General features: G+C 51.8%; 50 protein-coding genes (1 of these 50 only partly in view). 15 read left to right on the forward strand and 35 right to left on the reverse strand.

What is annotated here, in order from left to right; all coding sequences use genetic code 11:
* Together AC52PS_RS06675 and AC52PS_RS06680 are read left to right on the forward strand one after the other, a co-directional pair.
* Positions 1 to 875, forward strand: the final stretch of a protein-coding gene (locus tag AC52PS_RS06675) for a 3-hydroxyacyl-CoA dehydrogenase NAD-binding domain-containing protein (protein WP_495562274.1). 1,420 nt of this gene lie to the left of the window's left edge; only the last 875 of its 2,295 coding nucleotides appear in the window; its start codon lies off the left edge, out of view; the stop codon is at positions 873 to 875.
* 120 nt (positions 876 to 995) lie between these two features.
* Positions 996 to 2,654, forward strand: coding sequence for an acyl-CoA dehydrogenase family protein (locus tag AC52PS_RS06680; RefSeq protein ID WP_495562275.1), 1,659 nt, complete (start codon positions 996 to 998; stop codon positions 2,652 to 2,654).
* A gap of 231 nt (positions 2,655 to 2,885) precedes the next feature.
* Here the strand turns inward: AC52PS_RS06680 and AC52PS_RS06685 are convergent, their stop codons facing one another.
* The 14 genes from AC52PS_RS06685 to AC52PS_RS06750 form a co-directional block, all read right to left on the reverse strand.
* A complete protein-coding gene (locus AC52PS_RS06685; RefSeq protein ID WP_495562276.1) occupies positions 2,886 to 3,884 on the reverse strand; it encodes a YhdH/YhfP family quinone oxidoreductase in 999 nt (332 codons plus the stop codon).
* Between the two features lie 100 nt (positions 3,885 to 3,984).
* Positions 3,985 to 4,734 (reverse strand): ParA family protein, encoded by a 750-nt coding sequence (locus AC52PS_RS06690; RefSeq protein WP_495562277.1) that lies wholly within the window; start codon positions 4,732 to 4,734, stop codon positions 3,985 to 3,987.
* A complete protein-coding gene (locus tag AC52PS_RS06695; protein ID WP_495562278.1) occupies positions 4,731 to 5,810 on the reverse strand; it encodes a Gfo/Idh/MocA family protein in 1,080 nt (359 codons plus the stop codon). The genes AC52PS_RS06690 and AC52PS_RS06695 overlap by 4 nt, the downstream gene beginning before the upstream one ends.
* A 167-nt stretch (positions 5,811 to 5,977) precedes the next feature.
* Entirely contained in the window at positions 5,978 to 7,180 is a 1,203-nt protein-coding gene (locus AC52PS_RS06700; protein WP_495562279.1) for a sugar ABC transporter permease, read from the reverse strand.
* Positions 7,181 to 8,740 (reverse strand): xylose ABC transporter ATP-binding protein, encoded by a 1,560-nt coding sequence (locus tag AC52PS_RS06705; protein ID WP_495562280.1) that lies wholly within the window; start codon positions 8,738 to 8,740, stop codon positions 7,181 to 7,183.
* Between the two features lie 122 nt (positions 8,741 to 8,862).
* Positions 8,863 to 9,879 (reverse strand): sugar ABC transporter substrate-binding protein, encoded by a 1,017-nt coding sequence (locus tag AC52PS_RS06710; protein ID WP_495562281.1) that lies wholly within the window; start codon positions 9,877 to 9,879, stop codon positions 8,863 to 8,865.
* Positions 9,880 to 10,091: 212 nt separating this feature from the next.
* The gene (locus AC52PS_RS06715; RefSeq protein WP_495562282.1) at positions 10,092 to 11,210 is read right to left on the reverse strand and encodes a D-xylose ABC transporter substrate-binding protein; all 1,119 of its coding nucleotides are present in this window, start codon (positions 11,208 to 11,210) and stop codon (positions 10,092 to 10,094) included.
* Positions 11,210 to 12,844, reverse strand: a complete 1,635-nt coding sequence (locus AC52PS_RS06720; protein WP_495562283.1) for a response regulator transcription factor — start codon at positions 12,842 to 12,844, stop codon at positions 11,210 to 11,212. The genes AC52PS_RS06715 and AC52PS_RS06720 overlap by 1 nt, the downstream gene beginning before the upstream one ends.
* Positions 12,837 to 14,375: a sensor histidine kinase gene (locus tag AC52PS_RS06725; protein ID WP_495562284.1), complete on the reverse strand. Its 1,539-nt coding sequence runs from the start codon at positions 14,373 to 14,375 to the stop codon at positions 12,837 to 12,839. The genes AC52PS_RS06720 and AC52PS_RS06725 overlap by 8 nt, the downstream gene beginning before the upstream one ends.
* The gene (locus AC52PS_RS06730) at positions 14,372 to 15,361 is read right to left on the reverse strand and encodes a substrate-binding domain-containing protein (protein WP_495562285.1); all 990 of its coding nucleotides are present in this window, start codon (positions 15,359 to 15,361) and stop codon (positions 14,372 to 14,374) included. The genes AC52PS_RS06725 and AC52PS_RS06730 overlap by 4 nt, the downstream gene beginning before the upstream one ends.
* A gap of 161 nt (positions 15,362 to 15,522) precedes the next feature.
* Complete coding sequence (locus AC52PS_RS06735; protein ID WP_495562286.1) at positions 15,523 to 16,761, reverse strand: GNAT family N-acetyltransferase; 1,239 nt, start codon at positions 16,759 to 16,761, stop codon at positions 15,523 to 15,525.
* On the reverse strand, positions 16,761 to 17,390 hold the full coding sequence (locus tag AC52PS_RS06740) for an NUDIX hydrolase (protein ID WP_495562287.1): 630 nt from the start codon (positions 17,388 to 17,390) through the stop codon (positions 16,761 to 16,763). The genes AC52PS_RS06735 and AC52PS_RS06740 overlap by 1 nt, the downstream gene beginning before the upstream one ends.
* A gap of 93 nt (positions 17,391 to 17,483) precedes the next feature.
* Positions 17,484 to 17,975, reverse strand: a complete 492-nt coding sequence (locus AC52PS_RS06745) for a SixA phosphatase family protein (protein ID WP_495562288.1) — start codon at positions 17,973 to 17,975, stop codon at positions 17,484 to 17,486.
* A 187-nt stretch (positions 17,976 to 18,162) separates the two neighbouring features.
* Positions 18,163 to 18,513, reverse strand: a complete 351-nt coding sequence (locus AC52PS_RS06750; protein WP_495562289.1) for an FHA domain-containing protein — start codon at positions 18,511 to 18,513, stop codon at positions 18,163 to 18,165.
* 432 nt (positions 18,514 to 18,945) lie between these two features.
* Between AC52PS_RS06750 and leuA the strand changes: the two genes are divergently transcribed.
* The 7 genes from leuA (at position 18,946) to AC52PS_RS06785 (ending at position 27,621) form a co-directional block, all read left to right on the forward strand.
* Entirely contained in the window at positions 18,946 to 20,682 is a 1,737-nt protein-coding gene (gene leuA / locus AC52PS_RS06755) for a 2-isopropylmalate synthase (RefSeq protein WP_495562290.1), read from the forward strand.
* Between the two features lie 5 nt (positions 20,683 to 20,687).
* Positions 20,688 to 20,972, forward strand: a complete 285-nt coding sequence (locus AC52PS_RS06760; protein WP_495562291.1) for an acylphosphatase — start codon at positions 20,688 to 20,690, stop codon at positions 20,970 to 20,972.
* A gap of 19 nt (positions 20,973 to 20,991) precedes the next feature.
* A complete protein-coding gene (locus AC52PS_RS06765) occupies positions 20,992 to 21,807 on the forward strand; it encodes a ferredoxin reductase domain-containing protein (RefSeq protein ID WP_495562292.1) in 816 nt (271 codons plus the stop codon).
* A gap of 47 nt (positions 21,808 to 21,854) precedes the next feature.
* Complete coding sequence (gene rlmN / locus AC52PS_RS06770; RefSeq protein ID WP_495562293.1) at positions 21,855 to 22,898, forward strand: dual-specificity RNA methyltransferase RlmN; 1,044 nt, start codon at positions 21,855 to 21,857, stop codon at positions 22,896 to 22,898.
* A gap of 4 nt (positions 22,899 to 22,902) precedes the next feature.
* Positions 22,903 to 23,991 (forward strand): NAD(P)/FAD-dependent oxidoreductase, encoded by a 1,089-nt coding sequence (locus AC52PS_RS06775; protein WP_495562294.1) that lies wholly within the window; start codon positions 22,903 to 22,905, stop codon positions 23,989 to 23,991.
* Between the two features lie 94 nt (positions 23,992 to 24,085).
* Positions 24,086 to 25,222, forward strand: a complete 1,137-nt coding sequence (locus AC52PS_RS06780) for an ABC transporter substrate-binding protein (protein WP_495562295.1) — start codon at positions 24,086 to 24,088, stop codon at positions 25,220 to 25,222.
* Between the two features lie 104 nt (positions 25,223 to 25,326).
* Complete coding sequence (locus AC52PS_RS06785; RefSeq protein WP_495562296.1) at positions 25,327 to 27,621, forward strand: hybrid sensor histidine kinase/response regulator; 2,295 nt, start codon at positions 25,327 to 25,329, stop codon at positions 27,619 to 27,621.
* Positions 27,622 to 27,692: 71 nt separating this feature from the next.
* On the opposite strand, the gene AC52PS_RS06790 is transcribed toward AC52PS_RS06785, so the two are convergent.
* From AC52PS_RS06790 to AC52PS_RS06860, 15 genes are all read right to left on the reverse strand, one after another.
* Positions 27,693 to 29,912, reverse strand: a complete 2,220-nt coding sequence (locus AC52PS_RS06790) for an NADP-dependent isocitrate dehydrogenase (RefSeq protein WP_495562297.1) — start codon at positions 29,910 to 29,912, stop codon at positions 27,693 to 27,695.
* Positions 29,913 to 30,152: 240 nt separating this feature from the next.
* A complete protein-coding gene (locus AC52PS_RS06795) occupies positions 30,153 to 31,037 on the reverse strand; it encodes a hypothetical protein (protein ID WP_495562298.1) in 885 nt (294 codons plus the stop codon).
* Positions 31,030 to 31,710, reverse strand: coding sequence for a DUF6962 family protein (locus tag AC52PS_RS06800; RefSeq protein WP_495562299.1), 681 nt, complete (start codon positions 31,708 to 31,710; stop codon positions 31,030 to 31,032). The genes AC52PS_RS06795 and AC52PS_RS06800 overlap by 8 nt, the downstream gene beginning before the upstream one ends.
* A gap of 117 nt (positions 31,711 to 31,827) precedes the next feature.
* Positions 31,828 to 33,804, reverse strand: coding sequence for a replication restart helicase PriA (gene priA / locus AC52PS_RS06805; protein WP_495562300.1), 1,977 nt, complete (start codon positions 33,802 to 33,804; stop codon positions 31,828 to 31,830).
* On the reverse strand, positions 33,801 to 34,619 hold the full coding sequence (locus AC52PS_RS06810; protein ID WP_495562301.1) for a uracil-DNA glycosylase: 819 nt from the start codon (positions 34,617 to 34,619) through the stop codon (positions 33,801 to 33,803). Before AC52PS_RS06810 ends, priA begins: the two co-directional genes overlap by 4 nt.
* Positions 34,619 to 35,353 carry a tRNA pseudouridine(38-40) synthase TruA gene (gene truA, locus AC52PS_RS06815; RefSeq protein WP_495562302.1) on the reverse strand — a complete coding sequence of 245 codons (735 nt, stop codon included), beginning with the start codon at positions 35,351 to 35,353 and terminating at the stop codon, positions 34,619 to 34,621. The genes AC52PS_RS06810 and truA overlap by 1 nt, the downstream gene beginning before the upstream one ends.
* On the reverse strand, positions 35,350 to 36,231 hold the full coding sequence (locus tag AC52PS_RS06820; protein WP_495562303.1) for a DUF2225 domain-containing protein: 882 nt from the start codon (positions 36,229 to 36,231) through the stop codon (positions 35,350 to 35,352). The genes truA and AC52PS_RS06820 overlap by 4 nt, the downstream gene beginning before the upstream one ends.
* Before the next feature lie 5 nt (positions 36,232 to 36,236).
* Complete coding sequence (locus AC52PS_RS06825; protein ID WP_495562304.1) at positions 36,237 to 36,605, reverse strand: holo-ACP synthase; 369 nt, start codon at positions 36,603 to 36,605, stop codon at positions 36,237 to 36,239.
* Positions 36,602 to 37,597: a CdaR family protein gene (locus tag AC52PS_RS06830; protein WP_495562305.1), complete on the reverse strand. Its 996-nt coding sequence runs from the start codon at positions 37,595 to 37,597 to the stop codon at positions 36,602 to 36,604. The genes AC52PS_RS06825 and AC52PS_RS06830 overlap by 4 nt, the downstream gene beginning before the upstream one ends.
* The gene (gene cdaA / locus AC52PS_RS06835) at positions 37,594 to 38,376 is read right to left on the reverse strand and encodes a diadenylate cyclase CdaA (protein ID WP_495562306.1); all 783 of its coding nucleotides are present in this window, start codon (positions 38,374 to 38,376) and stop codon (positions 37,594 to 37,596) included. Before cdaA ends, AC52PS_RS06830 begins: the two co-directional genes overlap by 4 nt.
* 41 nt (positions 38,377 to 38,417) lie before the next feature.
* Positions 38,418 to 39,311, reverse strand: a complete 894-nt coding sequence (gene folP, locus AC52PS_RS06840) for a dihydropteroate synthase (protein WP_495562307.1) — start codon at positions 39,309 to 39,311, stop codon at positions 38,418 to 38,420.
* Positions 39,312 to 39,666: 355 nt separating this feature from the next.
* Positions 39,667 to 40,695, reverse strand: a complete 1,029-nt coding sequence (gene miaA, locus AC52PS_RS06845; RefSeq protein WP_495562308.1) for a tRNA (adenosine(37)-N6)-dimethylallyltransferase MiaA — start codon at positions 40,693 to 40,695, stop codon at positions 39,667 to 39,669.
* Entirely contained in the window at positions 40,631 to 40,825 is a 195-nt protein-coding gene (locus AC52PS_RS06850) for a DNA-directed RNA polymerase subunit omega (RefSeq protein WP_495562309.1), read from the reverse strand. The genes miaA and AC52PS_RS06850 overlap by 65 nt, the downstream gene beginning before the upstream one ends.
* Before the next feature lie 201 nt (positions 40,826 to 41,026).
* The gene (locus AC52PS_RS06855) at positions 41,027 to 41,986 is read right to left on the reverse strand and encodes a GNAT family N-acetyltransferase (protein ID WP_495562310.1); all 960 of its coding nucleotides are present in this window, start codon (positions 41,984 to 41,986) and stop codon (positions 41,027 to 41,029) included.
* Between the two features lie 4 nt (positions 41,987 to 41,990).
* Entirely contained in the window at positions 41,991 to 42,926 is a 936-nt protein-coding gene (locus AC52PS_RS06860) for an exopolyphosphatase (protein ID WP_495562311.1), read from the reverse strand.
* Positions 42,927 to 43,010: 84 nt separating this feature from the next.
* On the opposite strand from AC52PS_RS06860, the gene AC52PS_RS06865 reads away from it, so the two are divergent.
* Positions 43,011 to 44,093: a glucokinase gene (locus AC52PS_RS06865; protein ID WP_495562312.1), complete on the forward strand. Its 1,083-nt coding sequence runs from the start codon at positions 43,011 to 43,013 to the stop codon at positions 44,091 to 44,093.
* A gap of 195 nt (positions 44,094 to 44,288) precedes the next feature.
* A complete protein-coding gene (locus AC52PS_RS06870) occupies positions 44,289 to 46,010 on the forward strand; it encodes a UTP--glucose-1-phosphate uridylyltransferase (protein ID WP_495562313.1) in 1,722 nt (573 codons plus the stop codon).
* Here the strand turns inward: AC52PS_RS06870 and AC52PS_RS06875 are convergent.
* From AC52PS_RS06875 to AC52PS_RS06895, 5 genes are all read right to left on the reverse strand, one after another.
* Entirely contained in the window at positions 46,001 to 46,801 is an 801-nt protein-coding gene (locus AC52PS_RS06875) for a PilZ domain-containing protein (protein WP_495562314.1), read from the reverse strand. The genes AC52PS_RS06870 and AC52PS_RS06875 overlap by 10 nt on opposite strands.
* A gap of 143 nt (positions 46,802 to 46,944) precedes the next feature.
* On the reverse strand, positions 46,945 to 47,466 hold the full coding sequence (gene dcd, locus AC52PS_RS06880) for a dCTP deaminase (RefSeq protein ID WP_495562315.1): 522 nt from the start codon (positions 47,464 to 47,466) through the stop codon (positions 46,945 to 46,947).
* 108 nt (positions 47,467 to 47,574) lie between these two features.
* Complete coding sequence (locus AC52PS_RS06885) at positions 47,575 to 47,745, reverse strand: hypothetical protein (RefSeq protein ID WP_024268683.1); 171 nt, start codon at positions 47,743 to 47,745, stop codon at positions 47,575 to 47,577.
* A 254-nt stretch (positions 47,746 to 47,999) separates the two neighbouring features.
* The gene (gene fdxA / locus AC52PS_RS06890; protein WP_024268686.1) at positions 48,000 to 48,170 is read right to left on the reverse strand and encodes a 4Fe-4S ferredoxin; all 171 of its coding nucleotides are present in this window, start codon (positions 48,168 to 48,170) and stop codon (positions 48,000 to 48,002) included.
* A 71-nt stretch (positions 48,171 to 48,241) separates the two neighbouring features.
* Positions 48,242 to 48,640: a dihydroneopterin aldolase gene (locus AC52PS_RS06895; protein WP_495562316.1), complete on the reverse strand. Its 399-nt coding sequence runs from the start codon at positions 48,638 to 48,640 to the stop codon at positions 48,242 to 48,244.
* Between the two features lie 168 nt (positions 48,641 to 48,808).
* Between AC52PS_RS06895 and AC52PS_RS06900 the strand changes: the two genes are divergently transcribed.
* Positions 48,809 to 49,891, forward strand: a complete 1,083-nt coding sequence (locus AC52PS_RS06900) for a serine/threonine protein kinase (protein ID WP_495562317.1) — start codon at positions 48,809 to 48,811, stop codon at positions 49,889 to 49,891.
* 36 nt (positions 49,892 to 49,927) lie between these two features.
* On the opposite strand, the gene AC52PS_RS06905 is transcribed toward AC52PS_RS06900, so the two are convergent.
* Complete coding sequence (locus AC52PS_RS06905; protein ID WP_495562318.1) at positions 49,928 to 50,995, reverse strand: 3-deoxy-7-phosphoheptulonate synthase; 1,068 nt, start codon at positions 50,993 to 50,995, stop codon at positions 49,928 to 49,930.
* A gap of 164 nt (positions 50,996 to 51,159) precedes the next feature.
* Between AC52PS_RS06905 and asnS the strand changes: the two genes are divergently transcribed.
* From asnS to AC52PS_RS06920, 3 genes are all read left to right on the forward strand, one after another.
* A complete protein-coding gene (gene asnS, locus AC52PS_RS06910; protein WP_495562319.1) occupies positions 51,160 to 52,566 on the forward strand; it encodes an asparagine--tRNA ligase in 1,407 nt (468 codons plus the stop codon).
* Between the two features lie 101 nt (positions 52,567 to 52,667).
* The gene (locus AC52PS_RS06915) at positions 52,668 to 53,726 is read left to right on the forward strand and encodes a TraB/GumN family protein (RefSeq protein ID WP_495562320.1); all 1,059 of its coding nucleotides are present in this window, start codon (positions 52,668 to 52,670) and stop codon (positions 53,724 to 53,726) included.
* A gap of 111 nt (positions 53,727 to 53,837) precedes the next feature.
* A complete protein-coding gene (locus AC52PS_RS06920; RefSeq protein WP_495562321.1) occupies positions 53,838 to 54,302 on the forward strand; it encodes a hypothetical protein in 465 nt (154 codons plus the stop codon).
* Positions 54,303 to 54,344 lie beyond the last annotated feature (42 nt).

Below are 54,344 nucleotides of genomic sequence, written 5' to 3' on the forward strand. Positions count from 1 at the left end.
CGGAGAACTCTATTATTGCCAGCAACACCTCCAGTCTGTCCATTAATGAAATGGCAAAGGCGTTGAAAAAACCTGAACGTTTTGCGGGTATGCATTTTTTCAATCCGGTGAACCGGATGCCCCTGGTTGAAGTGATTAGCGGTGAGCAGACAGATCCCCGGGCGGCAATTGAAGTTGCACGGTTCGCCCTGAAACTGAAAAAAACCCCGGTATTTGTGAAGGACGGTCCGGGATTCCTGGTGAACCGCATTCTCATGCCCTACCTCAACGAGGCGGCGTACTTGCTGTCCCAAGGCGCCGATGTTGAGCAGACCGACCGGCAATGGAAGAAGTGGGGGATGCCCATGGGGCCGTACACACTCATAGATGAAATCGGCATAGATGTTGCAAGGAAGGTGGCGAAAATTCTTGAGGACGCGTATCCACACAGAATGAAGGCTGCACCCATTCTGGAAGGGCTGAAGGATCATCCCCAGCTCCTGGGTAAAAAGAATAAACAGGGATTCTACCTATATAAAAACGGAAAGAAGACCCTCAATCCCGAGATGCAGAGCATCATCAAAAAGCATCAGACCGGCGGTAGAATCAGCAGCGAGGATCGCATCTTCCGGCCCCTGGTAATGATGGTAAACGAAGCCGTCCGCTGTCTGGATGAGGGTGTGGTAGGAACTCCCGGTATGCTGGATCTTGCGATGATTATGGGAACCGGTTTTCCTCCTTTCAGAGGTGGAGTGCTTCGTACCGCTCAACAGATCGGTCTGAGCAGCATGTCAGACAAGGCGCTCCAGTATAGCAGCCAGATAGACGGCCGCTTTACCGCTCCGGAGGGACTTAGCACCAGGGCCAAAGCTAACGGGGCATTTTTCAAAATGTAACAATCAGCCGGAATAGCCGGCATCTGCCCGAATCCGGCTCCGGTACATTTGCTGAGCCGGTATTCGGGTTACAGAAACGAAAATAATGAAGAAATGAGTAAATATTGAGGAGTAAAGAGCATGGCAGCACAGTACGGTTTTTTTGAGAAGCTTTACAGCGGAGAATATGACGCATCAATGCTGGTTCGAAACTATGATGAATCCATAGACGAAGCCAAAGTGAAGAAGTTTATGGAGTCCTACGATGGGCTCATCAAGGATTTTCCAGCCAGGGAGATCGAAGCCCAGGGAGTGGTACCCGACAAGCTCATGAAGGGGTTAAAGGAGATCGGGATATTCGGACTCCTTATCGATAAAAAATACGGGGGACTGGGCTTCACCCTCAGCGAGTATCTCCGGGTGGTTGAAGAGATGGCCCGTCACGATATGGCCTTGGTGCTGGTGCCCCTAGCCCACCTGTCAATCGGGTTGAAAGGTATTCTTCTGTATGGCAACGAGGAACAGAAGAAGAAGTATCTCACCCCGGCAGCTTCCGGTGAAATGGTATTTGGATACGCCCTGACCGAACCCAAGCAGGGAAGCGATGCCCAGAATGTGGATACCAAGGCCATTCTCTCGGAAGATGGAAGCCATTATGTGCTCAACGGTACCAAGACCTATATTACCAACGCCAACTACGCAGGAGCCTATACGGTGTTTGCCCAGCTGGATCCGGAAAACCGGCCGGGCTATATGGGAGCATTCATCGTTGAACGGAAATGGGATGGAGTGAGCACCGGTCCGGATATGCCCAAAATGGGCCTGAAGGTGAGTTCCACCGCAGCACTGAAGTTCAAGGATGTGAAAATCCCAAAAGAAAACCTTCTTGCAGCAGAAGGGGACGGATTCAAAATTGCCATGAATGTGCTCAACTACGGGCGCCTGGGCCTAGGCGCAGCATCCGCAGGGCTGATGAATCAGAGCGTTCTGGACATGATGAAACGGGCAACCAGCAGAAAGCAATTCTCTATGCCCATTTCTGAATTTGAGCTGATTCAGGAAAAGATCGTTCGCTCCGACGCCCACGCCATGGCCGCAAGGAGCATGACATATTTTACGGCAAAAATGCTGGAAGACGATCACCTCATGAATGTAGCCATGGAGAGTTCCCATACCAAGCTTTACGGGACCAACCAATGTTGGGATACCCTCTATGATGCTTTGCAGGCGGCAGGGGGATCGGGTTATATTTCAACCCAGCCTTATGAAAAGCGGATGCGGGATTTCAGGGTAACCACCATATTTGAAGGTACTACGGAAATTCATTCCATCTATCCCCCACTTACGGTGTTCCGAAGCTGGGGAAAATTGCTGAAATCCGGTGATATACCCAAAATGTCTATTTTTACCGATCTGCCGAAGACCCGTTTGGGATCTCCGGTGTACAGCGATCCGCTGCTGAACCAGGGATTCAAACTGGCTCGACAGCTGGAGAAACGGTTCAGGAAACTGGTATCCCTGGGGTTGAGAAAGTACGGTAAGAAAATAGCTGGGAAAGAGTACTTTTTGCGCAGCATGACACATCTGAATGTGGCGGCTTTTGCCCTCCTCTCATCCGCATCGGTACTGGAATCCAACAAATCCAACGGTCGAAACCTGACTGCTGCAGACCGTAAAAGATTTGAGTATCTGATGACTGAAGCACGCCAGCTTCTGGAGGAGACCCCGAAGCAGGGAATCAACAGCCTGGAAGAGGCGGGCACCGCGCTGTGGCGGGAACTGAAAAAAGAAAACTTATAAAAGACATGAACGCCGGTACACACCGCCAGCCGGATCAGCGCCGGGTATCCCGGGGCCGGTTCAGGGTCCGGCTGGGTTAAAAATCTCAATCTCAGGGCCCTGGTTCGTGTTTTAGGGCCGGGTTGGAGTTCAAGGGCGGCGGCCGGTAACGGGGCGTCAGTCCGGTACCGGGGCGGTAGCCGGTAACGGGGCGCGAGCCGGTAACGGGGCGCGAGCCGGTGGTTTTGGGATTTACACCCCGGGTTTCACAACTATCCGGCCGCTCACAGCGCCCTCCAATATTTGCTCGACCGCAGTGGAGATCTGCTCCAGACTAATGGATCGGGTGTCCTCTTTCAGCCAATCAACAGACCAATCCCCTGCCAGTTTCTTCCATATGGTCGCTTTGCGTTGCCGGCTGGAGTCTGCGCTGGCAATCCCGATTAGGGCCACATCCCGGAGAATAAATGGAAAAATATTGGTTTCCAGATCCGTACCGCCGACCATGCCGCAGGCTGCAACGGTGCCGGAAAATTTGAGACTCCGGAGAATTCTATGAAGCATGGCTGAGCCAACCGTATCCACGGCTCCCGCATACTCGGGACGCATGAGAGGGCGCTCTTTCTTTACCAGGAACTCATCCCGGGGAATTACCTCCGAAGCACCTCTGGCTTTCAGCCAATCATGTTTCTGAGTCTTACCGCTGACTCCATGCACCTGGAAGCCCAGCTTGGCCAGAATACTTACGGCAATACTTCCCACTCCTCCTGTTGCACCGCTGACTAGCACCGGACCGTCCCCGGGTTCCAAGCCCCGGTCAAGAAGGGCCTGGACGCAAAGACCGGCGGTTACTCCTGCGGTACCATAGGTCATGGCCTGAAATGTATCCATGGATTCGGGCAGGGGAATCAGCCAGTCCTCGGGTACCCGGGCGTAGGCGGAATGCCCTCCGGGAGTGCCCATTCCGAAATCAAACCCGGTTATAACTATCTTTTCCCCCGTATCCATACGGATTCCCGCCGCATCAATACCCGGGATATGAGGATAGCGGGGACTCACTCCCTTATTCCCTCTTGCTGAAAGAGCGTCCTTATAGTTTATACAGCTGTGCTGAACCTGAATATCCACACCTTCGGAGGGTAGGTCGTTCTTTTCCCAGCTTCCCGCTGCGGACTTCACCGTTCCGTCAGCCTGTTCACGGGCAATAAAGGCCGGAAACGTCTCGGGGATTGTTTGTTCAGAATTTTTCATGCAGCCTCCTTTTGACTGGTGGTTTTCAATCTCAAGATATTGTGGATGTGGGATGCCGGTCCAATTCGCCGGAATCAGGTGATCCGATGCAGCGGGGGAATCAGATTCCCGCCTTCCGGCCGAACTCCGCCCACAATTCCAGATACCGCTTGGATGCCTTGGATGCCCTGTTGAACGACAGAAGCGGGGCCTGCCTGAATCCCATCTGCTCCACAATGCTGGCATTGGGGATGAAACTGGATAAGAATCGGGGATCCTGTGCATAGATTTCCAATATCTCCCGGTGCATTTTCTTGCGAAGGTCAACCAGGTTAAAAAACGGGATAATCTGGCTTTGCTCAAGTTCCATAGACGCATACTGCTCATCGAGAATTTCCAGGGTTCTGATTGAAAGGGTGCTGGGAATGGTGGGCACCATCAGAATATCCGAAGCACAGAAAATACTTTCTGACAGAACGCTCATTCCCGGGGGACCATCCAGAAATATCAGGTCAAAATCTTGCTTCAAATCTTTTAAAACCTTTTTCAATGCTTTTTTCGAGTTTTTCATCTCGTTCACAAACAGATCCAGCTTCCGTACCGAAGTATCTGATGGGATGAGAGCCAGGTTTTCAAACGCCGTATCTTTCACGACTTTGTAAATATCGGTCTTTTTATTGATGAGTTTTTTAACCCCGCCCTTCACTTTTGCTTTCTGCTGACAGTAGAACGTTGAACTTGCCTGGGTATCCAGATCCCAGAGCAGGGTTGTATACCCTTCCCGGGCGGCCAGGTAGGCCAGGTTCACCGCAGAGGTTGTTTTTCCCACCCCGCCCTTAGTGCTGTACACTCCCACAGTTCTGCATTTCATACTTCACCATCTCCGGGATACACCAGATCCCATTCCTTTCTTATAGAATCCATAATTCCCAACACATTGAGACTCTGTGCGGAGTGATACACGTATTCCCCGGACTTCCCGGCGTTCATCTGCTCCAGCAGATGGCGGGAGACCGCTTCAATTTCAAATTGATACCCATGCCCGGGAAAATCCTGGGAAAAATGTACTCCGTCATAGGGGCTGTTTTCGTTGGGATTCTCAATCCTTGTCATCTGTACCGTATCCGCAATTTGAATGGAGTCCAGATCGGCATCCGATTCGGGATACAGAATCATGTCCCGGGGATGAAAAAAATCCGGAAGATACACGCTTCCATGACTGAAAATCATTCGGGCCACATGGGGGTGATCGAAGCGGAAACCGGATGTAAGAGAGGCAGTCCCCCCGGCAGGAAACCCCAGAGATATTTGTTCATGAATATCCACCCCGGTTGATCCGGGAATCATCATGCTTTTCACCTCCCCGGGAGTTTCACCAAAGAGGTGCATGGTAAACGCCAGAGGATATATGCCGATATCAAGAAGGCTGCCGCCTCCCAGGTCTGGGTTAAGCCAGCGTTGTTCCGGAATATTGGGAAGTTTGGAGCAGAACGTTGCCTCTATGTGAAGCAGCTCACCGAGAACCGATGAGCCGACCACCTCTTTCAGCATCTGTACCAAGGGGAAATAGGCGGTCCAAAAGGCTTCCCCCAGGAACAGACCTTTTTCTTCCGCTTCGCCCATGAGCGTTTTCAACTGAGATGCATTCAGACAGGCGGGCTTTTCGATAAATACATGCTTCCCGGCCTCAATCACATTCCGGGCCTGATTGAAATGAAAGGGATGGGGGGTGGCAATATATACCGCGTCCACATGGGAATCATCGAGCAAAGCCTCATAGCTTGTATGATAGCGTTCCGCTCCATGGGTCTCGCTGAATCTGCGGGCCCGTTTCCCATCCCTGCTGGCTACAGCTGCCAATACCCCTGACTTGCTGTGCTGAAGATCCGAGGCGAACGAAGCGGCTATCCCTCCGCATCCCAAAATTCCCCACCGTAATTTGTCCATTGCTTCCCCCGCTATATAGCTGCACTGCTGGCTGACTGTCACTCTTTAGTATACATCAAATCAGGCGGTGCAAAAACATCCGTGCTGGAAAAAAGAGGCCGCCTGCGTATGCAGACGGCCTCCAGGGGGTAGTGATTGCAGGCAATTGGGGGATACCTGCAAATATGTTATTTCTTGGTCCTCATGGACACATCATACCAAACGGCGAGGAGGAGAACCAATCCACGAACAACCATCTGCCATTCTGTGGGTACGTTCATTATTTGCATACCGTTTGTTATGCTCGACATTAGAAGTGCACCGATAATTGCACCGAATACCGTACCTTCACCCCCAAGGGTTGAAGTACCGCCGATAATGGTGGCGGCGATGGTATCCAGCTCAAAGAGGTTACCGGCGCTTGCGGTGGCTGATTTCAGCCGTGCGGTGAATATCAGTCCCGATACTGCTGAGAGAAAACCCATGCTCACAAAAATCATGAGGGTCTTCTTGCGGATATTAATACCCGATAATCTTGCTGCTTCCTTGTTCCCGCCCATGGCATACACATGCCGGCCGAATACCGTGTTTTTAGTCAGAAAGGTGTACCCAAGAACCAGGATCAGTAAAATCAGAATTGAATAGGGAAGACCTCTGTAAGTCATCACCGGGAGTGCGAACAGGGTGATCAGGAGACTTCCGCCGACCAGTTTGAGAATTTCAACCCGCTGGGGAAGTACGCTGAACCCGTACTCTATCCTTTGACGGCGGCTGCGGATGGTGGAAATCACAAATGCAAGGATGGCTACCACCACCAGAATTGCCGTTAGATCGTGAAATCCGTTTCGTTCACCCACATTCATCACCAGCCTGGGCAGATACCCTCCGCCTATGGCGGCAAATGTTTCATCGATAGGTGCAATGGTTTCACCGCGGGTTACCGCCAAAAGCAGCCCACGGAATATGGTCATACCGGCCAGGGTGACAATGAATGCCGGAATACCCTGATACGCTATCCAGTATCCCTGCCAGAGCCCGATGACAATTCCAAGCCCCAGGGCCACAACGATCACAATCAATGCGTTCCATTCATAGTGCACGTTCAAAATTGCAGCCACACCGCCGATGAAACCTGCAATCGAGCCCACAGAAAGGTCGATATGACCGGCTACAATTACCAGCACCATTCCCACCGCCAGTGTGGCAATAAAGCTTGACTGGAGAAGCAGGTTGGTAAGGTTCCGTCCCTGAATGAACACGCCGCCGGTGGCTATGGTAAGAATACCCCAAATGGCCACCAGAACAAAAAACATGGCGTACTGGCGAAAGTTGTTTTTTAGCTGAAATCTGAGTACTTGACCCAGCGTCTGCTCGTTAGTTTGAGCCGTCATTTATCTACCTCCTGTTGCAAGGTGCATCAGCCGTTCCTGATCAGCTTCCTGAGAGGAAAGTTCTCCTGTGAACTCTCCTTCATGCATGACAAGAATACGGTCGCTCATACCAAGGATCTCCGGCAGTTCGGAGGAAATCATGACAATTCCCACTCCCTGATCAACGAGCTCATTCATAATATTGTAAATCTCAAATTTAGCTCCCACGTCAATGCCCCTGGTGGGTTCATCCAGGATCAGCACGGTGGGTTGGGTCATCAACCATTTTCCCAGAATTATCTTCTGCTGATTTCCTCCGGAGAGGTTTTTTACCAGCTGTTCAAGTCCGGGTGTTTTCACATTCAGCTGTTTCACGTACTTGGTGGTCAGCAGAATTTCCTCCAGCTTATTAATGACATTTCCTTTGGAAAGACGGTAATGGCTGGCAAGAGTTGAGTTTTCAATGATGTTCATGCCCATCACAAGTCCACGGGACTTCCGGTCTTCGGTGACATAGCCCAAACCGTTTTTAATTGCACTCTCAGGATTATGAATATGCACCGGTAATCCGTTAATGCGCAATTCGCCGGTAATATTTGTGCCGAATGCACCAAAGAGGCTCGTTGCCAGCTCGGTCCTGCCTGCACCCATAAGACCCGCAATCCCTAATATCTCGCCCTTATTCACTTCGAACGATACATTCTCAATGATATTCTTTTCCGGGATATCGGGATGGGGGACGGTCCAGTTTTTCACGCTCATGATGGTTTCACCTGCGCTGTGTTCAACTCTGGGGAAGCGCTGGGTCAGGGTTCGCCCCACCATCATGGAGATAATATCGTTCTCGGTAACACGTTCTTGTTCGGTGTCCCGGGTTTCAATGGTTTTACCGTCCCGAAGCACCGTAATTCTGTCTGCAATATCCAGAACTTCTTCAAGTTTATGGGAGATATAAATACAGGTGACCCCTTTTTCCTTCAAAGTTCTGATAATATTCAAAAGGTTGGCGGATTCAGTCTCATTGAGCGCAGCTGTGGGCTCATCGAGAACAAGAATCCTGGTATTTTTCGATAATGCCTTGGCAATTTCGATCAGTTGCTGAGCGCCGATTCCAAGGTTCATAATTCTAGTTTCCGGGGGAATATTCAGAGTAACCTCTTTTAGAAGGTCACGGGACTTTGCATAGGTCTCATGCCAGTCAATTGCTCCCCGGGCATTCCGAATCTCGTTTCCAAGGAAAATATTCTCCGCCACGTTCATAAACTTGACCAGGGCCAGCTCCTGATAGATCACCGCAATACCGGCTGCTTCACTTTCCCGAATGCCGTCAAAAGATTGGGGCTGATTGTCTATCAGAATCTCCCCCTGATAGGTCCCTGCAGGATGAACCCCGCTGAGCACCTTCATGAGCGTGGATTTCCCTGCACCGTTTTCTCCTACCAGCGCATGAATCTCACCTTCTTTGACCTGAAGATTCACATCATCCAGGGCCCGCACTCCTGGGAACTCCTTGACAATGTTCTTCATTTCTAAAATATATTCGCCCATAATTTTTCCAGGTTTCCATTCTGTATGCCGCATATGGGAAGATAGTTTATCCCATACTTTGTTTTTGCAATTACCAATACGGAACCGGGTCTGCAGACCCGGTTCCTCCACTTCCCGGGGAATAGATCCCCCGGGAAAGAGGTAATCAATCCAAATTACTGAATCTCGTCTTCGCTGAGATATCCGCTGTCGATCAGCAGTTCCTGAAGATTATCTTCAGTTACAACGTAGGGTACCAGCAGGATTGAAGGTACATCGATAACTCCGTTGTCCACCGCACCGTTTGTTTCGGGAGTATTACCCTTGGCAAATTCAATGGCAGCATCAATGGCAGCTTTACCAAGATCACGGGTGTCTTTGAACACAGTCATGTCCTGAGTACCTGCAAGAATCCGTTTTGCGGCAGCAGCCTCAGAGTCCTGACCGGTTACAACAACATCCCCTGCGAGACCCTGTGCTTCAAGAGCTACGATTGCACCGCCGGCAGTACCGTCATTGGGGGCAAGAATACCCACAACGTCATTGTTAGCAGCGGTAAGAGCATTTTCAACAATGCTCAAAGCATTGGTGGGAAGCCAGTTATCAACGCCCTGTTCAGCCACTACATTGTAGGTGCCGTCATCAATCTTGGGCTGGATGAACTCCATCGCTCCCTGTTTGAACAGTTTGGCATTGTTGTCGGTGGGAGCGCCGCTCATTACGATGATATTTCCCGGAGGAGTATTATTTACGAAATACTCACCCTGAAGACGACCAACACCCACATTGTCGAAGGAGATGTAGAGATCCACATCTGCTGAATTGGTAATCAGACGGTCGTAGGAAATTACGGGTACACCTTCATCTTCAGCTCCAGATACCAGAGCCGCAGATGCGGAAGCATCGTGGGGTGCGAGGATCAACACATCGATTCCCCGGGTCAACAGGGTTTCAACCTGAGATGCCTGCTGTGCCTGGTCTGCATCGGCCACCTGCACCAGAAGCTCAACTCCGAGTTCTTCGGCATAGTTTTCCATTGTGATTTTATCACTTACCCAACGAGCTTCCCGCTGTGTGGGGAGTGAAAGTCCAATCACCAGTTCATCGGATTCGGCAGAACCTTCTGCGAATGCGGTGAAAACTGATCCAAAAACGAACATAAGCGTCAGAGCTATAATAAGACTCTTCTTCATAAAGACGCCCTCCTTAAAAATGTCGTACCGGGCGTACCGCCCGAATTGATATCAGACTACAGCGGGTTCATAATTCCGTCATGAAGAAATATTTGTGAATCATCTGCAATTTTTTTTGCACAATGCGTTCCAATGGGATCAGACAAGGAATATTTTAACCTGAAATTGTGCTATCAACAAGCTGACAGAACTGCGCGCCGCATGGAGGGGAATTACCGGCGCTGACGGTACACCTCTTCCCGGCTGTGGAACCCGTCGGCGATCACCGTTTCATCCAGATTTTCTTTTTCCACCGCAATGGGCTGTACGATAATGGACGGAGTGAGGGCGTAGCCGTTGTCCACCATTCTGCTGCTGTGAAGCGTTTCTCCCACAGCAAGGTTGAAGGCGGTTTCCGCCGCCTGCCTGGCCAGTCTGTCGATGGGCTTGTAAATGGTCCGGTGCTGGATCCCCTCCACCAGACGTTGACAGGCAATAAGATCCGCATCCTGCCCCACTACAACCACATCTCCCGCCTGCCGGTACCGGGCGAGAATCTGGATGGCACTATCGGCGAACAGATCATTTGCAGCAATTATGCCGTCCAGCTCGTAATTACTGATGTAGTCTTCCAATTCATCTTCAATGAGGGTGGTATACCAGTCATCGGGAGTGATCTCTCCCACAATTCGGATCATCCCCCGGTTGCTGTATGGTCGGAGCACTTCACTGATTCCCCTGCGAAGAAGTCGGGAGTTATTATCTTTCGAACCACCGTTGATAATTAGTATTTTACTGTCGAATCCGGCGTGTTTAATAAGGCCCTCTGCCATCAATCTACCCACTTCTACGTTATCGAAACTCACATAAGCGGAGACAGGAGAATTCAGAATAAGCCGGTCGTAGGAGATCACCGGCACCCCCATGTTGGCCGCCCGTTTGAGCACACCCTGCAAGGCCTGGGCATCGTTGGGGACCACCACGAGAGCGTCCACACCGTCATCCAGCAGTTCATTAATATCTTCAACCTGCTTCCGTGCATCGGCAACGGCAAACCGGTACTTCACCTCCGCCCCCAGGCTTCTGGCATGGGTAATAAACTCCTCTTTATCCCGCTCCCAGCGTTCCACCACCACCGAATCCAGGGAAAAGCCGATCTTAATAAGCCGTCCATGGCTGTTTGGGGAATCACTCCCCTCGCTGCATGAGCCCAAGAGGAATATAGAGCTCATCAACAGCAAGGCTGACAGAACTATAATGGAGGAAGGGTGCCGAGGATTAGCCGCCGGGGAGGAAACCGTTCCCGGGATGAGCGGCGGGCGGGCCGGAGCGTCATATGTTTTCAGATCCATCACTGTGATTCTCCTTGAAGAGACTGAATGAAAGCCGTAGGGGTTATTCCGTGAACTTTTTTGAATATCCGGGAAAAATAATTGGGATCACTGTAGCCGCAGAGCCGTGCAACCTCGGAAATGTTCTGTTTACCCTGCTGCATAAGCCGAATCCCTTCCTGCACTCTCATTTGGGTGAGATAATCCACGAAGGAAATTCCCATATGAGCGCTGAAACTCCTGCTGAGGTGCTGGGGACTCACATTACAGTACTGGGCCGCTTCCTCGAGACTGAACTGACGATGAAAATTCTCATCGATATACAACAGCACTTGGCGGATTAAAGGATTGCTGTCCATTTTCCGGGAATATACCCGGGCCAGTCGTTGAAATTCCTCCACTACCCCCTTGTCCAAACCCGACATGTCCCGGGGTACCAAGGCCGGACCTGAACTCAGCCATGAATCGGTCACCTCAGCCTCCTCCCGGGAATACAGCAAAGCAAGAATTCTTTGTACAAACAGATAGGCGGTTGCCAAATCCCCGCTCCTGCCCCCGGGATCCTCCGCACTGGAACGGAAACACGGATCGGAGAACAGGAGATCCCTTGCTTCATATATCCCGCCGCGGATTAAAAGCCGCTCCAGGGCAACCGCCAATTCGCTTCCGGAACAGCCCTGGGTCTGCAGCTGCCGGGATCGGGCTTCGGATTCATCCACATCTGTCCGGGATCCAAGATTAAATCCGCTGGAACTGGCTGTATCGGCGATTACGGCGGGAATGTCTGAAAGCAAAGCGGCGGGGTACACATTGCACAGAATTCCACTGCCGGCGTCTTGGGGTTCTGGTCTGCCGGAAGAAGCCAGAGGAGCGGAAGAAGCCAGAGGAACGGGAGCAGGGGGTGGAACGGGAGAAGAAAGACGGTTTCCCGCTTTTGTCAGCGCATTTTTGACTGATGCAACACTGTGTTCCCCCCTAATGAGGGTCCAGAGTTGGCGTTGGTGAATGAGGCTGCCGCTGACAAGGGGAAGCTGGTAGCCCAGCTGAACAATCAGATCATGGGCGTTCCGGGAAGAATGCTCCTGAAATATAAGCAGGACTGGGACAAACTTGGTATCGGGGGAGATACCCAGCCGCTCCATGAACTCTTCTATCATGGGGTGAGAAAGAATGCCTTGAGTCAGTTGATTCACAAACGACCATTCCATCAGTTTACGGCTTTCCAGCAGATCTTCCCTGGCCTGAAGCAGGGAGCGATGGCGGGATTTTCGCCCATCCACCTCAGGGCGGGCTTCGTCCAGGGCGGCTATAAGTTTTTGCGGTGTTACCGGTTTCAGTAGATAGGAGTATATGCCCAAACCGAAGGCTTCCCTGGCAATATCAAAACGCTCATATGCGGTAATAAGAATTGATACTGCCTGAACCCCTGCAGAATTCAGCTGACGGATCACCTCCAGGCCGTTAATTCCCGGCATATTAATATCCATGAGAATGATATCCGGCTGAATAACCGGAATCTGCTCAAGGGCCTTGCTGCCGTTCAACGCGCTTCCCGCAAGACGGTAGGGATTACCGTTGTCCTCAAGAACCCGTTTCACCCCTTCCAGCACTGGTTGCTCGTCATCCACAACATATACTGTCACCTCTTCAGACATCATCCATCTCCTTTATTGGGAGTCTGAACAGAATCTTCGTCCCCGAATCCGCTGCTCCATCCAGGACAATCTCTCCCCGCTGACCGAAAAAAAGCCGGATACGCTGAAGCACATTCACCAGGCCGATCCCCGGTGAGTCTGACATCATCATATCCAGGGGGTCATCTGTATCAACCGCTGCCAGTACCTCCGATACCCGTGCTTCAGTGATTCCCTTTCCATTGTCCCGTACCGAGAGCATCAGACGCTCCTGGCCGTTGAACGATTCTCTCCGGCCGCAGATCCGCACCTCTCCCCCGGCGGTCATCTCACTGAGACCATGTCCCACGGAATTTTCCACCAGAGGCTGGAGAATGAGGGGGGGAATTAACAGGTCCTTGCAATCTTCATCTACCTGGATAACAAAGCGGATCCGCTCCCCGAAACGGATTTTCAGAACATATATATAACTTTCCAGGGAACTCAATTCTTCCCGAAGACTGACCGGAGCATCTGCTTTTCGGAGATTGTACCGGTATACTTCAGCCAGATGACCCAGATAGTCTGCAGTACGTTCAGCCCCCTCCACAACTGATAATTGTACACCGGTATTTATGGTGTTGAACAGAAAATGAGGCTGGATCTGATTCTGGAGGGCAATCAATTCCGCACTCTTCAGCACATGCTTCATGTGCAGGTTTTGAATATTCTGCTCCATAAGATCCTGCTTGATTTTTGCCGTCTCTTTTAGCTGCTCAATATAGTTGCTGATCCGCTCCTTCATGGTATTGAAGGTGCTGGTAAGCTGGGTCACCTCCCTGCTGGCGCCCCGGGAATCTATTAATGCTACGGTAAAATCCCCTTTTCCGAATTCCCGTGCAGCCTCGCTGAGACGAACTATGGGAGTGCTCAAGCGGAAGGAAAAGAATGAAATGAGTACAAGACTGAAGGCTGCGGTGGCGGTAAGAATGATCAGGGCCCAGAATTGGATTTCCGTGTACCACTGGGAGAAGGAAAGGTATTGCTCAAGATTTTTCTGAAAATCCAGCCAGTTGATATTGAGCACCAATAGGTTAATATAATCGATAATGGTCTGACTTTCCTCATAATAAAGGCTGTACTGCCGGGTAAGACGACCACGCCGGGCCTGCACCGCAGCCCGAACCTTACTCTGATACTCTTCAAACAGATTCCGTAACAGGTGCAGGTTCAAAATATCCTGACTGGTTCCCGGCTCGGCGGGGAGTTGTGCAATGAGCTGGGCGAGCTGGGCGTCCAGTTCGATAAAGTCTCTGAGAGCCTGGTTATCCCGAAGATTCAGATACTGGCGGGTCTTTACGTCCAGGTTTGTAACCACATCGTTCACCTGTTCCAGATACAGGTTCTGATCAAACATTGCCTGGGCGGATCCCAGTAACTGGCTGGAATACAGAAACACCAGAATTGCAGCAAGAGCCATGGGGATAATGGTAAGCAAATACACCAAACTGATACGGGAGCGGATGGATGAAAATTGCCTGGTGATTCCGATGATAATTCGGCTTCGTTTCACATCCCCTCCAGGCGCACCTTAATTTCCATTTCCTGACGGGGGGGGGCACCGTTCAATAATTCAGACATGACAGAGAGGGTTTTTAAGGCCGCTTCACCGGGGGAGATATTCATGAGCCCCTGGATAATCCCTGCAGCGATGTAATCCTCCAACTCTTCACCGGAACCGCTGCCAATAACATAGGCTGAACCCACAATATTTTGTTCGATAATGGCCTGGGATAGATTAAGGGTAATATCCGGACTGTCGGTAATAATTAGATTATAGCCCGGTGAGTCGTTTAAGATTTCCTCTATGGCCTGCCGGGCGAAAATATCGTCGGGAGACAATTCAATTACCGACAGCGGCAGCCGACCTTCGCCGGCGAACAGTGCGGTTTTTAATCCGGTTTGAAACTCGTCGAAATTGCTGATAAGCGCCCGGTTGCTTGAAAGCAGTACCACCCCCTGGAGGTCTATGGGCAGATTCAGGACCCTCTGCCCCAGATCCGCCCCCAGGGCAAAACTGTCCACTCCCACCACGCTGTCCGCCGCCGAATCACTGAGATTCCCGTTCATGGACACCACTTTGACCCCCCTGGCCCGGGCGGTGCTGAGAGACTCCTGAAGGGAGGAAGATACCGGGGCTGCAATGATCACCCCGTCAACCGCTGCGATCTGAGCTATTTCGCTGTGGCGAAACATGGATTCCCGGGATGTCATAAATGGAAAGGGTTCAAGAAACTGCATGCCTATTTCATCTCCCGGCGGGCCGTCAAGAAAACTGCTCAACTCATTTCGTATGCGCCGGTAGAGGCTGTCCTCAGAATCGGGAAATAGTACAACCACATGAAATTTTCGCTGCTGGTAGTTGAGCCAATCGCTTTCACCTGTATGCAGAGCGGATTCAAGGGCAAGACGGGTGAGCATCCATACAGAGACAGCCAACACGGCAATAACCGGAATGGCGAGGAAAATAAGACGGCGGTTCTGACTGATCGGATTCATTCGACGTTCCCTTCAATGATTGAGCCCCATATTGTAGCACAGAGAATTCCCCCCCGCATATGAGAAATCGCTTTCGGTTTTGATGATACGCCTGGATTGTCCCATTGGGATATTCCTTTCCGGCCGTCCATATTGCATCCCGGGACGACCTGGGGCAATAATCAGGATTTTTCTTTCAGCGGAAGCTGGGTATTGATATGATCAATCATTTCGGCGGAATGCCGGTTGAATTGATGGATGTTTCCCTGAAAAATTTGATCCATGAGGGGATCAAAGTAAAGGTGCATGCTGTACTGTTCCACGGCCCAAAATCCCCTGCGGGGTTTGTGTTCTCCACCCATTCCCGGGTCAAAGCTCTCAAGCCCCTCCCGGATGGCATAGTCGATGGGTTCGTAATAGCACAGATTAAAATGCATATCCTTTACAAAACGCCGGGTTCCCCAGTATCTGCCGAACAATCTTCGGGAATCCTTCAGCAGCATTGACCTGGCAACCACCTCATCCCCGTGGTGAGCACTGACCAGTACAATATCTTCAGCACAGCTCCGGAATACCTCCCGGAAAAATTCCCTGTTGAGAAACTTGGCAGCCCAGGGGCCGAACTGGTCGTTGGTGCGCTCATAGAGATCGAACATGTCGTCGGCGACAAATGGATCGTTTGCATCCGGATTGCCCACCTTCAGCTCGAGGCCGCTTTCTCTAAAGCGTTTCCGCTCTTTGCGGATGTTCTTTCGCTGATTCTTGTTGAATTGGGCAAGATAATCATCAAAATGAAGCAGTCCCTCTCCCCGCCACTCAAAGCCCTGGTGTATCCAGCGATGAAACCCCAGAGTCTCCAAATCCCCGGCGAACCGGGGTTCGGTGAACAGGAACGACAAACTCATAATCCCCAGGCGGGGCAGTTCCTCCCTGAGATATTCAAGGGCGGCGGCAAGGATATTCCGGTACTCCCCCTCCCCAGTTCTGTCAGCGCCGCCCGCAGCGGAGTACAATGGGCGGTATGCCGTTGCGGGAGTGGCGGGAATTACCCCCACCGCTTTAGGATAATAGGCCTTTCCCAGCTGTCGGGCCACATCCGCCCAGGCAAAATCAAAGACAAACTCACCCCAGCTGTGGCTTTTAATATATAACGGAAGAGCAAAACGGAGTCCGCTATAGCGGCCCGCCGTTTGTCCTCCTTCCCCGCCGCCCTCCGCTGTAGATTCCACCGGCTCAAGTCCAAGAAGATGGATGGGCTGCCAGCCTGTTTCAGGGGACATTGATCCCGACGCTTCGTACGCCCGCATCCAGTGATACCCCAAAAACGGCGGAGATTCGGGGCTGAGACATGCGTTCCACTCCTCCGGATTCACCTGATCCAGTGAACTGCACAGTACGAATCGAAGTCCCCGATCCCTCATCACCGTGCTCTCTTCAACTCGTCCAGCATTTGCAGGCTTTTCTCCTTCATCCGTATCATGCTCTCCTCCCGGGTGTAGTTTTCAAGCAGATCCAGATCCACCCAGGCCAGATCATGGGATTCATCGCTGACTATCACTTCCCGTCGGGAATCGGCGGTGAAGAGAAACCGGACATCATAATGGCTGTGGGCGGGTTCGTTTCTTCCGGGGGGAATCGGATGTATATCAATATCGAACAGCTCCGCTGTGGCAAGGTGGAGATCTCCGGCGGGAATTCCTGATTCCTCCACGGCTTCCCTTCGGGCTATTGCAAGAATGTCACCTTCGCCCTCCCCGTGTCCCCCCAGCTGAAGCCACATATCTAATCTTCGATGATGGGTAAGCAATACCAGCTCTTCCCGGGGATCAATGATCCAGGCAGATCCGGTGAAATGCCCGGGGGTGTAAAAACTTCTGGAGAATGCCCTCTGCCCCTCATCTATGAGCCGGAGCATTCTGCGGGCTGTGGTTTCTTCACTCTCATACATCCGGAGGTAGCGATGCAGTCCGTGAGTCAGCCCGGAAAGGGTCATCCCCGCTGCAGCGTCTGTATCCTGCGGTTGATTTCGGTAAATGGCAGATTCGGACATGAAAGTTCTCCTTTGAATTGTTCTCCTGGTTGGGGTTCCAACGGTTCGGGTTCCAACGGTTCGGATTTCGGCGGTTCGGATTCCGACCCCCGGCTATTCCCTGAAGGGCGTCAGGACCTTCCTGAACATACCATCATCCCAGTTCAGTTCGCTCCAGTCTCCGGAGGATGGTTCCAGAGTTATATGAACCGCTGCAAATGTGGGCAAGTCACCCAGATCCCGGCCGCAAATCCGGGAGGCGGCGAGACTCACCCCGGGATTATGACCGCAAAGGTATACACAATCGCCCTTCCCGTGGTTTCTCAGGGCAAGCAGGATGGTTTCCTCATCCGCCAGGTACAGTTCATCCAGAAGCAGCGGAGGGGCGACGTCCGCCCAATACGCGCCCATGGCAGCTGCCGTTTCCCTTGTCCGTTCGGCGGAACTGGCAAGAATGCTATCAGGTTTGGGCAGCCGTTCAGGATACAGATCCTTCATTAGCTGGATATCTTTCCTTCCGGTGGAATTCAGCGGACGTTCAAAATCTTCAAGGTCCTGAAATTTCCAGCTTGATTTTGCATGCCTGACAATCACCAATTCGACCATTCCCGTTCCCCCTCTGTTCCCTATCCGACCTGTATGCTGAGGCAGCTCCCAGGCCACCTCACTGTTCGGAATCCAGAAGACACTTGTTATGTTAATTCTATTCTTTGTTAAATAGTAAGGTATTCAGTTGGCTGCGGCTATGCAAGAGAAAGAGGAATGAATGTATTTTCCGAAGAAATTCCGGCTACTAACCTGGGAGCAGATGAAGTTCGGTTCGTCCAATGGTAATGGTATCCGCAGGATGAAGACGCACATAGGTACCGTTTTCTATGGGCTCCCCGTTCACCAGCACCCCGTTAGTGCTGTTCTCATCGGTAATGAAATACGCGTTCTTGATTTTTTGTATCAGGGCGTGATGTCTGGAGGTAAGATTATCGGAAATGATAATATCGCAGTCGGAAGATCTGCCGATGGTGATACGGTCCCGAAGCAGAGTTTTCCGTTTGCCATGATGCAAATACACGGTCTCACTCCGCTTGATCTTTCCGAGACGTTCCCCCAAACTGCTGCTTCCTGCAATCGTATCGCTGTTTCTCATTCTTCCCCCTCCCGGGCTAATTGTATCCGCGAATACTCTACCGGGCAAGTGAAAGCTCCGGGCAGCCGGTCTATCCAATTCTCGGAGAGATTCCCGGATTGCGGCAGTGGAAAATCTAAATACGGGATAAATTCCTGAAAAATTCTGTATAAATTCCCGTTTTTCCGGAATAAATATTGACACAGCGCCGGCATAGTATCATTATTAGGTACAATGAACGGATTAACAGGCACAGCAGACATTTCTATCCTACTCCTACTAGGTTTGAACCCATCCTGCTGCAGTGCGTGTGTCTGTATACAGACCCGGTAACCACCGGTTCTGGAGATGACAACGGAAATCACACCCGCTGCATATACGCAGCGGGTTTTTTATTGTCCGGTATTCCGGGCACCCTGATTTCCAGTAACTTACAAAACGATGGAGGATCGTATGTCAAAGTATAAAACTTACCCCCAGGTGAATTTACCGGACCGACAGTGGCCGAATCAGCAGATAACCCGCCATCCCCTGTGGTGTACTGTGGATTTGAGGGATGGAAATCAGGCTCTGGCCCAACCGATGAACATTCAGGAGAAAGAGCGGATGTTCAACCTTCTGGTTGAAATGGGATTCAAGCAGATCGAGATAGGATTCCCCAGTGCCAGCCAGATTGAATACGATTTTCTGAGAACATTGATAGACAACGGCATGGTCCCCGATGATGTGGCGGTGCAGGTTCTCACACAAAGCAGAAAGCATTTGATCGAGAGAACAGTCCAGAGCCTGAAAGGGGTGAAACGGGCGGTTCTCCATTTATACAATTCAACATCCGAACAGCAGCGCCGGATTACCTTCAGAAAAAACAAAGAGGAAATCAAACAAATTGCCCTGGAGGGGACGCAAAATGTGATCGACCTCCTGGATGAATTGGAAGACACCGAGCTGATCTTTCAATACAGCCCTGAAAGTTTTACCGGTACAGAACTGGAGTATGCGGTTGAGGTGTGTGATGCGGTGATCGATCTTTGGAACCCTTCAAAACGGGGAAAGATGATTATTAATCTTCCGGCAACCGTGGAGCTGAGCACGCCTAATATTTTCGCCGACCAAATCGAATGGATGATCAGGAATCTGAAACGCCGGGATGAGGTAATTATCTCCCTTCACACCCATAATGACCGAGGCACCGGAGTTGCGGCAACCGAACTGGGACTGATGGCCGGTGCCGACCGAGTGGAAGGCACTCTTTTCGGTAACGGGGAGCGCACCGGAAACGTAGATATCATTACCCTTGCATTAAACATGTACAGCCAGGGTATAGATCCGGGATTGGATCTCCATAACATCCCCCGCGTCCGGCGGATCTATGAAGAGACCACCAGAATGCATGTGCATGAGCGTCATCCCTATGGAGGAGATCTGGTGTTCACCGCATTCAGCGGAAGTCACCAGGATGCCATCAGCAAAGGTATGTCCCTGGTGGACAAGGATCCCCAAAGCCGCTGGGATGTCCCCTATCTGCCCATCGATCCCCAGGATATCGGACGGAGCTACGAAGCGATTATCAGAATTAACAGTCAGAGCGGTAAAGGCGGGGTTGCCTATGTTCTGGAAAACGAGTACGGATTAAAAATCCCCCGGAGTCTGCAGCCGGAAATCGGCACCCATATTAATTCCATTTCCGACCAGCTTGTCCGGGAATTATCCAGTTCGGAGATTAAGCATGCCTTTGACCAGGAATATGTGAACCGCCGGGATAAGCTGGCCCTGGCCGAATACTCCCTCTCCAGAGGGCATCACAGTGGTGATGTAAATTTCCACGGCGGTGTGGAACTGGAAGGCCGGGAGTATCCCGTGGAAGGCACCGGAAACGGACCCATAAGTGCATTCATGAACGGCTTGAATGCGCTGCTCGACCTTCAGATGAGCGTAGCCGAGTATGAGGAGCAGGCCATCGGTGCGGGAAGCGCAACGGAAGCTGCCGCGTATATCCGGGTGGAAGCCAGGGACGGTCACAGTATCTGGGGTGTGGGAAGGGATACGGATACCTCCGCAGCTCAGTTTACCGCCATTCTCAGTGCCATGAACCGCTGGAATACCATGGAGTTCACCGTACACCCCCAGGGGGGTTCTGAACCTGCAGCCGCAGCTGGAACCAACGCATCATCGGCTTCCGGGGGCGTGTAAGTCCTATGGAAGAACTTCATTGCAGAATATCCGGCATGGTTCAGGGGGTTGGATTCCGCTACTCCGCCCTCAGCCGTGCACGTCGCCTGGGTCTCAGTGGTTGGGTGCGGAATCTCCCCGGTGGAGATGTGGAAACCAGGGCCTTCGGAGATGCTGAAGAAATTCAGGCATACCGCAGCTGGCTGGATTCAGGCCCTCCCTCTGCGGTGGTGCGTGAAGTCCGGGTAATCAGCAGAAGGCAGGTTGAGCATCCCCAAGAGATTTCCCGGGACTTTATTATCGCCGGTTGAACGGCTATACTCGTTGCCGATGAACAATACAGCAGGCGGACTGAAACCCGTTACCATTCTCAGTCAGAAATCATACGGAAAAAGCGCATTCCTGCTCACACTGGACTATTCCCCGGATTTCATTCCCGGGCAAATGCTTGCCCTGACCGATTCCGCCGCCACTCCCCCCCGGCTTTACAGCATCGCCAGTCCGCCGGGGAACCCCGGGCTGGAAATTCTGTACACGGTTACCCTGGGAGGAGAACTCACGCCGAGACTTTCATCTATGAAACCGGGGGAAAGCCTGCTGGTGAGCCCCCCAAAAGGGGAGTTTCTCCCTGGTACATCCTTGGACGGTACATCCTTGGACGGCACATCCTTGGCCGGTACAGCCCTGGCCGGCACAGCCCTAAACAATAGCGCCGGTTCCGGTGACACCGGTGGAATCAGCGAAGTATGGATAGCCAACGGTACAGGTGTGGCACCCTTTCTCTCTGCATACCGGGCCGGATACGCCAAGGGCGCAATGCTCGTCCACGGTGCGCGCAGGCCGGAGGATTTTTATGGCAGCGAGCACATTATTTCCGGCGCCGGCGGACTTGATGAGCCGGACAAATTTCCGTATATTGCCTGTCTCAGCAATCCTGCCAATAGGGAATCGGCGGAAGGGGGGCTCGTTCCCTTTTTATTCCCCGGCAGACTCACATCCTGGCTTCAGGAGCTGGGCGTCCGGCAGTTACCCCGGGACGCAAGGTATTATCTCTGCGGAAGTGAACAAATGATAATTCATGTTCGTCAAATCCTTTACCGCCTCGGCATTCCATTCTCATCCGTAATCTCAGAGATTTATTTCTGAAGAAGGATCCCGTTCCGGGATCCGCCCCTCAAAATAGGACGGTTTGTATGAAAAATATATTCGGGTACACCAGAAAAGAACTTGAAGCCCTCATGGAAGAGCTGGGAGAACCTGCATTCCGGGCCAAGCAGCTGTTCAGCTGGATCTACGGCCACATGGTTTGGGATTTTGATCTTATGACCAACCTTTCCAAGGCGCTTCGGGAGAAGCTGTCCGCCGAATACAGCGCAGAACCTGTGCCCCACAGTCATGCGGATCTCTCCAGCGACGGAACCAAGAAGTACCTCTACCCTGCGCCGGGAAAAAAATATGTTGAGGCGGCATATATTCCGGAGGCATCCCGTGCCACTCTCTGCCTTTCAACCCAGGTGGGCTGTAAGATGGGCTGTCTGTTCTGCATGACTGCCCGGCAGGGATTCCAGGGGCAGCTCAGTGTGGGGGAAATTCTCAGTCAGGTGTACACCCTGCCGGAACGGGCAACGCTCACCAACATCGTGTACATGGGCATGGGAGAGCCCATGGACAATATCGACGGAGTGATTAAAAGCATCCAAATTCTCACCGATCCGGAGGGGCTCAACATGAGTTCCAAACGGATAACCGTATCCACCATCGGGGTAATCCCGGCCATGGAGCGCTTCCTCCGGGAGACAAAGGCCCAGCTGGCCATTTCCATTCACAATCCCTTCGATGCACAGAGGCGGCAGCTGATGCCGGTACAAAACGTGTATCCCATAGAAGAGGTAATAGAACGACTCAGGCAATATGACTTTTCCCAGCGAAAGCTCAGTTTTGAGTACATTATGTTTGACGGGGAGAATGATTCCCCGGAGCATGCCAGACGTCTGGTGAAGCTGCTGAACGGTCTTCGCTGCAAGGTAAACCTGATCCATTTCCATCCCATTCCCGATTCTCCCCTTTCCGGCAGCCCCCGGGAAAAGATGGAGGAGTTTCAGACATTTCTGAAATCCAGAGGGATTATGACCACCATGCGCAGAAGCCGGGGAGAGGATATTCAGGCCGCGTGCGGACTGCTCTCCACACTCAAGCATGTAAAACCGGCCATCCGGGCGGAAAGTATGGACTTTTAAGCAGGTGGATATTTCCCGGATTATTATTGCCGGCCAGGGTATCGCCGGCACCATGCTGGCATTCCATTTCATGAAGCGGGGCTATGCCGACCCGACCCGTCTGAGGCTGTATGATCCCGGACCGGAATACGGATGCTCTTCCGTTTCCCAGGGAGCCATTAATCCCCTGGTATTCAAACGCATGACCCTGGCCACCGGAACGGAGATGATCCCCCGTGCATGGGAAGATTACCGGGGTCTTGAGCAGCTTCTTTCACAACGCGGATTTTCAGGCGGATATCTCCGCCGTGTCCCCACAGTCCGTATTTTCCGCAGCCAGAAGGAGCGGGAACGCTGGGACCGGGCATCCGCTGAATCGGGAATATCCGGCTGGACGGCTCCTTCGGGAGCACTGCCCGCTCATATCCGGGGGGTGGATGCGCCATGGGGCGGCGGGGTAATTCCCGGAAGCGGTTGGGTCCGCGCCCGGGCACTTATCCGGGATTTCCGCTCCATGCTGCTGGAAGACAGAATCCTGGTGGAGAACTTTTTTCCTTCCGGCGATACCGTTCCTGAACCCGGAGAGATCATCATCCATGCCCGGGGAGTTCAAAGCCGGTTTCTGGAGTCTTCATCTTCCTCCGCCCTGCCCGGGGATCGGCTGCCCTATTACCCGGTAAAAGGTGAGGTACTCACCCTTGAGTTGCCCCAGCTGGAGAGCAGCTCCATACTCAGCGCAGGGTTAACGATTCAGCCCGGGGAAACCCCGGGAATATACGATGCGGGGGCAAGTTATCTCAGGGATTTCACCGGCCCCGACTACCGGGGAGAGGGAACGGACTGGATTCTCTCGGTTCTCTCAGCTGTTCTCCCCCTTAGTAGGTATGAACTTGGGCAGCGAATCATGGGAACCCGGGCGGGAATTCGTCCCTCCAGCAGGGACAGGATGGCCTATGCAGGCCCCTTGTCCGGTTTCCCTGGACATTATGTACTCAACGGATTGGGAACCCGGGGGTTTATGCTGGCCCCTGCCCTGGCCTCCGGTCTGGCGGACCACATTCTCCGGGGCGATTCCCTTGAATCCCGTTTTCATCCCCGGCGAGTTCAGATATGACTGCCCGTCAGAGTGAATTCTCCCCCTGGGGGATGAGCAGCCGCATTGATTTTTTCATCCCCATGAATAATTATTATTTGATATGAACTCCTGTATGAACTCCTGGAATACCCGTCAAGACGGAAGAAAATTGCAGAAAATCGCCAATGCTCTCCTGGCGGCAGTCATATCCATTATCTCCATACTGGGTATTGGCTGCAGTGAGCCCGGATCGGTAATGGAAATTGCAGTTCTGTTTCCCGATACCGGCTTTGCCTCCTATCTTGCCCCGGTGCGGCTGGGTATGGAAATGGCCGTTGAGGATCTGGAAGACCGGGGACAGCTGCGCTCCGGGGGCCTGCGTCTGATGTTCGCAGACAGCGCCTCGGACCCTGAAGCAGCGGTGGGAAAACTGAATGATTTCCTGGAAAACGGAAAGCCCGATGTTATCATTCCGGTGCTCAGCTCCGTATCCCTGGAAATAGGTCCCATTGCGCTCCGGGAAGAAATTCCTATGCTGGCTTTGGTGGCAACCAATCCCCAGGTTCCCCGACAAAACCGCTATACCTACAGCTATTACCAGTCCGCAGCAGATGAGCTGAAAGCTCTGGACAGCCTGGTGAATTATCCTGAGGTGAAAAGCCTGTCTGTCATTTATCAGGACGATGCCTATGGTCAGTCAATCTACAACCAGGCCCGGGAAGCCTTTTCAGAAAAGGGAATTCGGGTACTCTCAGCCCCGTACCCGGCGGCAACCCAGGATATTTCCAACCAGGTATTATTAGCGGGTAACAGCGACGCCATTCTTATTGCCGGTTTTGAGGCGGGCTGCATTGCCGCCCTGAAGGAAATCCGCCACCAAAATTTCGACGGGTTGGTGCTGGGCACCAGTACCATGGCCACCGCAGGATTTTTAAAGATGGAGGAAGCCCAGGGAATGATTGTGGCCAGCCCTTCGGTATATAATCCCGGGTACAGCCTGGTCAAGGACCTGAGCGAGCGTTACCGGAGGGAATATAGTCAGGAATTTCATCATAATGCGGCGGTTGGCTATGACGTAATTACCATGCTGGGCAGTCTGGCAGAAGAGCTGAATGAAATCAATCCGGGTAATATGCTCAGACTTCTGGAGCAGGAATTCGTGTTTCCCGGCTTATTCGGAGATGTATATAAATCCAGAGGTCAGAGAAGTTTCAACCTGCCGCTGGTGCCGGTGCAGTTCCGGGAAGGAGAACGGATATTTCTGCAGTAGCAGCATTCTTCAACTCAATTCGAGGTAAAATTCTCCTTCTGCTGTTTATTATCGGGTTTCTTTGGATCCTTACCGTGAGTCTCCTGAGTATAACCGGAAGAAATTTGAGTGAGATTTTTGCACGGAGAAATGCGGAGCTGGCTGATCAGACCATGGGAGAAATTATCCGCATTATAAATGCCCGCCGGTATGAACTGGATCTTCTTGAGGTTAATCCCCTGGTTATTTCCGCCATAGAACGCTCAAACCGGGATTTCGCCGAAGCTGAAGATTTAGAGGAACGTATTCGGACCAACGAGCTGGACTACTCCCGCTGGGAGGGAGGCAGCACCATGGATGTGGCCTTATCGCGGTATCTGCGGGACCTGTTTGAGGGGAAAAGCAGAATACAGCGGGGCTACAGCAGTTTCCCGGAGGTGTTTGTAACTAACCGCTACGGAGCCCTGGTAGCCTATTCAACGCCTCCGGGCCAGTATAACTGGAATCAAAGTTCCTGGTTTCAGCTTTCAGCAACCAGCGGCTATATCATCGAAGAAGTGTATTACAACGCCGGTGTGGATGGCTACGGTCTTGGAATCACCCTGCCGATTCATGGGGAGGATGGCCGACTGGTTGGCTACACCCATGGATTTCTGGACATCAGCAACATTATTCAGGAAGCCAGAATCAATTCCGGCAGATCGGGGCAGATATTTATCAGGCTGTTAACATCCGACGGTAGAACCCTCTACTCCACGCGGCTGTTCACATATCTTGAATATATTGATGATCCGGAACTTTTCCGCAGACTGGACGGGGAACAGGATTACTGGATAAGCACAGAAGGAAACAGCATTACCGCCCGGGCAAGAAGCCGGGAAACCGACCCCCAATCCGGAGTGGACTGGACTATTCTGATCCAGCAAAATCTTTCCAGCCTGCTTCAGCCGGTCCAGAGCCTCCAGTCCCTTCTGGTGCTGATCATGGGTCTTGCTGCGCTTTTATCCGCGGCAGCGGTGATCCTCATCGTCAGGTCCATCAATCGCCCACTGGCAGCTCTGAAGGAAGGGGCTGAAATTATCGCCGACGGAAACCTGGACCATGAGTTTCATATCAGCAGTAACCGGGAACTGGTTGAACTGGCGTCGGTTTTAAACGGAATGACCGTTGAATTAAAATCCAGCTATGAGCGGATCAGACAGCGGGAGGAACGGGCCCGGCTTCTGGCGGAGGAACTGAAAGCAGCAAAAAACGCCGCGGAGGCTGCCAATAAGGCGAAAAGCAGCTTTCTTTCAACCATGAGCCATGAAATCCGCACCCCTATGAATGCCATAATCGGTGTGTCCGAACTCCTTCTGGAAACCGACCTGAGCGAAAAGCAGACAGAATATGTGAATATATTTCACAGTGCAGGTGAGGAACTGCTTGCATTGATCAATGACATTCTCGACTTCTCAAAAATTGAAGCCGGGGAAATCGAGCTGGAAACCATTCAATTCAGTCTTCAGGAAGAGATTCAGAAAATGGTGAATATGTTTACATATCGGGCCCAGGAAAAAGGAATTGACTTAGACTGCAGCCTGGATCTTTTCCAGTCACCCATGGTTGTGTGCTCCGATCCCATGCGGCTGCGCCAGGTGCTGTTGAATCTTCTGAGCAATGCCATCAAATTTACTCAGGAAGGATACGTGCTGCTGAAAGTTCACGGGCAAAAAGTTAAGGGGAATCATGCACGGATCGAGTTTTCCGTTGAGGATACAGGAATCGGCATATCTGAAGATAAGAGGGAAAAGATCTTTGAACTGTTCACCCAGGCTGACAGCACCACCACCAGAAAATTCGGGGGTACCGGCCTGGGGCTAAGCATATCCCGAAACCTGGTGCAAAGACTCGGCGGGGAGTTGAGGGTGGAAAGCGAAGTGGGAAAGGGCAGCTCCTTCTCATTCACGCTGGAACTTCCCCTTGGAAGCAGTACAGAGAAACAGAAGGAAGGAAACGGGACAGATACACCTGAAAGCAGTTCACACAGCCGGATAATTCTTGTGGTTGAAGATTCTCCAATGAATCAGTTGGTTGTCCAGGCCTATCTGGATAACGCGGGGCTTTACTATCAGGTGGTTGAGAACGGCAAACAGGCCGTTAAATGGCTCATGAAAAACCGGGCGGCACTTGTACTCATGGATATCCAAATGCCTGTCATGGACGGCTACCAGGCAACCCGGGAAATCCGACGTCTGGAAGAGGAAGAGGGGAAACCCCGGGATACGGTAATCGCCCTCACCGCCAATGCATCCGGTGAAGATATTCAACACTGCTACGACGCGGGCTGCGATAACTATCTTGCAAAACCCTTTAAGAAAAACACCTTCTACCGGATTCTCGGTGAATATCTCCCAATTCAGACACCGCCTTCGGAATAAATACCGGGGGAAATTTCTTCATCCCCCGGCTGCTTTCATCCCCCGGCTGCTTTCTTCCTTGCCGATTCGAATTACAGTTGCTCAAGAATTCCATTGAAGCTGTTGCTGGGACGCATGGATCGGGATGCCAGGAGCTTATCGGGATAAAAATAGCCCCCGATTTCAACCGCAGCCCCCTGTGCTTCATCCAATTCACGGAGAATATCCTTTTCATGCGTAGCCAGCTTTTCAGCCAGCTCTCCAGCCCTGCGGGCAAGATCCGGATCCTCTTTGCTTTCAGCCAGTGCCTGAGCCCAGTATCGTGCCAGAAAGTAGTGGCTGCCCCGGTTATCAAGCTCGTGCACCTTACGCCCGGGGCTCTTATTGTTCTCCAGCAGCATTTCAGTCGCCGTATCCAGAGCATCGCCCAGCACAATAGCCCGCGAATTATCGAACGAACGGCCCAAATGTTTCAGACTCACCCCCAGAGCCAGAAATTCTCCAAGGGAATCCCAGCGAAGATGCCCTTCTTTCACGAACTGCTGAACATGCTTGGGTGCCGAACCGCCTGCACCGGTTTCGAAGAGCCCTCCGCCGTTCATCAGCGGGACAATTGACAGCATCTTGGCGCTGGTACCCAGCTCAAGAATGGGAAACAGATCGGTGAGATAATCTCTGAGCACATTGCCGGTCACCGCAATGCAATCTTTTCCCGCCCGTGCCATTTCCAAGGAATAGCGGGTGGCCTCAACAGGAGGCATAATATAGATTTCCAACCCATTGGTATCGTGTTCGCCGAGCAGCTGTTCCACCTGTTTGATCAGCTCTGTATCGTGGGCCCTCCGGCTGTCAAGCCAAAATACCACAGGCACCCCCGACTCCCTGCCACGGTTCACCGCCAGTTTCACCCAATCCTTCACCGCTGCATCTTTCACCTGGCACATCCGGAACAAATCACCTTCTTCGACGGCATACTCAAAAATCTGTACGCCGTCTGTTTCACGGCGTACCACCACCCGTCCGGAGCCGGGTATTTCGAAGGTTTTATCGTGGGAACCATACTCCTCGGCTTTTTGTGCCATTAGTCCCACATTGGATACGCTTCCCATGCTGCGGGGGTCAAAGGCACCATGCTGTTTACAATGTTCAACTGTTTCTGCATACACCCCGGCATAACTTCTGTCGGGGATTACCGCCTTCATATCTTTCTGACTGCCGTCGGGTGCCCACATCTTTCCTCCGGCCCGGATTGCAGCAGGCATTGAAGCATCGATAATCACATCGCTGGGTACATGAAGGTTGGTAATACCATTATCCGAGTCCACCATTGCAAGCTCCGGGCCGTTTTTCAGGGCACGGTCTATGGCGCTGAGAATATCCCGGCGTTTGGAATCGGGCAGATCCTCCAGACGAGAGATCAGATCTCCCAGACCGTTGTTGGAATTCACTCCCGCCTTGTCCAAATCTTCGCCATAGCGGTCAAACACTTCCTGGAAATAGCTGGAAACCGCATGGCCGAAGATGATCGGGTCTGAGACCTTCATCATGGTGGCTTTCAGATGAATGGAAAATAATACACCGGTATCTTTGGCATCCTGGATCTCCGTTTTCAGGAACTCCCGCAGAGCTCTGCGGCTCATTTTGGCTGCATCCAGTATTTCCCCTTTCTCCATGGCAAACCAGGTTTTCAAAATCTCTTTGGAACCCTCTTCTCCATGAAATTCAATCTGCACCCGGTCCTCAGACTGAAAGCTCACAGACTCTTCACTGCCGTAGAAATCTCCCTCATGCATGCTTGAAACCCGGGTTTTGGAACCGGAACTCCACTCTCCCATGCTGTGGGGATGTTTCCTTGCAAAATTCTTGACCGCTTTGGGAGCTCTTCTGTCGGAATTTCCTTCCCTGAGGACGGGATTCACCGCAGACCCTTTGACTCGGTCAAAGCGTTTCCGGATCTGAATTTCTGCGTCAGTTTGGGGCTCATCGGGATAATCGGGAATGGGAAAACCCGCTCCCTGAAGTTCCGAAACCGCACGCTTAATCTGGGGAATTGAAGCGCTGATATTTGGAAGTTTAATGATATTCGCCTCGGGATGCTGAACCAGGTCTCCCAGTTCACCTAACGCATCGTGAACCTGCTGATCCGCTGAGAGATAATCCGGAAACTGGGAAAGAATTCTGGCTGCAAGGGAAATATCTCGGGTCTCAATTTCGACCCCTGCGGTTTTGGCAAACTGCTGAATAATCGGCAGCAGAGAGTAGGTTGCAAGCGCCGGAGCTTCATCGGTAAGTGTATACATAATTTTGGACATGAATGTGCACCCTTGTGAGTATTTGGATTTTGGTATATCCGGATAGGGGGAACGAGTTCCCACCGGGAACCGGAACATACGGGTTTATACAAATAGGAGGTATTCAAACCTTTGGTTCGAAAACTCCCGCTTTTCATAATAACATAATCCCCTGAAGGGGACAAATTGCAGCCGTCGGTTCCCGCCCGAAGCACCGGAAAAGGGAAACGGCAGAGCCTCCTGCACCCGTTTTCCGGGGGCTCAAAAATCAAACAGTTGGTAGTTCAGGGCGTCGCTTAGCTCAATCTTCCGTGAGGATTCAACATGGTCGGGAAAAATCTCAGTTTTTTGAACCCCGTCTCCCGATGTATCGATAACAAAAAAGGAGTTTTCCGGGTAGCGTTTCTTCACCTGGATCAGCGTCCGGGTAATTTCTCTGATATTCGCCGGATCATCGTCGCTCACACCGAAACGGTGATATGGATTCCTGCCATATTTCCTGAACGCATCCTCCACGGCTTTGAACAGGGCAAGACTCTTCAATTCCGATACAGACTTTCGGTAGTCAGGATCATGGAAAACCCGACGGCGGAGCCGGGGATTGGTAACCGGATATATGGAGAGAATATTCGCCCGTCTGTAGAGATGCCCCCGGCGGGTAAGTTCATTCAAAGCGGACCGCAGCGTTGCCCGGCTGTGCCCCCGGGCGGTAATAATGCTTACCGGCCGGCGGTTGAGCACCGCATAGAAGAAGTGATTCCAACTGGGGCCGTGCCAGTCCCACACCGGTTTCAGCAGAGCAGTACGGACATCCTCCAGAAGAATCTGGGGAGTTCTGCGGATAACCCGTCGGAAGCTCCATGGAATGTCCCGGAAGTTCCTGAATGAGCCGGTCCGATCATCATTATCCACATAGTATTCCCGATATGGACCCCGCTTGCCGATCTCCGCTCCGTGCCGGGAAAGATCTTCCGAGCTGATCTCCAGTTCGCTGTGGTCATGACGGTGAAAGAGAATAAGCTTGGTATCCAGATGAAGGATATTGTCATCAAAATCAAAGAAATAGAAGCTCCGGCCCCCTTTCCCGGCATTGCGGTCCTCTTTATACGGTAGCCAGTCTCCCAAATGCAGCTGCTGATCAGGCATGGGAGTTCACTCCTTCTGCATCGGACTCCATGTCCCAGCGCACACCAAGGTACAACAGCGCGAGCCCCGCCAACTGGATAATATGGAACAGTCCGTTATGATCAAAACGCCATATGAGCCGAAATTCCACCTGCCCCGTTGCTTGAACGACGGCGGCTACCATGCTGAGGAAAATGCCTGCGGTCATCAGCGCAAACGACCTCCGGGGTGAACGAACCGAAAGGAAAATATATGCTCCCAGGGCAAAAATCATGGCCAGCGCCTCATAAACAATAAAGATGAGAAAACTCCCGGGGAAGATCAGAGTCATGAAATAGAACAATGCTCCCGCCGCGAGAAATAGAGGCATGATCCCCCCCGGCAGCGCTTTCATCCGTAGATCGATGAGCACCGCTGCGGCAAACATGGAGATGGTCAGTCCCAGGCTGAGATAGAGAGGCTGCCAAAGAATATTTCTCAGATCTTCGCTCATTTCAAAGCCGTGGGCAAAAAACCCGATAAAACCGGCAACGCTGAGAAAACCGAACGCCGCCGCCCAGTAGCGGGGCTTTTGGGGTATTTTATACCGGCCGAGCTTTCCCAACAGGCTGAGAGCGGTCCATGCAGCAGCCGCGCCCAGCAGCAGATCTGTGACCGCCGTGGTAAGTTCTGTTTCAATGGATATGAATTCCATGCATCCTCCCGGGATTTCCGGGCACCTGAATATGGAAGGTTCCCGTTCGTAAAGGTCTTTTGTATTGTAATGAAATTCGGCATCTTTTGGAATTTTCCGCCGGATTTTCTATGGAACTTACAGCATGGACTGGGGATCCACATCCACTTCGGTGTAAAGGGAGTAATCTTTTTTCAAGGAGCCGAGAATTCCAGGAAGCAGTTGCTGCAGAGGTCCCAGGCGGGAACTAAGAATGAGCATATGTACACGGTAATTATTATTCAGGCGGGGTATTGGACTTTCAGATGGTCCGAGAATCTCCCAGTGCTCAAGCTTCATGGGGTTCAAATTATTCTCCACTGCGCTATGAATTTTTTTAGCATGCTCCCAAACCCTGCCGGGCTCCTTCCCCCGCACCAAAATACGGATAATGCGGCTGAACGGAGGAAAGCCCAGCTCCCTCCGATTTTCAAGCTCTCTGCGGTAAAATCCGTTCATATCCATGGACGCCGCCTGCCGGATGATGTGGTGAGAAGGATTCAGAGTCTGAAGAATCACCTTGCCGTCGGGGGAATATCTTCCCGCCCTTCCTGCAACCTGGGTAATGAGGGAAAATGTTTTTTCGTAGCTTCTGAAATCCGGTAGGTGAAGGGAGGAATCGGCAAGTATGATCCCCACCAGAGAGACCCCCGGGAAGTTCAAGCCTTTGGCAACCATCTGGGTTCCCAGGAGAATATCGATCTTTCCTTCCCGGAAATCATTAATTCCCTGCTCAAGAACCCCTTTTTTCCGGGTGCTGTCGGTGTCCAGACGGAGAATCCGTGCGGAAGGGACCAGCTCCTCCACGTCCTGAGCCACTTTTTCGGTACCGAAACCGCTGTACCCCAGTTCAAGACTGCCGCATTCGGGGCAAACCTGGGGAACCGGTCTTTGGAATCCGCAATGATGACAGACCAGCTTCTGTTTGGATTTATGATACGTGAGACTTACCGAACATCGGGTGCAGCTGAAATCCGCCCCGCAGCTTCTGCAGTGGTAAAAGTAGCCGAACCCCCGGCGGTTCAAAAATAGGATCACCTGCCTGCCTTCTTTCAGCGTTGCTCGAATGCCTTCCCGCAATTCAGTTCCAAGACTGGATGTGCCGCCCTTGATATTTACAACCCGAATTTCCGGAACCGCGCCTCCGGAGAGACGTCGGGTAAGGTTCAAGCGGGTGAGGGTCCCCCGATTCATATGATGCCAGGCTTCCACACTGGGTGTGGCGCTGCCCATCACCACCCGGGCGGCATGTACTCCGCTGCGGTAGAGGGCCAGTTGCCTGGCATGATACCGGGGAGTGGTTCCCGACTTATAGCTGCTTTCATGTTCTTCATCCAGAATGATCAGACCGATATTTTCAAGGGGGGCAAAAATGGCACTCCGGGCTCCGATTACCAGCCTGGCCTCACCCTTGAGAATTCTTCGCCATTGGGCGATCCGCTGACTCTGGGTGAGGCTCGAGTGAAGCACCGCCGACTGTTCGCCGAAACGGCTTCGGATAGTCTGAACCACCTGATGGGTGAGGGAAATTTCCGGTACCAGATAGATGATACCCCGGCCTTCCTTCAGGGTTGCCTCTGCCGCACGGAGGAACACCTCGGTCTTTCCCGAGCCGGTAATTCCGTACAAATAATACTGCCCCTCCCCGGAGGAAAGGATGCGTTCCACCGCATATTCTTGTTCATCGCTGAGACGGATATTTTCCTTTCGAAGGCCTTCATCCTCTCCGGGGAGCACCGGGGAAAGATCCCGGTCCCGTTTTCCCCCGGGAATCATGGCAGAGAGGGCCTCGCCGGTGGAGCAGATATAGCTTTTCGCCATCCATTCAGCCATCTGTATGAGCTCGGTATCAAAAACCGGATCGGGGTCAACAATACGCTCAATATGTTTCAGGGTGATGTTCGGATTCAGATCCGGAGGAGGATCGGAGGAACAGGCAATAACAAAGCCGGTGAGTTTCTGCCGCCCGAGACTGGCGATTATCCGCCGGCCCTGTACTTCTTCTTCAGTACCGTCAAAAAGATAGGTGTAGGAATTATCCAGGGGTCTGCTGAATACAATCTGGCAGTAGATCATGGCTCATCACTAAAGTGTCCGCTGTCAAGGGCGTTCTTCAGCTTTTTCATATCCTCCCACACCGGACGGCGGAGCTGGGAATCTCTGAGAACAGCCGATGGATGGAATGTTGCCATGAGGGGAATATCCATAAAACGGAACCATCTTCCCCGCTCTCTGGTGATTTTCACATCCCGGTCCAGAAGAATGGATGCACTGATCCTGCCAACGCAGAGGATGGCATCCGGTTTGAGCAGTTTGATTTGGGAATGGAGGTAGGGCAGACACGCCGAGGTCTCTTCAGGCCGGGGATCCCGGTTGCCCGGAGGCCTGCATTTCACCGTATTGGTAATAAACACCCCGTTTTCCCGACTCATATCGATTGCCGAGAGCCATTTATCCAGATACTTTCCCGCATTCCCCACAAAGGGCAGGCCCCGGGCATCTTCTTCGGCACCGGGACCTTCTCCGATTACCATGAGGCGGGTGTGGGTCCTGTCTCCTTCACCGGGTACCGCATGCTTCCGTTCCCGGTGGAGCTCACAGGCCCGGCATTCGGTAATGTGTTCATGGAGTTGCTCAAGACTCCACCCATCGAAAGCCCCGGCATCACCTTCCCCATGCCCTGGGCGGTCGGAATTTTTAGAAACCCCGTGTCGGGGCGCCGGTGCGGGGGGAACGGGAGGCCGGGTTTCAGGATCCACCATTCCCGTCTCAAGAAGCTGCTCTAAGTCGGAGGCAAGATTCCACAAAGCACTTCGTTTGGGTATCCCATGCTGTACCTGCTCCTGCCCGTGGTCTTCACCGGGAATGTGGGTATTGTCGTTATCGGTCATCAGTAATCCACCCTGTCAAAAAACAGTCCTCTGGCCTGGGCGGTCATTCCCGCCCACTCCCTGTTCCTGGACTCAAGGGCCTCCCGCACGTGGCTTTCATCCAAACCCTTCTCGTCGTATTCCAGAAGGCTGCCAACGATGCTTCGTACCATCTTCCAGAGGAATGCGTTACCGCTAATCCGGAAAACCAGAAAATCTCCCTGGGGGTGAAAGGAAGCGGAATAGATTCTCCGCATTCGATTGGGAACCTGCTCGTTGGGTGTGGAGAAGGTTGTAAAATCATGTTCCCCCACCAAAACTGAGGCCATACGGTTCAGATTAATCAGATCTGGCTGATGAACAGTGCGAAGGCTGTAAAGCCGATACTGGGGCACCCTTACACGGGAAGGGAAAATATAATATTTGTAATGGCGCATTACCGCCGAGTATCGTGCATGGAAAGATTCATCCACTTCCTCACTCCGGATCACCGAAATATCCTTGGGAAGAAAGGAACTCACCGCCCTGGTGAATTGTTCAACGGGAATTTCCAGGTTCGAGCGGAAATTGATTACCTGTCCGTTGGCATGGACTCCCGAATCGGTTCTTCCTGCGCAATGCACCTTGATTTCCGACTTGTGCATCCTGGTCAGCCCCTTCTGAATCTCTCCCTGAACGGTTCTGCCGCTTTTTTGAATTTGCCAGCCCTGAAAATCGCTGCCGTCGTATGCTATTGTGAGTTTGATATTTCTCATTGATTATCGCTGTCTTTCTCCGGATCAAGATTTTCCAGTCCCAGGGTCTCCCCGATTTCCGAATAGAGATCCCGGGCATTGTCCAGAATTGCCTGGGGTTTATTTTTACTCGCTTTCCCCATGCCGAAAATCCTGGCAATGGTGCGCTTGGCCCGCTTCAGGTTTTCTTCCCGTTTTACAGGATCCTTCCGGGGGCCGAAATGAAACTCAAGATACCCATATATGTAGAGAACCCCGTCGAACATGTAATTCTTATCCAGATCGGGTCCCGGATTGGGGCACCCGCCGATTCCCTGTTTTCCCGAGGATTCATACTCTATGGCGGTGAGATAGAAAAACCGGGCTTTACGGTAGAGCATTTTTGCCAGATAGTCAAAGTGATCATCGGGGAATTTCTTGTGCATATCCAGAGCGAGCCATGCCCCGCGGAGGGAACTGATGCCCTGCTTTATCACCGGAGAGACTTCTCCGGGAAAATAATCGTAGCAGAGAACTGCAAGCAGATAGCTTGCCAGCCCTTCGCTCAGTCCCCGGTTTCCCCGAAAGTCAACTCCCTCCATCACCTCGGAAACCCACTGAATTCTCTGTGAGGTTTCATCTTCAGCCCGCTCAAGCTGATCTTCCGATACCCTGGAGAAATCTTCCTTCCAGGCGGCAAAATAGCATGAGGGGCAAACGGTCACAGGATATGCCAGAGGAAAGACCTCTCCGTATTTTTGACTGGGTTCGTACAAACGCCGAAGTTCCTGGGTGAGATTTCCGGCAATCAGCCGTCCCCTGCCGGTAAGCAGTTCTTCCCGGTAAAACTCCGTCCGGCACACCGGACATGTGGTGGGTTTCTTTTGAAAAAAGGTAAGTGAAGGGCTCTTCTCTGCCATAGACGTTATTCTATCACAACCATGGCAACTGCGTAATCCCGTTCATGACTGAGACTCAGATGGATGCTGCCAATCCCCAGATTATCCAGTTGGTCCCGGGCCCGGGGAGCGGGGCAAAACGCAGGCTTCCCCTGATCATCCCTGCAAACTTCAAGATCCTTCAGCCGCAGATCCCTCAAGCCCGTTCCCAGAGCTTTACCCAGGGCCTCCCGGGCGGCAAAACGGGCGGCAAGGGAGGCGGCGGCTCCCTCACCCTGCGAAATAATCCAGGAAATCTCCCGGGATGTGAAGAATCGGGCCATCATATCCGGAGCATCCAGCCAACTTCGCATTCGTTCAACCCGGACAATATCTACGCCTACGCCACGGATCACGGCGCTCCCCCACTGTCTTGTTGGCCGCTGCCGCCGCTGCCCGCCGGTTCCACCTGAAGCACCAGCTCCAGAGGATCAAAGCGGAAAATAACGAAACCCCGGGGAACCACCGGACGCACCGGAAGAGTGTACTCGCCGGGTTCGTCTATATCGCCGGCATCCACCACAAGGCTGATCGCCTCGGGACTGGTGCGGTCGATGAGACTCTGACCGGCCTGGGCCCGGATGCTCCCGGTTACATCATCAATTTCCACCGAAAAGCGGGAGTCCAGTCCAATTACCGACACCGGAACGTTTTCGAAGGTGTTTACCAGAATCGATTCGCTGATATCCGCCCGGAAATCAACAATGCTCGTACTGTCAAAATGAACCAGGGGATGGGGTTTGATCAGGGGTACCCGGGTGGAAAAGCTTCCATCCTGACCGCCCAGTTCTATGGACTCGGTTTCAACTTCCACGATCTCTTCCAGCACCCCCTCGGGGCCGTACACCCCTACGCTGGAGGGAAATACGCTGTAACTGGCCAACTCGTAGCCCGATGCGGGAGAACCGCTGAAGCGGGGAATGACATCCACTACCTTTCGAGACTTAGCCTGGAGCTCGATGCTCAGAAGGCCCGGTTCTATGCGCACCTCCAGAGGCTCCACACTTTCCGCCATCCCCAGACGACGGTGCTCAAGGGCCACACGGTATACCCCAGGGCTGCCGTACTGGGTGAAATCCGCGGTAATCTGGATTTCATCCTCGGAGATGCGAAAAATGCCTTCGCCTTCCCCCCGGAGATATACCCTTGCAAAACTGGGATACTCCTGGGCTGCCACCAGATCATCCGGAAGCTGAACCCGGATGGGTACGGAGATATAGCGTTCCTCCATGTTATTCAGACCCACGAGGAGGTACATAATAATTGCCGCCCCCACAGAAATGGCTTTGGCCGGCCAGTTATTGGAAAGAGAACGGAGAAATCTGTTCGCCCGGGTAACAAAATTCATTGCTCAAAATCCTCGTCGTCAAGATTCAGAAGCTCATGAAGCCGGCTTCGCACTTCCTCGGGTTCCAAATCATAGTACAGGGTTGCATCGTAGGCCAGGCTGATAGCCCCGGTCTCCTCAGACACCACCAGTACAACCGCATCCGATTCCTCGGCAAGCCCCAGCGCCGCCCGGTGACGGGTACCGAAGCTGCGGCGGATATCCTGCTGTTCCGAAAGGGGCAAAAATGCCCCGGCGGCGATCAGCTTCCCTTCTTCAATGATCACCGCACCGTCGTGAAGCGGGGTGTCCGAACCGAAAATGGTAATGAGAAGCGCAGAACTGAGTTCCGCGTTCAAGGTGCTTCCAGTTTCAACGATATTCTTTTGTCCCACATTCCGAACGAATACCACCAGAGCGCCCCGTCGCTGCTGTGCGAGCATCTGGGAGGCCTTGAGGACGGCGTCTATCTGGAGAGGTTTAGCGGTTTGCTTAAAGCGGAAAATCTTCCCCTGCCCCAGCTGGGTGAAAATCTTTCGCAATTCGGGCTGGAAGATAATGGCAATACCGATTACCAGGCTGGGGGCCAGAAAGTTCAACAACCATAAAACTGTCTCAAGTCTGAGAATATAGGCCATTGCATAGAGAAGAATGATGAGTAGGGTTCCCCGTACAAGCTGCACAGCCCGGGTCTGGAGAAAAATTGTGTATGCTCGGTAAAAAATGAGCGCCAGTATCAGGATATCCAGAACCGGAATGATCACTGATCCCAACAGCCAGCTGTCAAAGAGCCAACTCATGGTCCTTCCTTGTGTGTGAATATGTTCGCCCGGTGCGAAGCTCAGTCTTCAACCCGGTCTATGGCCGAGAGCACCCTGAGAATATCTGCGGTTTCCTGCACGTCGTGGACGCGGAATATCCGTGCTCCCTTTCTATAACTATCGGCAACAACCGCCAGGCTCCCAATCATTCGTTGTTCAACCGGACGGATTTCCAGTTCATCCTCAGGGTTCCGTCGCGGCGGGGACAGGACACGTCCTATGAAGCTTTTTCGGCTGTGACCCATTAACACCGGATATCCCAACTGGGTAATGCTTTCCAGATGCTTGAGCAGCTGCAAGTTATGACTGAAACTTTTTCCGAATCCGATCCCGGGATCCAGAATGATCCTCTCACAGGGGATATCCACAGATTGTGCGTAATCAATCCGGTTGCGAAGAAACCCGATCACATCTTCGGTGACATCATGATATCTGGGCGATTTCTGCATATTTTCAGGGGTTCCCTGCATATGCATGAGGATTACCGGAAGATCATGTTCGGCAATAAAGGGACCCAGCTGATCGTCATCCCTCAATGCGGAAATGTCATTAATACAGCTGGCTCCCGCAGCCACAGCTTCCCGGGCAACTGCAAGCTTCCTGGTATCAACCGAAATAGGAATATCCGATTCCCTCCGGATTCTCTGGATTACCGGAATAACCCGGTCCAGTTCCTCTTCAATAGATACATATGCGGAACCCGGGCGGCTGGATTCCCCCCCTATATCCAGGATATCCGCCCCTTGGGAAATATACTCCAGGGCTTGACGAAACCCCTCCAGCCCCTGCTTCCGGCTGCCGGGAAAAAATGAATCGGGTGTGGTATTGATAATTCCCATTACCAGAGGGGGCAGTTCCTTATCCAGAATGCGTTCAAGAAGACCTTCCGCCGAAGGATGTATTGGCAGGCTCATAGTGAGAATATAACAGATTGTGAATACTTGAGAAAGTGAAGGACAAAAAAAACCCCGGTTCCACAGTGCATAGATTACTCTGCATGGGATAATCCGGGGTAACTGAAAAATGGCAGAGACCATCGTATTCGACGATCCGTGATGAATTACTTTTTCTTATGCCGGTTTTTTCTCAGCTTCTTTTTCCGCTTGTGGGTTGCAATCTTTTTTCGTTTTTTCTTTTTTCCGCAAGGCATACTCGACGCTGCTCCTATATTTTTTTTCTTCTATATTCAACCGGATTAGCCCGGGCATCTTCCCATGACTATACAGTGGCCATAATGAGGCGTCATTATGCCCGAGGGGCTCTGCTCTGTCAAGAGATATGATCCTCAGCGTAAAACTCATTAATACCATGAATTACATGATGTACATCATCCGGGTGAACCCATTGTACATCGGGCAGGGCCCGGAAAAAGGTAAGCTGCCGTTTAGCATAACGCCTGCTTGCGGTCTGAATTTCATTTACAATGCGGCTGCGTTGATCAGGAGTGAGGAACCCCCGGGTTAATAACTCATTGCGGTATTCCTCCCGGAAAAACTCCCGGTATCCTATGGCCTTCATTCCCGGGTCCTTGGCGCTATACCCCTGCTTCATTAAATTCAGCAATTCAGTTTCCAGTCCCTGTTTGAACATTCGCTCTACTCGATTGTTGATTCTGGCGTACAGTTCACCCCTGGGGCGGTCCAAGCCGAAAACCAGCAGATCCATATCAGCCCTCGGTGAATCGGGAACATGAAATTCGCTCAGCGCTCTTCCGCTGCTGCGATACACCTCCAGTGCACGGACAATTCGGTAGCTGTCGTTGGGATGAATTCTCTCTGCAGAGACGGGGTCCACCCGGGCAAGTTCCGTGTGGAGTTCCCGGGAAGATGTTTCGTTCAGCTCTGCTTCCAGCTTTTCACGAACCAGGGAATCCCCCGGCGGGCTCTCAGGCAGACCGAACCATAAATGTTTAAAATAAAATGCCGTACCGCCGCTGATCACCGGTATTGCCCCCCGGGAACGGATCTTCAGGATTTTATCTTCTGTCAGGGATATAAAATCTGCAAGATTGAAGCCTTCATCTGGATTCCGAATATCCAGCAGATGATGGGGAACCGCCCTGCGCTCATGTTCGTCGGCTTTGGCGGTGCCGATATCCATGCCCCGGTATACCTGCATGGAATCGGCGCTGATCACTTCGATGCCGGCGATACTGCGTCCCAGCTCATCTAGGGCGGCGGTCTTCCCCACCCCGGTGGGACCGAACAGCAGTACCGCCCGGTAGCGTTGCTGCTTACTGCTCTTCCAGCTCGTACTGTACCTTCCGGGTGAGAATCTGTTTAATGGCAGTTGAAACAATCTTAGACTGCTCCTCCTCAGTTTCCGTATCACCGGTTACTGTGAGCTGATACGCACGGCGGATGGCCGCACATGTCAATTCATACATATTTCCCTTTTCACTTTCAAGATAATTCAGGGGTATGATCATTGGGAGATCTCCTTATTTACATCTATGGCGGTAATATATCAGAATAATGAACGGGGTATCAAGGAGCTGGGGCAGCTTTCCGATGTGCCCGTAGACTCTTGGTTGCTTACACAGGACTCTTGGTTGCTTGCAACAGGACTCTTGAGCGCTGATCCAGGATTCAATCAGAACATATCAGAACATAACTGAGCGGAACATCCATCAGCGGAACGTAAAATGGAGAAGATCGTAGCCTTCAGCGTCAAGAAAGCCCATTCCCTTATAAATTTTCTCTGCCAGGGGATTGTCATAAAACAGCACGGGGATCAATCCTTCGGCTATTAACTCCCCCAGGAGAATCCCCATAAGATAACGGCTGTACCCCCGGCTCCTGCAGTCCTTCACGGTGAACACGCCCACAATCATGGCAGTACGTTGATTCTCCGCCGTACTGCTTGCCGCAGCCAATACTCTGCCGGAGGAATCTTTTAGCGCAAAACTTCTCGCTCCTCCCGCCTCATGGGAGTTTCTGAAGGTTTCTCTGGCTCCGGCCGCCACAACGAATTCATCTATGTGCTCTTTTTCATCCATAATTGAATCCAGGAGACGCCAATCGGGTCCGACGGCCTTTTCCAGATGTAATCCGTCGGGGGGCGGATTCTCAACGGGTAAATCGGCTCCTGAAGTATCTGTACTTTGGAGGGGATCCCCGTTTTGCTCCGGGTCGTAAACCGCAAGACGCATCCCCCGCCTGTGGATCAGAACTTCCGGGGCTGCGGATGAAATATGTTTTTCCACCTCATCCATGCATCGGGACAAGCCGTTAATACGGTTCACCCTGCCCGAATGGAGCCACTGAACAAGGACATTATAAAGGGGTAAAGCTGTGGATCCGGATCGGTTCTTCGAGCCAGAGGGCCAGCTGGGGGGAAAATACAGCAGGGCATTGGTGAAATGTGCCATCAGGACTCCGATAATACCCATGGAATTTCCGGGGTTGCCATCCCAGTCCTCATCCACGCAAATCAGTATTTCCTGATGCTTTGAAGGTTCAAACCCCATGCTCTTCAGATTTCCCAGCATAAAACTGTTGGCAGCCCGATCCCCGGAGAGAAAGTCTACAATATGTTCTGGAGTGCCGCCCCTGGTAAAATATTCAGTGGAAGATACAATTTTCGTCATGGTTTCAGCTTTGCAACCGTTTCAGAAGCTCCGCCAGGACCTCATCCGCCCGCTCACTTTCAATTTGGCAGGTACCCGCGGCTGCATGACCGCCTCCGCCGTACTCCAGCATCAGTTCACCGATATTTACCTGAGAAACCTTATTGAAAATGCTCTTTCCTACGGTAAATACAATATTTTCCCGGTTATATCCCCAAATTTGCTGAATAGAAATTGAAGTCTCCGGATAGAGAGCATACTTCACGAATCGGTTTCCCGCATAGATAGGTTCGGCGTCCAGAAGGGAGACGATAAGAATATCTCCCTCAACCCGGCTGTTCTCCCTGATTTGCCGGCGAAATTCTTCCTGATGTTCAAAGTAGAGATCCACCCGTTCTTTGATATCCGGCAATTCCAGAATTTCCTGGATACTGTGGTCCCGGCAGTATTCAATGAGATCCATCATCAGCTGATAATTCGAAATTCTGAAGTTTCTGAACCGTCCCAGACCCGTGCGGGCGTCCATAATAAAATTGAGAAGAACCCAATCCCGGGGGTTCAATACTTCTTCAATATTGAAGCTGGCAGAATCCCCTTTGTCCACCGCATCCATCATATCAAGAGAAATATTGGGAAACGCTTCCTCGCCTCCGTAAAAATCATAAATTACCCGGGCTGCCGATGGTGCGTCCGGGTCTATAATATGATTTTCGGCCTTACCTTTATTCCGGATCGTTTCGGAAAAATGGTGATCAAAGGCCCGGTACACCCCGTTTACATAGGGGAGATTCGCCGTGAGGTCGTTTTCGCGGATCTCTATGAGTCCATCCTGCATATCTTTCGGATGTACAAACTGGATTTCCTCGATATGTTCCTGTTCTTTCAACAGGACCGCGCACACCAGACCGTCGAAATCACTTCTGGTTATCAGGCGAAAAGAATCGGGGTTCACATCAGGCATGGACACCTCCAGCAGAAATCGTAAAGCATTCAGCACGGCTTTGCAAGTTGCATAGCCGAGGGGGAACCGGATACAATGCCTGCCATGAAAACGGATGCAAAAAACAAAGAACCTTCATATATTCTCGCAGGAGATATCGGAGGAACAAACACCAGCCTTGCCCTGATGGAACATATCGGGGGAAGTTTTGAGATGAAATCCCGTCAGGTATATTCCACACCCAAACTGAAAAACTTGAGTCAAGCCATTCAACGTGCACGGGAAGCTTTTGGTGCAGATGTACCGGGTTTCAACATCCAGGCAGCATGTCTGAGCATCGCCGGCCCGGTGGTTGATAACCGCTGTATACCTACGAACATCAGCTGGAGCCTTGACGGGGACGAAATCAGCAGGGAATTCGGGTTTCCCACACTGGTAATCAATGATTTTACCGCCGTGTGTTACGGTATTCCCCTCCTGGACGTGGAGAACCCCCAGGAGATTACCGCCCTGCCCCATCCCGACGGACATATGCCGGATCAGAGTGAATATCTTCCGGGTATCGGCGTCCAGGCGGTGGTGGGAGCGGGTACCGGTCTTGGCGTCGGCTACCTTGTGGAGGAGCAGGACCGCATACTCGCCCTCCCGGCAGAAGGGGGGCACATGGATTTCGCTCCCTTCAGTGACATTACCCGGGAGCTCCAAATGTTCATGTATGAACGCAACGGCGCATATCCTGAACCGGAGATGTTTATCAGCGGCATCGGTATCGCCAACATCTTTCATTTCATGAGAGAAAAAAAGGGTGCTGACAGTCAAGTCATCAGGGATATCGAGTTGCTCTCCGACAGCGAAATACCCCCGGCCATCAGCGCCAATATTGACAACGATCCGGTATGCCGGGAAATTCTTGAGCTCTTTGTCAGCATGTACGCCCGTGCGGCTCATAATCTCTCCCTGGCGTTCATTCCGAAAAAAGGGCTATTTCTAGCGGGGGGAATCGCTGCGAAAAACAAGCGTGTTTTCCTTGAAGACAACCGCTTCATGAAACTCTTCCTTCACAATTTTCAGCCCAGCATTCGCCCGGTGCTGGCGTCGATTCCGGTGTACATTGTTGAGGATTATAAAATCAGTCTCTATGGAGCAGCCAACGCCTATATTCAGCTGAATAAATTTCTCGCTCAATGAGACAATTTCAAAAATCAGCAATTTTTGAAATTGCCACGACCTTTAGAAATCATAATTCCATTCGTGTAATAGGATTGTGATTTCGACCCGATATCGGAGCATCTTTCCAGATATAATTTCGAAAGATGCTCAGATAATAATATAGTTCCGGCTGCCGCCCCAGGGGCGGCAGTCGGTCTTACACAGGAGGCAGCGATGAAGGATGCAAAAAAGGAGAGACTTTCCGGATATGGAAAACAAATCCATGACATTCTCACCCGGGAAGGCATTGATTCCGGACTGAGCAGCTGGGTTCTTGATAAGGTTCGGGAAATGGACAGGGACGCAACAGATAATCGGAAGGACGAATCCTTCGCCGGCCTGCCTGAACTCCAGATTCCCGAAGCGGGAACACCCGCCCAATGGTCTCCGGCATCCAAATCCGGCAAGAAAATTTCCGGCCCCGCTGAACAGATCATGGATATCAGCCGGCCTGATGACGGCTATATGGAAATATCCCCATCCCTCCTGAACGCCCGAATCGATGAATGCCGTCTCCCTCCGGCAATGAGTGAACGGATCAAAAATGAGCTGGCAGTATCCGGTTCCCATGGAAGCAATGAAAGCGCCGAAAATTATCATTCCCCCATCCGTCTGGATGCCCGAAAAATCAGGCTTCTTGGGCTGGCTATCCTGCCCAGGGTCAGCTACGGGATTCTTAACGGGGGATCCGCCACATCCTATGCAGATGAAAAAAAGAACAGAGGTTTTCATCCGGAACTGTTCAAGCTCTACCGAGAGCATTTCGAATCCCAGGCAGGTCTGTGCCGGGGAAGAGCCAAAGGAGTAACGCCTGCATACCTCAACCCCGACGGTACGCCCGGATTCAGCTTTATGGAAATGAAAATCCGTGCAGCGCTGCTTTTAGCCCTTGAACATTACCGAACGTTCCCAGAAAGCCGGAAAAGCGGTATGGATGACTGGGGGCTGCCCCTCTTTCCCCTGTTCCAGATGACAAGCAGCGGAAATGACGAAGAAATCAGTCATGCCCTGGATGAGTATGCTCGGAGTCCCGCAGTGGCACCCCTCCTGGAGCAGCTTCAACTGGATTCCATCCCCATGGAAACCGGGATACAGCCCCTGATCGCAGCCATGGAACACAGCGAACATCTGTCCCCGGATCATGAACGGGATTTTTTCCTTCAGGCATGGGGTGAGCAGAACCGCCCTCTGGCCCTCCCCGGAGGGCATGGGCAGAATTTTTTCGCCCTGGAGGAGGTGTACCGCAAACTCCATGGAAACGGAAAACGCTATGGGTATCTGGGAAATGTGGACAATCTGGCGTACATCCCCGACCCCCTGGAACTCGGACTGGCCGCTCTCTCCGGGGCACCTGCAGGATTCGACTTCTCCTTTAAAACTGAAGTAGATGTAAAAGGCGGAGTGCTTTTACAAACCATTAATGGAGGGTTGAGCTGCGGAGACATCGGTCCTGCGGTAAGCCGGACCACCGTGAATGGGGCGGAACAGGCGGGAAAAGCCATTCTGTTCAATTGTGCCACCGGATTGTTTGACCTGGAATATCTCAGCCGGGAATTATCCCGTATTCAGGATGCTTTGCCCCTGAGGGTGAGCGACCAGGACAAGGATGCCGGGCGCTACAGCCAGGCTGAACAGGTAACCTGGGAGGTAATGAGTCTCATTGAGGGGTTCATTGCATTCGGAGTGGATAAATTTCAGAGATTTCTGGCTGGAAAACTGCTGGTGGAGAATCTGCTAACCAGCGGGTTGCTTCTGGACCATCCGGACTTCCCCGATGATTTGAAACGCACTGGTGAACGCTTGAACCGGGGATTCACGAAGCTCATGCAATCCTCATGCGGAATGGTTCGGAAAAACGATATCTGGAAGGCTGAGCATGACCCTGACTATTCATAGGTCATCTGCTCTTCAAAATCCTCTTGCAGTCGCTCCATCACATAGTCCTTGATCTTCTGAATGCCTCCGGTATCAATATGATTCCGGAAAATCACCACGTAGATCAACTGCTCTTCATTCTGCCGGGAGCCCATGAGCACACCATCCACCATTACCAGTCTGCCGTTCAGTTTTAACTGAATTTTAGGAAGAATCGCCCCCCTCTGCATATTTACCGGCTCCCGTCCCCGGTCAAACACACAGGCCATTCCGGCGGAACTGATATCCATGATCACGCCGTTATAACTGTCTCCGTCCCTGCGGAGATTGAAGCTAGTCTTCCCGTGATTTTTACAGGTTACCCGAACGTAGCGTCTCTTGGTCTTGGGATACCACTGCTTTATTATCGCCCGGATCAGGAGCATGGTCTGTTTGGGGCTCTTGCCCATATCAAAGGCATCGAAGGAAATGTCCAGTTTTACCCGGGACTTAATCCCTTCTCGTGTCTGCTTGCCGATAAAGACCGGAAGAATTTGCTGTGCATTGAGTTTTTCTTCCAGGGATGAAGCAACATCGTACCAGCTGTCGTTTTCAGGGTGTTTATCCACATTGAAAAACATAATGCTGCCTGGATACAGCTCCAGAGTTTTACTAATGTGTCGGGGATCATCAACAGCAATACATTTATACTCGGCGCGATTGAGAATGGTAATATAATGTTCTCTCACCCAATCTTCGGGGCTTACAAAGATAACCCGGCTCTGTTCCGCATTCAGACCTTCCTGAGGTGTGGTCGATGATTGCTGCTCCATGAAAACCCTCTTGCAAATATTTTTATATTACGTGCCTGTATCTTTTCAACCGCATCCCTCTGTCCTGCCCATATATCCTGCTATTCGTATAAACCCAGTCATCGCCCGGGACGCCCAGCTCTACTGCCGATGCATGCGCCGGATTATTTTTCGAAATCCCGGTACAGCAGGGACGGCTGTATCCCTTTGTTATTCTGATATTTTCCGCTCTTGTAGCGGCTGTACTCCCCTTCAAGGGTATGATAAAAGATTTGGCATATTTCTATTTCCGAATACACCCTGATAGGCTGGACGCAGAATATTTCCAGTGTCCAGAATCCGTTAAACCCCACATCTCCGAATCCGGCGGTAATATGCACAAAAAGCCCCAACCTTCCAATGGAAGAGCGTCCTTCAAGCATGGGCACCAGATTTTCAGTTTTCGTGTGCTCGATGGTGCGTCCCAGATAGAGCCGGTTCGATTCAAGCAGCAGTCCTTCCGGGGGAATTTCCAGTGCTGTGGCCCCATTGGGTCGTTTCATATCCAGTACAGGCTCATCATACACCAAAAGCTCATGGTGGAGTCGCAAATTATATGAGTTGGGATTCAGTTGTTCAGGATTATACGGATCTATAATGATATCGGAGCCGAGACGTTTTTGGATTTCAAGGCCGGAAAGTATCATGAAACGGCTCCCTGAAGGGGAATACTGGGTGCAGTTTTCCTGCCTTCCCCTGTTATGAGAATTCGGTCAGGTCACCAGGCTGGCGCCCGGGACCCGCTCCGAATCGTATTACATCAGGTCTTTGGGCTTACGGGCCTGATTGCCGGTTTTTTCGCATACGGCGTAGTGACGCATCCGGCCCTTTTCAAAAACAGATTTCATAATAATCTTGCCGCCCCAGCGGCTTACCAATTCCTTGGCACCTTCACGACGGGCATTCTTAGAAATATTCGCAGCCATATCTTTCTCCTAAAACATTCACAGGCTACACCTGGTACCCTGTGATGTACAAGGCATAACCATCTATCTTTTTAAAACGAAACTGATTTCTATCAGAATTGAATATAAGTTTCAAGTCCGCCGCTTCAAAGCCATTCAGCCTGGAGAAACGGAGCATGGTACGTAAAAAGATCATCTCATTTAACGATCATACCACGAAAAAGCCGCCCGGAGGGATCCGGACGGCTGGGATTTCGATAAAACCCTGCAGTGAATCAGTCCGGATCGATGGCATCCACAGGACATACTTCAACACAGGCGCCGCAGCTGGTACAAAGGTCGGGATCGATTACCCGTACATCACCTTTTTCGCTGATAGCCTCAACCGGGCACTCAGGTTCACAGGCGCCGCAGTTGATACATTCACTATTAATTGAATAAGCCATATTAGACTCCTTGGTTCTGGTTTCAAAGGCAGTATATCCCCTCGAGCCTCAGTTGACAAGCTGGTTTATGATTACCATTTGACTCGTATTAATGCCGCCTGGGCGTCAGCTATGGCACGGGGTTTCCGGATCTCCAGGGTTCCGGCTCGGATATTCGGATATTGCAGCTGCAGCCCTTTGATCATATCGGCAGCAAGGTTCTCAAGCAGCCTGTAGCTGCCGCTGACCGCCGTATCCGCGGCAAAATCCGCAAGTTCACGGTAATCCAGGGTGGACGCTGTTTCACCGCTATCCTGACCCCGGGCAGGATCCTTTTCCCCATCCGTATCCCTGTCTGTATCCCTGTCAAGATCAACATCAACATCAACCTCAAGATCGCAAAAGATATCCTGTTCGGTTTGCCGTTCATGTTCCAAAATGCCGATAATACAGCTGATCTTCAGTTTCTGAAACCCGATTGTCATAATCATTGAGCCTCCGCTTCACCGCCGGTTCATCACACCGGCGAGATGGATTCACTATACACAGAACGTCGCGGTAATCCAACGCAGAAGTACCGCCCGGTTCCATTGCAAGGCCCGGGTGTGATCTCTACAATGGCTCCACGCTCCAAAGGGGCTCAACGGGAGGAATTATTTATGGATTTTTATCAATTGGATCCACCCGCCATACTCAGGGCGGTTGAATCGGCAGGATTCAGCTGCAGCGGTCATATTCATCAGCTTAACAGCCTGGAGAACCGGGTGTTTGATGTGCGGCTGGAGGATTCTTCCCACGTTGTAGTAAAATTTTACCGCCCCGGACGCTGGAACCGGAATGAAATTTCCGATGAGCATCTGTTACTCTTCCGCCTCCAGTCCATGGATGTACCAGTCTGCGCACCGGTACAGCGGGACGGGGAAAGCATATTTTTTCAGGACGGCCTGCTCTTCGCCATCTGGCCCAGGACCGGCGGACGCCTGATCGATGAATTCACCCTTCCGTTAATCAGACGCCTGGGCAGCTACATTGCACGGATACATCTTGCCGCCCGGGATCTTGAACTTCCCCACAGACCGGTGATGAGCCGCCGCTACATGCTGGAACGCCACCGCAGTCTACTGGTGGACGGAGAACTGCTTCCACCCAATCATATTCCCGCATACGAAGAACGGATATCCCAGTTGGGCGAATGGATGGAGCAAATGGAAAAAGAACTGAAGTTTCAGGCGGTTCACGGGGACTGTCATACCGGCAATATTCTCCATGGAGAAGAATCGCTGTTCTTCCTGGATTTTGACGACAGCATGATAGCTCCGGTTGTACAGGATATGTGGATGATCATATCCGACAGTCCGGAACGCCAGGAGCAGAAAGCAGCCGTATTTCTGGAAGGGTATCGGGAATTTCTTGAGTTTCCCGAAGAGAGCCTCAAATATATTGAACTGTTGAGAGCACTTCGCTATGTGGCATACAACGGATGGATTGCCGCCCGAAAGGAAGACCCGGCTATTCGCCGGGCATTTCCGGATTTCGCATCCTCGGACTATTGGGACGGCTTTATACAGGACCTTGAAGACCAGTGCAGAATGCTCAGTTCACGAATCCCCGTCTCTCCGGGAAGTATGGCCGAGGATTTAACCCGACAGCTGGCACAGGAGCAGGAAGAAATTGAACAGCTGGAGGACGGAGATTACTTTTTTGACCTGGATGAAGGACGCTGGAGTCCCGGGGGTAATTAGGTACAGCCCCCAGGTTGTCTGGCTGGCTGGCTTAGCTCAGCGCTGAAGGTTGAGTTTGCCGCTCCTGAGCATTTCTGCGCTTTTGTAGAGAATTCGTTTCGTCTCATCCCAACCGATACAGGCATCGGTAATGCTTACCCCGTATTTGAGCTGGGAAATATCTTCGGGGATGGCCTGTTTCCCCGAAAAATGATTGCTCTCAATCATGAATCCCATCACCTCATGCACTCCGTTTAAGCGCTGACGCACCAGATCCTCAAGCACTATATGCTGCCGTTCATGATTCTTGCCGCTGTTGGAATGGCTGCAGTCGATCATAATTCTGTCGATAAGCCCCGCATCTCTGAGCTGACTCCCTGCGGATTCCACATGATCTCGGTAATAGTTGGGGCCGCTTTTTCCGCCCCTGAGGATCAGGTGTCCCATTTCATTCCCCCGGGTTCTGAGAATGCATGTTTTTCCGTCCTCATCTATCCCGATAAAACTGTGGGGATGGCGGGAGGAGGTCATGGCGTTGATGGCCGTTGAAACCGCACCGTCGGTTCCGTTCTTGAATCCGATGGGCATGGATAGTCCGCTGGACATTTCCCGGTGAGTCTGACTCTCGGTGGTGCGGGCGCCGATGGCACCCCAGCTGAGAAGATCATCAATAAATTGGGGAACAATGGGATCCAGCATTTCTGAACCGGCTGGAATTCCCATGGCTGTAATATCAAGAAGAAGTTTCCGGGCCTGCCGCAAGCCCTCCTGAATATCGTTGCTTCCATTCAGATGGGGGTCCAGAATCAACCCCCTCCACCCCAGTTTGGTCCGGGGTTTTTCGAAATACACGCGCATAACCAGATACATACTGTCCCGAAGCTCATGGGCAAGCTCCTTCAATTTGGCTGCATATTCCAGCCCCATCACCGGATCATGTATGGAGCAGGGACCGATAACCCCCAGGAGACGGGAATCCTCGCCGCTGAGAATGGCTTCTATCTGCTTTCGTCCCTCCTCCACGGTCTGCAAATGTGCTTCCGTTGCGGGGAGTTCGCTGAGAAGTTCACGGGGAGTGAGAAGCTGGTCCGAGGATTCTATTCTGAGATTACTGGTTCTTTCCATTTGAGCGTATTCCTTTCAGGGCGGTAACCCGGCAGTTGCGTGTTTTCAATTGATTCCTGCCGCAGGTACGTTTACACACTGCGCGCTCCACATCATACCTTTCCACGGCGCCATCCATCAAGCCCTGATTGACTGGGGTTGGACAAGCTGATAATCTCCGGTTTATGAAAAGATTCCGTGTTAAAACACTCATATCAATGGATCCCCAGGAGGATCCGGTCCTGTGCAAGGGCTGGGTCAGAACCAAACGGGATTCAAAAAATGTGGTTTTTTTTGAAGTGAATGACGGCTCTTCCATGAAGAATCTTCAGGTTATTCTGGATAAGGATACACAGATACTGGATGAGCAGATGCTCCAGCGGCTCAATAACGGTTCCAGCGTGGAAGTGGAAGGCAGACTTGTAGAAAGCCCGGGAAAGAACCAAAAGGTGGAGCTCCACTGCAGCGCACTGAGGATTCTCGGAGATGCCGACCCGGAAACCTACCCCATGCAAAAGAAGCGCCACAGCTTTGAATACCTCCGGGAGATTGCCCATCTGCGGCCCAGGACCAACACCTTCGGTGCCGTTGCCAGAGTACGGAATACCATGTCCCGGGCGGTGCACGATTTTTTCCAGGAGAATGGTTTTCTCTGGGTGCATACCCCCATCATCACCGCAAGCGATGCCGAAGGTGCCGGAGAAATGTTTCAGGTCACCACCCTTGACCTTGACGGAATCTCCAAGGCGGATCCGGCCAAAATGGCAAAGGGAATAGACTATTCCCGTGATTTTTTCGGAAAAAAATCCTTTCTTACAGTAAGTGGACAGTTGAATGCGGAAATTTACGCCAGTGCCATGGATCGGGTCTACACATTCGGTCCCACATTTCGGGCTGAAAACAGCAACACCAGCCGCCATCTTGCTGAGTTCTGGATGATTGAGCCGGAGATTGCATTCTGCGACCTTGAAGCCAACATGGATTGGTCAGAGGCGTTTTTAAAGCACATTCTCAGCGCGGTGCTGAATGAAGCACAGGATGATATGGAATTTTTCGACCTGCGTATACAGAAAGGAATTATCCAGCAGCTTCAGCAGGTGATCGACACTACATTCACCCGAATCAGCTACGGCGATGCGGTTACACAGCTGGAAAAATCCGGCAAGGATTTTGAATTTCCCGTAAGCTGGGGTGCTGACCTCCAAAGCGAACATGAAAAATTCCTGACAGAAGAAGTGTTCAAAGGTCCTGTGATTGTCACCGATTATCCCAAAGAGATTAAAGCCTTTTATATGCGTTTGAACGATGATGAAAAAACGGTTCGGGGAATGGATGTCCTGGTTCCCAGACTGGGTGAAATTATCGGGGGGAGTCAGCGTGAGGAACGATTGGATGTACTCAGTCGACGGCTGGCAGAAAGCGGACTCAGCGAAAAGGATTACTGGTGGTATCTGGACCTCCGACGTTTCGGCAGCGTACCCCATTCGGGCTTCGGACTCGGCTTCGAACGGCTGATTCAGTATGTCACCGGAATGCAGAATATCAGAGATGTAATTCCCTTCCCCAGAGCTCCGAAAACGGCGGAATTTTAGCCCTTCAGCGGCCCGTCCGGTTCCGCTGAATCAATGCTCCCGGAACACAGGGGGGTGAAATAAAGGGTGAAATAAAACAGACACGCAAAGCGAGGTGAAGCATGATAAACGAGCGTATAGTTTCCGTATTCCGGAATGTAAACGGCGGGTCAACCTTTCTCCGGCGCTGTGTTGGAGCGGCGCTGGTGCTGCTGATCCTGGCATCCGGCTGTACCACCACACGGATCATCGATCCCGATGCGGTAAGTTCCACTGCGGTGGCAAGCAACCCCGACCGGGATAATACTGCGGCTGTTTCCCCCGATTATCCCGATTCCCCCAATTACCCCGGCAAAACGGACGGAGAACTCTTTCTTTGGGAGATGAGCCGGAACGGCCGAAAAATATTCCTTTTGGGATCCATTCACCTTGCCAGCGATATGATATATCCCTTACCCGAGCAGATTCTTGAGGCATTCAGTATATCGGATATTCTGGTGGAAGAGGTCGATATTATCCACGCGGATATGGAGGCTGCTCAGGAATTTTTCAGCACCCACTCAACACTTCCCGGAGACAGAGTAATCTCCGAATATCTGGGTGAGAGAGAAGAAGAAATGCTTCTGGAAATACTCGATCGTTACGGTATTCCTTACTCAACCGTGGAGCGTCTACAGCCCTGGGTTCTTGAAAACACCTTGAGCATGCTCAGCAGCTTTGAAGTGGATATGAAACCCGAGTACGGATTGGACGTGTACTTTGCCCGGGAAGCCCAATCCACCGAAAAGGAAGTGTACGCCCTTGAAACCGTAACCGCTCAGCTGGAGATACTCAATTCTGTCAGCCTTGAGGCTCAAGCCTACAGCCTCAATGACACCATTCGTGAGTTTACCCAGCTGGATGAGTATATGTACGAAATACTTGAAACCTGGGCTCAGGGGGATGTCCGTAGCATGGAAAAAATTCTCCTTGAAGGGTTGGCCTCCAACGAAAACGCCATGGATTACTATGAACGCCTGATCGTGCAAAGAAATTATGACTGGGCGGAGCAGCTGACCACCCTCTTTCGCAGCGAGCCCGACAGCGAAATATTCGTGGTTGTGGGGTCGGCCCATCTGGTGGGCCCCCATAGCCTTGTCAAGCTCCTGATGGAAGAAGGTTTTCAGGCCCGTAGATATTAATCCGGAAAAAATGGATAATTTCAGAGTATTATACTAATATATACTTCATACTGAAAGTTTTCAGTGCAAGACACGGTTACCAGCATCCCCGGGTCTTGAAAGGAGTATAGTATGAAAAATATGGTTCGATTGGCATCAATTTTCGCAATGGTCATTCTGCTGGGCAGTTGCAGCGGGGTCCTGGGTTTTCTCACAGGTTTTGATCCCGGTGTAAGCGGAGTTGTGGTAAACGATGGCGGCAGCACAGGAATTACCGAAATTGATATTGTCTTTACCAACGCCGGGCCTGCTATTGACGGTGTAGATTTTGCAGTCGTATTGTCTAACGGCACATCCTTAAGCTATTACTCCGATGCGGTAATTTATGAAGCCACCGTGGATTTAAAAGCGGGCAGCACCCAGACAGTCAACGTCACCCGGGAGTCAATAGACAACTATATGGCTGAAACCGAAGAGACTGTGTCCGACGGAAATTATTATGTGGGCGTACTCCTCGATCCCCTGAGCAGGGTGGACGACGAAAATGGGGACAACAACCAGGCAGTTTCTCAGGGAGAGTATAGCTTCACCAACTGATCCGGATTCTATCCGCTTTCGGTTTTTCCGATCCTTTAGGTT

It is taken from the genome of Salinispira sp. (genome assembly GCF_059431795.1).

What these genes read in the sequence shown, in the direction of transcription:
- AC52PS_RS06680 (WP_495562275.1), top strand. Translation starts at nt 996, where the DNA reads ATGGCAGCACAGTACGGTTTTTTTGAGAAGCTTTACAGCGGAGAATAT.
- AC52PS_RS06685 (WP_495562276.1), bottom strand. Translation starts at nt 3,884, where the DNA reads ATGAAAAATTCTGAACAAACAATCCCCGAGACGTTTCCGGCCTTTATT.
- AC52PS_RS06690 (WP_495562277.1), bottom strand. Translation starts at nt 4,734, where the DNA reads ATGAAATGCAGAACTGTGGGAGTGTACAGCACTAAGGGCGGGGTGGGA.
- AC52PS_RS06695 (WP_495562278.1), bottom strand. Translation starts at nt 5,810, where the DNA reads ATGGACAAATTACGGTGGGGAATTTTGGGATGCGGAGGGATAGCCGCT.
- AC52PS_RS06700 (WP_495562279.1), bottom strand. Translation starts at nt 7,180, where the DNA reads ATGACGGCTCAAACTAACGAGCAGACGCTGGGTCAAGTACTCAGATTT.
- AC52PS_RS06705 (WP_495562280.1), bottom strand. Translation starts at nt 8,740, where the DNA reads ATGCGGCATACAGAATGGAAACCTGGAAAAATTATGGGCGAATATATT.
- AC52PS_RS06710 (WP_495562281.1), bottom strand. Translation starts at nt 9,879, where the DNA reads ATGAAGAAGAGTCTTATTATAGCTCTGACGCTTATGTTCGTTTTTGGA.
- AC52PS_RS06715 (WP_495562282.1), bottom strand. Translation starts at nt 11,210, where the DNA reads ATGGATCTGAAAACATATGACGCTCCGGCCCGCCCGCCGCTCATCCCG.
- AC52PS_RS06720 (WP_495562283.1), bottom strand. Translation starts at nt 12,844, where the DNA reads ATGTCTGAAGAGGTGACAGTATATGTTGTGGATGACGAGCAACCAGTG.
- AC52PS_RS06730 (WP_495562285.1), bottom strand. Translation starts at nt 15,361, where the DNA reads ATGAATCCGATCAGTCAGAACCGCCGTCTTATTTTCCTCGCCATTCCG.
- AC52PS_RS06735 (WP_495562286.1), bottom strand. Translation starts at nt 16,761, where the DNA reads ATGAGGGATCGGGGACTTCGATTCGTACTGTGCAGTTCACTGGATCAG.
- AC52PS_RS06740 (WP_495562287.1), bottom strand. Translation starts at nt 17,390, where the DNA reads ATGTCCGAATCTGCCATTTACCGAAATCAACCGCAGGATACAGACGCT.
- AC52PS_RS06745 (WP_495562288.1), bottom strand. Translation starts at nt 17,975, where the DNA reads ATGGTCGAATTGGTGATTGTCAGGCATGCAAAATCAAGCTGGAAATTT.
- AC52PS_RS06750 (WP_495562289.1), bottom strand. Translation starts at nt 18,513, where the DNA reads ATGAGAAACAGCGATACGATTGCAGGAAGCAGCAGTTTGGGGGAACGT.
- leuA (WP_495562290.1), top strand. Translation starts at nt 18,946, where the DNA reads ATGTCAAAGTATAAAACTTACCCCCAGGTGAATTTACCGGACCGACAG.
- AC52PS_RS06760 (WP_495562291.1), top strand. Translation starts at nt 20,688, where the DNA reads ATGGAAGAACTTCATTGCAGAATATCCGGCATGGTTCAGGGGGTTGGA.
- AC52PS_RS06765 (WP_495562292.1), top strand. Translation starts at nt 20,992, where the DNA reads ATGAACAATACAGCAGGCGGACTGAAACCCGTTACCATTCTCAGTCAG.
- rlmN (WP_495562293.1), top strand. Translation starts at nt 21,855, where the DNA reads ATGAAAAATATATTCGGGTACACCAGAAAAGAACTTGAAGCCCTCATG.
- AC52PS_RS06780 (WP_495562295.1), top strand. Translation starts at nt 24,086, where the DNA reads ATGAACTCCTGGAATACCCGTCAAGACGGAAGAAAATTGCAGAAAATC.
- AC52PS_RS06790 (WP_495562297.1), bottom strand. Translation starts at nt 29,912, where the DNA reads ATGTCCAAAATTATGTATACACTTACCGATGAAGCTCCGGCGCTTGCA.
- AC52PS_RS06795 (WP_495562298.1), bottom strand. Translation starts at nt 31,037, where the DNA reads ATGCCTGATCAGCAGCTGCATTTGGGAGACTGGCTACCGTATAAAGAG.
- AC52PS_RS06800 (WP_495562299.1), bottom strand. Translation starts at nt 31,710, where the DNA reads ATGGAATTCATATCCATTGAAACAGAACTTACCACGGCGGTCACAGAT.
- priA (WP_495562300.1), bottom strand. Translation starts at nt 33,804, where the DNA reads ATGATCTACTGCCAGATTGTATTCAGCAGACCCCTGGATAATTCCTAC.
- AC52PS_RS06810 (WP_495562301.1), bottom strand. Translation starts at nt 34,619, where the DNA reads ATGACCGATAACGACAATACCCACATTCCCGGTGAAGACCACGGGCAG.
- truA (WP_495562302.1), bottom strand. Translation starts at nt 35,353, where the DNA reads ATGAGAAATATCAAACTCACAATAGCATACGACGGCAGCGATTTTCAG.
- AC52PS_RS06820 (WP_495562303.1), bottom strand. Translation starts at nt 36,231, where the DNA reads ATGGCAGAGAAGAGCCCTTCACTTACCTTTTTTCAAAAGAAACCCACC.
- AC52PS_RS06830 (WP_495562305.1), bottom strand. Translation starts at nt 37,597, where the DNA reads ATGAATTTTGTTACCCGGGCGAACAGATTTCTCCGTTCTCTTTCCAAT.
- cdaA (WP_495562306.1), bottom strand. Translation starts at nt 38,376, where the DNA reads ATGAGTTGGCTCTTTGACAGCTGGCTGTTGGGATCAGTGATCATTCCG.
- folP (WP_495562307.1), bottom strand. Translation starts at nt 39,311, where the DNA reads ATGAGCCTGCCAATACATCCTTCGGCGGAAGGTCTTCTTGAACGCATT.
- AC52PS_RS06850 (WP_495562309.1), bottom strand. Translation starts at nt 40,825, where the DNA reads ATGATCATACCCCTGAATTATCTTGAAAGTGAAAAGGGAAATATGTAT.
- AC52PS_RS06855 (WP_495562310.1), bottom strand. Translation starts at nt 41,986, where the DNA reads ATGACGAAAATTGTATCTTCCACTGAATATTTTACCAGGGGCGGCACT.
- AC52PS_RS06860 (WP_495562311.1), bottom strand. Translation starts at nt 42,926, where the DNA reads ATGCCTGATGTGAACCCCGATTCTTTTCGCCTGATAACCAGAAGTGAT.
- AC52PS_RS06865 (WP_495562312.1), top strand. Translation starts at nt 43,011, where the DNA reads ATGAAAACGGATGCAAAAAACAAAGAACCTTCATATATTCTCGCAGGA.
- AC52PS_RS06870 (WP_495562313.1), top strand. Translation starts at nt 44,289, where the DNA reads ATGAAGGATGCAAAAAAGGAGAGACTTTCCGGATATGGAAAACAAATC.
- AC52PS_RS06875 (WP_495562314.1), bottom strand. Translation starts at nt 46,801, where the DNA reads ATGGAGCAGCAATCATCGACCACACCTCAGGAAGGTCTGAATGCGGAA.
- dcd (WP_495562315.1), bottom strand. Translation starts at nt 47,466, where the DNA reads ATGATACTTTCCGGCCTTGAAATCCAAAAACGTCTCGGCTCCGATATC.
- AC52PS_RS06885 (WP_024268683.1), bottom strand. Translation starts at nt 47,745, where the DNA reads ATGGCTGCGAATATTTCTAAGAATGCCCGTCGTGAAGGTGCCAAGGAA.
- fdxA (WP_024268686.1), bottom strand. Translation starts at nt 48,170, where the DNA reads ATGGCTTATTCAATTAATAGTGAATGTATCAACTGCGGCGCCTGTGAA.
- AC52PS_RS06895 (WP_495562316.1), bottom strand. Translation starts at nt 48,640, where the DNA reads ATGATTATGACAATCGGGTTTCAGAAACTGAAGATCAGCTGTATTATC.
- AC52PS_RS06900 (WP_495562317.1), top strand. Translation starts at nt 48,809, where the DNA reads ATGGATTTTTATCAATTGGATCCACCCGCCATACTCAGGGCGGTTGAA.
- AC52PS_RS06905 (WP_495562318.1), bottom strand. Translation starts at nt 50,995, where the DNA reads ATGGAAAGAACCAGTAATCTCAGAATAGAATCCTCGGACCAGCTTCTC.
- asnS (WP_495562319.1), top strand. Translation starts at nt 51,160, where the DNA reads ATGAAAAGATTCCGTGTTAAAACACTCATATCAATGGATCCCCAGGAG.
- AC52PS_RS06915 (WP_495562320.1), top strand. Translation starts at nt 52,668, where the DNA reads ATGATAAACGAGCGTATAGTTTCCGTATTCCGGAATGTAAACGGCGGG.
- AC52PS_RS06920 (WP_495562321.1), top strand. Translation starts at nt 53,838, where the DNA reads ATGAAAAATATGGTTCGATTGGCATCAATTTTCGCAATGGTCATTCTG.